The sequence below is a fragment of the Nocardia sp. NPDC057440 genome (genome assembly GCF_042802915.1).
Classification (GTDB): Bacteria; Actinomycetota; Actinomycetes; order Mycobacteriales; family Mycobacteriaceae; genus Nocardia.
Genome location: NZ_JBHVDF010000002.1, coordinates 109,363 through 164,683, shown reverse-complemented (window position 1 = coordinate 164,683; position 55,321 = coordinate 109,363). Strand labels below are relative to the sequence as shown.

Here is a 55,321-nt window from a genome sequence, read left to right as displayed (position 1 = left end):
TTCACCCGGAGGTTCATCATCCCATGGCTCCAGTCGTCAGGAAGTATGGTGCAGCGGGCTGGACCGAACGTTTCGGACGTCGAATATATCGAGTTCCCTTAGCTGGCCCCATACGTAGGGGGACCCGTCGGCTGCCGAGCGGTGTAGCCGGTCTCGGCCTGAGCAAGCCGGACCGGCCCTGCCACTACGCCTCGGCTGCCCGCGGGCCGCGGATGAGCTCGTAGGTGGACACCGCCTTGCCCGCTTGCTCGCTGGCGGCAAGGGCCTTGCGCCAGTAGGCCTGTGCGGTATGCGAGAACGTCGCGTCGACGCCGACTTCCTCGCTGGCATCGATGATGTGCTGCGCACCGGCATCCATCATCTTCAGGCTCGCCAGGTCGGCCCAGCCGCCCGCCTTGTTGGCTACGGAGAATTCGGTCATGAAGTAGGGGAACGCCTCGCTGGACCGGATGGCGAACGGTACGAACTGGTCGATGTCGTGACCGGAGCGCTCGATCACGGCTGTTGCCTGGTCGAAGGCGAGCAGCCATGGATGGAAGATGGTCAGCAGCGCCTGGTAGAAGACCTGGGCCAGGCCGTCGTCTTCGCCCAGGTACTCCTGCGGGCTCAGCGGACGCAAGAGTTCGGCGTGCGCCTCGAAAACATCCCGCGGACCGCTGTAGAAGATGTAGGAGGCGGGGTGCACGATGTTGTCACCCGCCGACATCACACCACCCGAAATGAACTGTGCCCCATGCGAACGCACCCAGATCGCGCCCGCCCTCGCCTTCTCCGGCGAGTCCGACGACAGATTGGCGATGACCTTGCCCGCCAGCTGGCCGGTGGCCGGACCGAGCACGTCGTACATGGCGGCGTAGTGGGTGAGGCTGAGCACAGTCACCTCGTTGGCCTCCAGCGCCTCGGCAACGGTGGCGGCGCGCTCGGCGCCGAGTTCGACCATCGCGTCGACCTTGGCGGTGCTCCGATTCCACACCGTCACCTCGATGCCTGCCGCCAGGAAGGCCCGCACCATCGCCTGCCCCATCGGCCCGAGGCCGACGACGGACACGGAGCGAATGCTTTTCTGCTCGGACATTATGTGCCTCTTCTGTTCTCGATCGGTTGCTGTCGGCGCCGTGATCAATAGTCGTTGCCGCAGGTAGAGTCGGGAAGACCGAACGTTCAGGTGGGGTTGCTTACCTAAAGGTTCGAAATAGGGTCAGAAGGAGCACGGTGGACATGAGCAGTGATACGGATCACGAAGATGTGTGTGGCATGTCCCTCGCGATCGACGTGGTCGGCGGCAAGTGGAAACTGCATCTGATGTGGGTCCTCGGCGCGGGTCCACAGCGTTTCGGCCAGATCCGCCGCCTGCTGGAAGGCGTCAGCGAAAAGGTCCTCGCGGAGAACCTCCGGCAACTCGAGTCCAGCGGCATCGTCCACCGCGAGGTCTTTCCCGAAATCCCACCACGCGTGGAGTACTCCCTCACTCCGCTCGGTGAGGAACTCGCCGTCGCGCTGCGCCCGCTGGAGGCGTGGGGCGACAAGAACCGCCACGAGCTGAGCGAAAACCTCTTGGCTTCCGTCGGCTGACAGCGAATTCGCCTGCCGCCACGCCAACCGGCGTCGATCATTTCCGCAGGTTGTCCACAGCGATCTGTGCACCGATTCGCTCGAGCAGCGGTGCCGCCTCGGCCATCGACCGCACGCTGTCCGGTTCTAGCTCGGCAAGGCAATAGCAGGCCGTGAAGCCGCCCGCGCGGATCTCGGTCGGGGTGAGCAGCGTGCGACCCACCGCGGCGACCGTCGGGATACCGGCTTTACGCGCCGCCTCGCAGACGCCGATCGGGGCCTTGCCATGCAGGCTCTGGGCATCGAGGGAGCCTTCACCGGTGATGACGAGGGTCGCGCCGTCGAGGCGGGTCGGGAAATCGAGCAGCTCGAGGATGACCTCGATGCCGCTGCGGACCTGAGCGCCGAGCACGGCGAGTGCGCCGAATCCGGTTCCGCCCGCAGCGCCCGCGCCGGGGTGGTCGGCGAAATTCGTGCCGACGATGTTCGCCCAATTGGCCAGCGCCGCTTCGAGAATCGGAAGGTCGTCGGCGGTTGCGCCCTTTTGCGGCGCATACACCGCGGCCGCGCCGGTCGGGCCGAGTAGCGGATTGTCGACATCGCAGGCCACGGTGAATTCGGTGGCGGCGATGCGGGGATGCAATCCGGATCGGTCCAGCCGTGCCGCGTGAGCCAAAGCGGCTCCGCCGGTGGGTAATTCGTGGTCGTCATGGTCGAGCACCCTGGCTCCGAGCGCTCGCAGCATGCCCGCTCCGCCGTCGGTCGACGCGCTGCCGCCGAGACCGAGCACGATATTCGTGACACCCCGGTCCAGCGCGTGCGCGATGACGATGCCGAGCCCTTCGGTGCTCGCGCCGAGTGGATCGAGCCGTCCGCCAGGAAGTTTCACCAATCCGACCGCGGCGGCGAGTTCGATGACCGCGGTCGCGCCGCGCACCGCGTAGGGCGCGGTCGACGGTTCACCGGTCGGGCCCGGTGCGGCCACCTCGACGCGTTCCCAGCCCGCGGCGACGAAGGCGTCGACGGTGCCGTCGCCGCCGTCGGCGACCGGGACCTGTTGGATCTCCGCCTCCGGCGCGGCACGGGTGATGCCCGCGGCCAACGCCGCCGCCACCTCGGGTGCGGTCAACGATCCCTTGAACTTGTCCGGGGCGATCAGCACTCGGGGCGCGGGGGTCATCTCCACATTGTCGCCGCGCGCGCCGGGCCCTCGCACGTCAGTTGGTCGGCAGCGGGGCCTGATCGGCGATGCTGATGGTGACCTGGCCGGTGCGCAGGTAGGTCATGACGGCCTCGTCGAGAACAGAGTTGCCACGCCCGAAGGTGCCGTGATCGCCGCCTTCGACGGTGATCAACGATCCGTTGAGCGCGCGAGCCATCGCCGGTCCGCCCTCGTATTTCGTCAATGCGTCGTGCCTGCTCTGCAGCAGCAGCGGCGGGGTGCGCAGGTCCCGGCCCGCGATCGGCACCGGCTTGGCCACCGGACGCCAGGACCCGCAGGTCATTCCGGAACGGACCATATCGGCGCGGGCGTCCATGGCATTGCCGCCGGAGGCGATGGTGCCGACCGCGGCGCCGAGCAGCTCGGGCCTGCCGGGCACGGCGTTCTCGTTGCAGGTGATGGCGGCGAAGACAAAGCGGCCGGTGGGATCGGTGCTGGTCGCGCCCTCGATCGCGCGCAACTGCGCCACGTTGGCCGGATCGGCGTTCGCGTCGGCCATCGCCTTGGCGAAGACCGGCCAGAAGGTGCGGGTGTAGGTGGCGACCGCGGTCGCGCCGACCAGCGGCACCTGCGCGGAAGCGCCGCCGGAAATCAAGGTGCGCAATAGATTCTGCACCTTGCCCGCCTGCTCCATGCTGCCGTTGAAGCCATCGCGGGCGATCTCGGCGATCGGCTCCGGCAGCCTGCCCGGCAGATCGGAGACGCTCGCGGGCGGCGGGGTCAGGTTGGCGTACCAGCCGCCGCCCTGGTCGGCGACCAGTCGCACCCAGTTCTGATAGACCTGGAATGCGGTGTCGCCGAGGCGGTACTTGCCGTCGTGCTCGGCGATCCAGGTGAACAGGTCGTCGAGGCGCTGCTTGCCGGCCACCTGTTGCTGGGCGAATTCCTCGGTCCACACCCAGTCGGGATTGACGTTGGAGTCCAACACCATCCGATCGACGTGCGCGGGAAACAGCGAGGCGTAGACCGCGCCGAGGTAGGTGCCGTAGGAGATGCCGAGGTAGCTGATTCGCTCCACTCCGAGCGCCGCGCGCACCTCGTCCAGGTCGCGGGCCGTGCTCTCGGTGGTGATGGTGTCCAGGTAGCCGGGCAGCGCGGCGTCGCAGGCTTTCTTGATGGCATCGCGACTGCCGCCACCGAGCGAAACCTGCTCGCCCTCAGCGGCATTCGCGTCGGCGGGGCAGCGAAGCGGGGTGGCCCAGCGCAGGCCGCGCGGCTGCACGGCGACGCGGTCGTAGTGGGCGTTGAGCTCGGTGGGCAGCGTATCGAGACGCCGCGCCCAATAGTCGAGTGTGTCCGCGCCGGGCCCGCCGGGGTTGGCCATGATGACGCCGTGGCGCTCCTGCGTCGCCGCGATCCGGCTGACGGTCAGTTCGATCCGCGGCCCGTTCGGGTCCGCGTAATTCATCGGCACCGAGACGACGGCACATTGCACACCGCGCTCCGGCATGACCGCCCCATCCGGGCAGGCCCCGAAGGCTGCGACGGGCGCGGCGTCGGCCAGTCCCGTCGCGATCGATCCGCCGAGCAAGCTCGCCGCGACCAGTGCGGCCGCCACCCGCGAAATACGCAGTGTCCTCATCATCTTTCGTACCTCCGCCGGGCCGCCGCTCCTGGCGGAGCGTCCGACGCGACCAAGAGCATTCTGCCAGTCCGGGCCCGGCAGACAAGTCGAGGGCGAGATTTCACCAGGCGCGTGGTGCGAAGCATGGTGATTCGGGGACATCAGAGTAGCGTCGAGCCATGTCGACTGAGGTCCGTAACAACACGGCACTGGAACGCTACGAGATTTATGTCGACGGCGCCATCGCCGGTTTCGCCGAATATCAGGACACCGCTTCCGAACGTGCGTTCGTGCACACCGAGATCTATCCGCGGCACGAGGGCCAGGGCTACGGTCGCGTACTGGTCGAGGCCGCGCTGCGCAACACCCATGAAGAGGGTTTCGGCGCCTTGCCGATGTGCCCGATGGTGCATCACTTCATCGAAACCCGGCCCGGGTTTCTGGTGATGGTGCCGCACTGGGCGCGTGAGCGACTCGGATTGCCTCAGTAGGCGGCAACGGCGCCGTCTAGCGCCCGCTGCAGATCCGTGTGCACCAGCCGGGCGATCTCCGCGGGACGGGCGGGCAGCTCGGTGATCGGCATCCCGAGGTAGACGCTGGCCGACTTGGCCTCCTCCTTGGTGACCGCAACGGCGGGATCCGGTCGCGTTCCGTAGCTCAGACCCATGCTGACCAGCGCCGGCGCGGCCCCGAGCTTCATCGCGCGGAATGCGATGTGCCCGATCCCGCTGCCGACGGCCTGCACCCGGGTCTGGTCGACGTCGTTGCAGGTGCCTTCGGGAAAGACAGCGATGCCGTCACCGGCCGCCATCCGCTCGGCACAGATATCGATCATGCGCTGACCGGCCGCGTTCACCGCCCGCAGGCCGTGGTCCTTGCCGCGGAACACCGGGATCCCGCCCATCATGTCGACCTTGCGGCGCTGGTCGGGATCGAGGAAAAGCTCGTCCTTGGCCAACACCCGGATCCGGCCGATCACCCGGCGTATTTCGCTGTGCCATGCCGCGGCGGCGACGGTATACGGATCGGATTCCGAGAGATGGTTGATCGCGACGAGTAACGGCCGCCCCTGGGCGATCAGGTCGTGCAGCAGCTCACGCGCACCATCGGCGTAGACGACCCGGGGATGATATCGACGCCCGAGCAGTGCGTAGGCGCCCCATGCCTTGAGGCGATTCTGCCGGTGATCGCGATAGAAGTCGTACACAGCATCCGCATTGTCGAGGAGAACCTCGGGCCGTTCCATGTCGCCGACTCTAATGCCACTGCCAGGCGGAGCGCGTCGCCAGTCGCGCCGGACCGAACGAAGGCATGGCAGCCGCCCAGCGACGCCACCAGACCGAGTCCATCGACAATCGCGCCGGACCGAACGAAGGCATGGCAGCCGCCCAGCGACACCGCCGGACCGAGTCCATCGACAATCGCGCCGGACCGAACGAAGGCGAACCAGCCGCCTAACCCGCTGCTCGTCGCACGGCCCGTTCGCTTCTCCCCGCGGGCGCTGTCCCGGCCGCTGTGCCGCGCTCGCCGGTGTTCCCCGAATCGGGCACCCCGCTTGACCGACGAATGATCCGCGCCAGTGCGATGATGGCGGGGTGGCACGCGCAGATGACCCGGATGAGAGGCAAACTCACGGCGGGCACGGCGACCGAAAGCGGCGCGATGCCCGGCACGGCGAGCAGGTCGTTCGGGCGGGCACTCTGCTGGTCTCGGCAACCGAACTCGTCGAACCGACCTTCCGGCGCACTGTCGTCTACATCATCGAACACAACGAGGCGGGCAGCTTGGGCGTCGTGCTCAACCGCCCGAGCGACACCGCGGTGCACGACGTGCTCCCCAAATGGACCGACGCCGCGGCGGCGCCACGCACCCTGTTCATCGGCGGCCCGGTCAAGCGGGACGCGGCGCTGTGCCTCGGCACGGTCCGAGTCGGCGCCTCGATCGCCGGGGTGCGTGGGCTGCGCCGGATCGATGGCCGGGTGGTGCTCGTCGATCTCGACGCGGACCCCGAGCAGATCGGCCCGCTGATCGAGGGCCTGCGAATTTTCGCGGGCTACGCGGGCTGGACCTTCGGGCAGCTGGAGGGTGAACTGCAGAATGACGACTGGATCGTGCTTTCGGCGCTGCCCTCGGACCCGATCAGCACCGGCCGCCCCGATCTATGGGCCCACGTGCTGCGCCGCCAGCCACTGCCCCTTTCGCTACTGGCCACGCACCCGATCGAACTAGAGCGCAATTGACATGCGCCCGCGCGTTGAACCAAGAACCCGGGCTGTGTCGTGGGTTGAGCGGGAGGTGACAAATGCCCGACGACCAGGCCGAACTACTGCGAGTGCTTTATCAGGAGCACGCGTCAGCGCTATGGAGGTACACACTCGGTCTGGTTCGAGACCCAGGCCGGGCCGAGGACATCGTGCAGGAAACGTTGTTGCGGGCATGGCAACGACCGAACGTGCTGGATCAGTCGACCATGTCGGCGCGCGCGTGGTTGTTCACCGTCGCCAGGAATCTCGCCGTGGATGAACACCGCAGCGCTCGCAATCGCCGCGAGCTCCGCACCGACAGCCCGCCGGAGCAGGCCGCGCCGGACCAGGCCGATCGGGCCTTGGACGGGTGGCTGGTCGCGGACGCGTTGGCCAGGCTCAGCGTCGATCATCGCGAGGTGATCGTGCGCGCCTACTATCGAGGGCTTTCCACCCACCAGATCGCGGCGGAACTCGACATTCCCGCTGGAACGGTGAAGTCACGGATGCACTACGGCATGCGGGCCCTACGGCTGGCACTACAGGAGATGGGGGTGACGAACCAATGACGGATACCGCACATGACTACACCACGTGGGATGCGCCTTATGTGCTCGGCTCCCTGACCAGGACCGAGCGCAGGGAATACGAGGAGCATCTCACCCGCTGTCCGGCCTGCCAAGCCGCCGTAGCCGACCTTGCCGGTGTACCGGGAATGCTCGCCCTCGTCGACACCGAGACCGCGCTCGCGATGATCGCCGCACCGGAGGACGCTGCGCCGGAGCCGAATCCGCCGGTGCCCGAGTTGCTGCCCAGGCTCGTGGACGCGGAGCAACGGCGTCGCAGGCGCAGCAGATGGGTCTCCATCGGCGCCGCGGTGGCCGCCGCCGCCGCGGCAGTGGCCATCGCGGTTCCGGTGGTCTACACGGTCGTCTCCTCGGACACCCCGTCGACCGCCGACCAGGTCGTCGCGGAGCGCAGCATGCAACCGTTGCAGCCGACGCCGATCTCGGCCAGCTTCAAACTCGTTGCCGCCGAAGGCAGGACCCGCATCATCATGACGTGCAGCTACGGCGCCAGCGACCAGAGGTACACCTGGAAGTACGCCTTGTTCGTCTTCGGCAGCGACGGCAAGCAGACCGAGCTCGATCAGTGGCCCGCCGGGCCCGGCACCGAACTGACCATCGACCGCACCCTCGACGCCGCCCCGGACCAGATCCGCAGTGTCGAGATCAGGTCCGTGGCCACCGGCGAGCGGCTGCTCGTCGGCACGGTCTGACAACGCGCCGATCCCCCACCGGCAGCGGCGGGGGATCGGTAGTGGCCGAGTCGAATTCAGCGGGGAAACTCAGCGGGTCTGCTTGCGGAAGACCGAGGTCGACCAGAGGTAGCCGACCAGCGCGAGACCGATGCACCAGGCGACCGAGATGATGCCGTTGTCGCCGATCTCGGAGCCCATGAGCAGGCCGCGCACAGTCTCGGTGATCGGCGTGAACGGCTGATACTCGGCGAACTGGCGCATGACGACCGGCATGGTGTCGGTGGCGACCAGTCCGCTGCCGAGGAACGGCAGCATGATCAGCGGAAAGGGCATATTGCTCGCGCTCTCCGGACTCGACGCGACCAGGCCCATCCCCACCGCGAGCCAGATGAGCGCGAAGGTCAACATGGCGAGCAGCCCGAACGCGGCGATCCATTCGACGGCATTCGCCGACGGCCGGAAGCCGATGAGCACTGCGAACCCGACCATGGCAACGACACCGAGCATGGCCTGGATCAGCGCGCCGATCACATTCCCGGTGAGGAACGAAGACGGTGCGATCGCCATGACGCGGAACCTGTTGACGATGCCCTTGGTTTTGTCGGTGGCGATGGACACCGCCACCGCTGCCGTGATGTACGCCGGAATCATCAGCAGCATGCCCGGGGTCAGGTAGTCGATGTACTTACCGCCCGAGGACTTCTCCAGCGCGCCACCGAACACGAAAGTGAAGACCGACAACAGGACGATCGGCATGATGATGACGCTGAAGGTCAGGCTGGGGTAGCGCTTGGCATGAAGCATGTTGCGCCGCAACATCGTTGCCGAGTCCGTCAGCGCAAGGGACATGTTGGTCATCGCGCAGGCTCCTTTTCCGCGGTGGGCTGGCCGGTGAGGGTGAGGAAAACGTCGTCGAGGTTCGGGGTGTGCACCGAAAGCCCCTCGACGTCGACCCGTTCGAGGTCGAGCCGGTCGAGCACGGCGCGCAGCGACTTGACGCCGCCGTCGCTCGGCACCAACAACGCGAGGTCGTCGTCCCCCGCATCCTCGACAACACGCGCGGTGGGACCGAGTACGCGAGCGGCGGTGTCGAGTCCGGACCGGTCGGCGAACTCCAGTCGGATGTGACCGCCGGGGACCAGTCGCTTCAGTTCCGCCGCAGTGCCTTCGGCAACGATTTTGCCGTGGTCGAGGACCGCGATCCGGTCGGCGAGCTGATCGGCCTCCTCCAAGTACTGGGTGGTGAGGAAGACGGTGACATTGAAGTCGTTGACCAGGCTGCGAATGATGTCCCACATCCCCCGCCTGCTGCGCGGGTCGAGGCCGGTGGTCGGCTCGTCGAGGAAGATGATGCGCGGATCGCCCACCAGCGTCATCGCCAGGTCCAGCCGCCTGGTCATGCCGCCGGAGTAGGTGGCCGCGGTCTTGTCCGCCGCTTCGACCAGGTCGAAGCGTTCGAGCAGATCCGTGGCCAGGCGCTTGGTCTCTCGCCGGGGCAGATGGTGCAGATCGCCCATCAGGATCAGATTCTCGCGACCGGTCAGCAGCTCGTCGACCGCGGAGAACTGCCCGGTCACACCGATCCCGGCGCGCACCTTGTCGACTTCGGTCGTCAGGTCGTAACCGTCGACCCGGATCTCACCGGCGTCGGCGCGGATGAGTGTGGTCAGGATCTGCACCGTGGTGGTCTTGCCCGCCCCGTTGGGACCGAGCATCGAGTAGACCGTCCCCTGCGGGACCGTGATGTCGATGTCGTCGAGCACCACGTGCTCGCCGAACGATTTACGCAGACCCAGCGCCGAAATGGCGAGGGCGCGGTGACCATTCGTCATGGCCTTCCTTTCGAATCATTCATGAATCAATGCGAATGTGAGCATGTTTTACCGCCACCGCCCCAGGGGATCCGGTGCGGCGAAACGCCTGTCGAGTGAGTTGTGGTTTGTTGTTCTTGCGGGAGATTCGGCTAGATATCGAGCTCCTCGACCGGTGGACGGTCCGCGATGCCCGCCACCCGCTCATACAGCTTGTCCGGGATCTTCCCCTTCAGCTCGCCGAGGGTGTCGACGATCTCCAGGATGAAATCGCCCCAATCCTGATCGCCGACGCCGAGCATGCGACGCCAGTTCGTCAGATCCTTGAGCCAGTTTTTGCTGGACTCCGGATACTCGTCCCAGTGCGAATACTGGGCATGCATGACGAACTTGCCCTTTCTGCTGCGATAGACCTGGACGTGCTCGATGCGCTGCTCGTTGACATCGCGCCATTCGCCCAACAGCGCGCCGGAGAATCGGACCTGGCGTACGCCGTTGTGGCCGACCCGGAGCACTACCTCGTCGTAGCCCTCCAGCCTGCCCTCTTCCAGCTCGATGAACCGGCGCAGCGCCGTGGTTACCGCCCCTGAAAGATTGCCGCCGACCAGCTCCTGCGCTCGCTGGAAGAGCGCAAGATCGTCATCGGCAACATAGATCGTCTTGTTGGGCATGACCCAACTATACGTAGATGTATACGTACACGCAAGGCCTGCGTGTCCGCCTGGCGATTCCCCCGCGCGACCGCGGTGATCTACATCTTGCGCGATGTATTGAACCGGCGGCCGGGCCCACCCGTATCTCAGGTATACGCGATGCGTGATCGCTCGTGTGTGCTGCACATTTCCGGTCGCCGCGAGAAGGAGAGTCGAATGCCCGGCAGGGTCGTGGATTATCTGGTGCAAGCGGTTTCGACTCTAGGAGTACGACACATCTTCGGAGTCGACGGCGCGAACATCGAAGACCTGTACGACGCCATTTTCGATGCGCCGTACGACGTCACCGGCGTGGTCGCGAAGCACGAATTCTCCGCGGCGACAATGGCCGACGGCTATGCCCGTTCGACCAGCGGGCTCGGCGTCGTCTGCGCGACGTCCGGCGGTGGCGCGATGAATCTCGTTGCGGGGCTCGCAGAATCGTTCGCCTCGCGAGTTCCGGTCCTGGCGCTGGTCGGTCAGCCGCCGACCGGACTGGAAGGGCACGGCGCCTTCCAGGACACCAGCGGACACGCGGGCACCATCGACGCGGTCCGGATGTTCAGCGAGATCAGCCAGTACTGCGCACGCGTGCAGACCAGCGCCGACCTTCCAGAGCAGCTCGCGAGGGCGGTCGGCGCCGCCCGGCGCGGCGGGCCCGCCGTCCTCCTGCTGCCCAAAGACGTGCAGCAGTCGAGCATGGACGGCATCCCGCCGTTCCGGTGGGAACCACAAGGACTACGCGGCAACGAGCACGGCATCGCCGGCGTGCGCACCGCGCTCACCACGGCGCGGCGAACCGGGAAGATCGTGATCATCGCGGGCGATCAGGTGGCGCGCGACGATGCCCGCGGCGAACTGGCCTGGCTGGCAACCACATTGGACGCGGTCGTCGGCGTCGCGCCGGATGCCAAGGATGTCTACGACAACACCGATGCCGGATTCTGTGGTGTCGCGGGAAGCATGGGACATCCGGAACTCGCGGCGGCGATCCGCTCGGCGGCGCTGTGCCTGCTCGTCGGCACTGCGATGCCGATCACCGCGCGCACCGGATTGGACGAGCTGCTCCAAGGCTGCCCCGTGGCGAGCATCGGTGTCAGCGCGCCACACCTGCCCGCGATCCATGCCACCAGCACCAACCTGGCCATCACGCTGGCGGAACTCGCGGACGAGTTCGCCGCCGTCGCCGCGACCGCCGACGGGGCCCGCATCGCCGCGAATCCGCCGACACCACTGCAGGTTCCCGAGGCGAGCGGACCAGGCCTGCGCTACCGCGAGCTCGTCGAGACGATCGAGACGGCACTGCCGGAAGGCACCGATGTCTTCGCCGACGCAGGCAACACCGGCGCCGCGGTGGTGCACCACTTGCGGGTGCCGCGCGGCGGCCGGTTCGTCGTCGCCCTCGGCATGGGCGGTATGGGCTATGCCTTCGGCGCGGGCATCGGCTCGGCCTTCGCCCGCCATCGCGGGCCGGACGGACCGAGGCGAACGGTCGTCATCGCAGGCGACGGCGCGTTCTTCATGCACGGCATGGAACTGCACACCGCGGTAGAGCACGCACTGCCGGTCACCTTCATCGTCCTCAACAACAACGCGCACGCCATGTGCGTCACCCGCGAGCAGCTCTACTACCGGGATCGCTACAGCTTCAACCGATTCCAGCCGACTCATATCGGAGCAGGCATCGCCGCCATGTTCCCCGACCTGCCCGCCTACTCGGTGCGGACACCGCAAGAACTGGCCGCCGCACTGGGGCCGTGCACCGAAACCGAAGGGCCGTCGTTCATTTCGATCGACTGTGACCCCGACGAAGTTCCGCCCTTTATTCCGTTCCTGTCCACATTGGAAGCCTCTAGGAGCACACCGTGACCATCAGCGCCGCCCTGCCCGCACTCAGCGATATCCCGGAGGAGGTCCTCCCCGGCGTGCTGCGAATCGAGAACTCCGACAAGGACACGACCACGCCGATCATCATGGACATGCTGCGGTCGGTTTATCCGCACGATCAGATCTTCGGTGAATACTGCCCGGTGCAGGCATATATCGCGGCACCGCCGCAAGAGGTATTCGAGTACCTCGCCGACACCAGGTCACTGGAAGAGTGGACCTATAGCCTGCGCGGGTTCGTCGAGACCGAGGAACCCGGCCTGTGGCTGGCCTACGACCGCCTCGGCGACGCCACCAAGATCTTCACCCGCACCGTCGCGCATCAGGACGGCATGACCGTCGACTACCACTGTGCCTGGGACCAGGGCCAGCACCTGTGGATGGTCTATCTGCTTCGGGTGATCGACGCGCAGGTGGTGTTCAACAAGCCGGGTTCGGTTGTCCTGTGGGTCAACTGCAAGCACCCCTTCTACGACGAGAATCCCTATCCCGAAACCGCGCCTGCCAAGCGCCCGGTGTGGGTCGGCGATTTCTGGGAGATGTTCTCCGCCGGTCATCAGCTGGAAATGGACAACCTCAAGGCAATCTGCGAGTACCGCGCGGCCAACGGCATGCCCATCAAGCCCGACTGGATGAAGTGAGACATTCGATGGCAATGACGAGCACCAACGAACTCGACCCCGACGCCCCCCGACTGCCGACGGTCAGTCTGGTGGATGTGGCCAGCTATCTGCCCGGCGATCCGGTCGGCACCGAATACTTCACGCAGTTCAGCCGCTCGGACCGGATGGCGAAGAATGTCATGTTCCGTTCGCCCAAGGCTCGCCATCATGTGGACCGGGACAAGACGGCGGTGGATATGGTCGAGCGCGCCGTCGCACCGCTGATCGAACGGCACGGCGCACAACTGCTTTCGAACATCGACGTGCTGATCACGCACACTCAGCTGCCGGACAACCCGGTGATGGGGTGTGGGCCGGAAGTGGCGCGCAGGCTCGGCGCCCGCCCCGGATTCGTCTACGACGTGCACAACGGCGGCTGCGCGGCCTTTGTGCACATGATGGCGATGGCGCGAATGATCCTGCAAACCACCAATGCTCGCACCGCCCTCATCGCGGCAACGGCGAACTGCGCGGGCCCAGTGTTCACCCAGCCCGATATCCGCAAGCTCGCGGCGGCTCCGGTGCCCGGCGACGGATGCGGCGTCGGACTGCTGGTCAAGGACGACAGCGCACCGATCCTCGATATCGAATGCCGCACCTATCCCGAGTTCGCCGGGGATATGTCGTTCTCCACCAATGGCGAGCGCAAGTACTGGGAGCCGGGCGAAGGCCAGGGCTGCGTCAGCTTCACCGAATCGAAGATCACCAAGGTGTTCGCGCGCGGCAACCGCCTGGTGCCCGAGGTGGCGCTCGCGGTGTGCGATCGGATCGGTGTGAAGGGGCGCGATATCGACACCTTCGTCACCAATCAACCGAACCGGCTGTTCCTGCGCAACTGGCACGACGCGCTCGAACTGCCCGACGAACGCCACCCCGACACCTTCGATCAGTGCGGAAACCTGTTCGCCGCGGGCATTCCGGTCACCCTCGATGCGGAGAACCGGGCGGGCAGGCTGCGCAACGGATCGGTGGTACTGATGTCGGCGTTCGCGCATGCCGGCGATTTCGCGGGCGCGGCAGCGGTGCGCTGGGGCGCGGCGCGATGACCGTGGAACTGGCCGACGGCACGCTGCCGTCGCGACAACACCACCAAGAGCGGGCGCAGCCTCGATTCGATCTGAGCTTGAGCGAGAATCCTTTCCCGCCACTGCCTTCGGTGTTGTCGGCGGTGAATGGCGTACTCGCGCACGCCAATCGGTATCCGGAGTTCTTGCCGCTGCGGTTGCCGAAGCTGATCGCCGACCGCGTCGGCGTGCACTCCGATCAAGTCGTCGTCGGTTCCGGTGCGACGGGGGTGGCCATGCAGATCATCCAGGCGCTCACCACGCCGGGCGCCGGGATCGTCTACGGATCGCCGACCTTCGACGGTTATCCGATCATGGCCGAGATGGCCGGGCTCGACGTCGTCCCGGTGCCGCTGGACGCGGGTGGCAACCAGGATCTGCCCGCCATCGCACGGGCCGTCGACAAACGCACCGGGCTGGTGGTGGTGTGCCGGCCGCACAATCCGACGGGCACAGTGATTTCGAGCAGACTGTTGCAGACCTTCCTGCGCGCTGTGCCGCGGCGGGTGCCGGTGATCCTCGACGAGGCGTATGCCGAATTCTTGGGCCGCGCCGATCAGATCGACACCGTCGCGCTGCTGCGCAGGCACCCGAATCTGCTGGTGCTTCGCACCTTCTCGAAGGCGTACGGGCTGGCGGGGCTGCGCATCGGATACGTCTTCGGAAGCCGGGAGCTGATCAGCCGAGTGCGCAGGCTGCAGCTGCCTTTCGGGGTGAGTTCGGCGGCGGTGGCCGCGGTAGCCGCGTCCTACGCTGCCGGACCTGAACTCGCCGCGCGCATCGTGCGCATCACGGCCGAGCGGGAGACGCTGCGGAACGCGTTATGCCTGCGCGGTGTCACGGTGCTACGCAGCCACGCCAATTTTCTGTATCTACCCGGTCCCGGTGTCGCGACGGCGTTGCGCCGGGCAGGCATCGCCGCGAAGTCCTATACCGATGGGAGCGCCCGCATCGCGGTGGGGGATCCCGAGGCAGCCGACGCCGTCTTGCACGCTCTCCACCCACACCGTGCATTCGATCCGATACCGGAGGCTTCGTAGTAGCGACCAGCCGACGCGGGCCGCCCGTGCGCAGCGCCGCGCAAGGGTGACCGTTGCGCTGGTACCCGGCGCGCACCGCTCGAACAGCCGTGGATGGTTCCATGGAGCGGTGATGATCCGGTGTGATCGCGGCCTGCGCCCGAATGCGGCGCCTGCCCACCGCACGGCCAGCCGGGTGCTGGCCCGTTTCACCATCGGCCGACGCGAGTTCATCGCACGTCAGACGGTCATCGAGCCAGGTGGCACCAGCGGCTGGCACTATCACGACGGCACCCTGGTCGTCTTCGTCGCACGTGGCACCCTCGACCATCCCTACGCGGATTGCACGCCGGTCACCTATCGGCGCGGCCGTCTGTTCAGAGAACCCAGCGGCCCGGACCATCCCCATGTCGCCCGCAATCGCGGGACCACTCCGGTCACCCTGTTCGTGCTCTATCTCAATCCCGCGGGGAGTCCGCTCTCACACAGCGTGCCCCCGCCGGCCTGCGCCGACTGAGCAGGCCGCGGCGCGCCACAAGACTCGGTGCGACGTCAGAAGGCTCGGGGCAACGCCGGAACAGGACAGTGCCGGAAAGTGTGATCAGCGCAGGCTCGACCGGATTCGCCCGGCGATCAGCTCGCGGGTAAGCAGGCGTCGCGCAGCGAGCACGCACCGCAGGACTGGCCACAACCGCCGGCTTCCTCGGCGGGAACCAGGTCGGCGACCGCCTGCGCGGCGGCATTGGCACCCGCACCGAGGGTGAAGAGCGCGACGACGGCAGTGCCCGCGGCCACGATCAAGCCGGGGACCGCGCCCGCGGCCATTGCGACGAGACCACCGGCGAAGAGCAGGGCCCCTGCCGCCACCGAGGTGGGCGCGGCGACACGGTTCGCGATACGGAAAGTCTCTTCGTCGTGGAGAGCGGCTTCGGTGTGCACCCCGACGACGCGATTGCGCGGGAGCTTGCCGGTCAGTCCGAGCACGCCGGTCGCGATAGCCACGAGGGCCAGCACGAACAGGACAAGAGCGACGACGAACACCCGAGAAGGCTATCGCACTGTCATCGAGCAGCGAAGGGCCGCTCCCCCGCAACCGTCCAGCACCCGCCGCCGCAGCACCCCGGACAGGCGCATTCCACATTGCCGGCCCGCCACCGGTGAGCACAGCAACCACCCGAGATCGCCGGGTGCCCGAGATTTGTTCCGACCGGTGGGAATGTCCGGAACCCGCTGCGGCACAAGAGCACCAACGCGTTCGGCCGAGCGCCGCGAGGCACACCGGATACCGCGGCGGGTGCGCTGCGGGAATCCCGGTCCGGCCCGATTTTCGGTACTGCTACCCGGACGTTCTACCCTGATAGGCGTAGTTATGACGGGGATCGGCGAATAAGAAGGCAGGACTGTGCAGGACACTCGTGCAACCGAAAGCGCTGTACCGGAGCACAGGTATAACGCTGGCCTCGCCGTCCGCATCGAGGATCGGTGGCAGCGGATCTGGGAGGAGCGCGGAACCTTCCACGCACCGAACCCGGTCGGTCCGCTCGCGGGTGCGACCCCGGCGGACAAACTCTTCGTCCAGGACATGTTCCCGTACCCCTCTGGCGCGGGCCTGCACGTCGGGCATCCACTCGGCTACATCGCCACCGACGTCTTCGCGCGCTACCACCGGATGCACGGGCGCAACGTGCTGCACGCGCTCGGCTACGACGCCTTCGGCCTGCCTGCCGAGCAGTACGCGGTGCAGACCGGCGCCCATCCGCGGGTGACGACCGAGTCCAACATCGCCACCATGCAGCGGCAGCTGGACCGGCTCGGGCTCGGGCACGACCGGCGGCGCACGTTCGCGACCACCGATCCCGAGTACTACCGCTGGACCCAGTGGATCTTCCTGCGCATTTACAACGCCTGGTACGACCTGGAAATGGACAGGGCCCGCCCGATCGCCGAACTCGAGGGCCAGTTCGCCTCCGGTGCGCGGCCGACACCGGACGGCCGCGCATGGGACGCGCTCAGCGGCGGCGAGCGCACGGCGCTGCTGGACTCCTATCGTCTGGTGTACCAGACCGATTCGATGGTGAACTGGTGCCCCGGACTCGGCACCGTGCTGTCCAACGAAGAGGTCACCGCCGAGGGCCGCAGCGAGCGCGGCAACTTCCCGGTGTTCCGTAAGCGCCTGTGGCAGTGGATGATGCGCATCACCTCCTACGCCGACCGGCTGGTCGACGATCTCGATCGGCTGGACTGGCCGGAGAACGTGAAGTCCATGCAGCGCAACTGGATCGGACGATCCCGTGGCGCACAGGTGAAGTTCGACGCGGCGGGCGAACAGATCGAGGTCTTCACCACCAGGCCCGACACCCTGTTCGGCGCAACATATGTGGTGCTGGCCCCCGAGCACGAGCTGGTCGACAAGCTGACCGCGGCCGCATGGCCCGGCGGCACCGATGCGCGCTGGTCCAACGAGAGCGCGACACCCGCGGAAGCCGTTGCCGCCTACCGCAAGTCGATCACCGCCAAGTCGGATCTGGAACGCCAGGAGAACAAGGAGAAGACCGGCGTCTTCCTCGGCACCTACGCCACCAACCCGGCCAACGGCGCGCAAGTGCCCGTCTTCATCGCCGACTACGTGCTCAGCGGCTATGGCACCGGCGCGATCATGGCGGTGCCCGGCCACGACCAGCGGGACTGGGATTTCGCGACGGCGCTCGGGCTGCCGATCGTCGAGGTCATCGCGGGCGGCGACATCACCGTCGCGGCGGTGACCGGCGACGGCGCACTGGTGAACTCCGGCTTCCTCGACGGCCTGTCGGTCGAGGAAGCCAAGGCCACCATCATCGCCAAGCTGGAGACCGAAGGCCACGGCAAGGGCACCATCCAATACAAGCTGCGCGACTGGCTGTTCGCTCGGCAGCGGTACTGGGGCGAGCCGTTCCCGATCGTCTACGACGCGGACGGCGCACCGCACGCGCTGCCGGAATCCATGCTGCCCGTGCAGCTTCCCGAGCTCGACGACTTCGCGCCGGTCACCTTCGATCCCGACGACGCGAACTCCGAGCCGTCCCCGCCGCTGGCCAAGGCCGCCGACTGGGTCAATGTCGAACTGGATCTGGGCGACGGCCCCAAGATGTACCGGCGCGACACCAATGTCATGCCGAACTGGGCGGGCAGCTCGTGGTACCAGCTGCGCTACGCCGACCCGACCAACAGCGAAGCGTTCTGCGCCAAGGAGAACGAGCAGTACTGGCTCGGTCCGCGCGCCGGCGAGCACGGTGTGGACGATCCGGGCGGTGTCGACCTGTATGTCGGTGGCGTCGAACACGCGGTGCTGCACCTGCTGTACGCGCGGTTCTGGCAGAAGGTGCTCTTCGACCTCGGCGATGTGACCGGTTTCGAGCCGTACCGCAGGCTGTTCAACCAGGGCTACATCCAGGCCCACGCCTACACCGACGAGCGCGGCGCTTACGTGCCCGCCGCCGAGATCGTGGAACGCGACGGCAAGTTCTTCTGGATCGACCAGACCGGCACCGAGATCGAGGCGTTCCAGGAGTACGGCAAGATCGGAAAGTCGCTGAAGAACGCCATCTCTCCCGATGAGATGTGCGATCTGTACGGCGCCGACACCTTCCGCTTCTACGAGATGTCGATGGGGCCGCTCGACACTTCCCGGCCGTGGGCGACCAAGGATGTCGTCGGCGCGCACCGCTTCCTGCAGCGTGTCTGGCGACTGGTGGTCGACGAGGAGACCGGCGGGCTGCGGGTCACCGACACCGCGCCCGCCGATGAGACGTTGCGCCTTGTGCACAAGACGATCGCAGGCGTGGACGAGGATCTGGCGGCGCTGCGCGACAACACGGCGGGGGCCAAGCTCATCGAGCTGACCAACCATCTCACCAAGACCTACCCCGATGGCGCGCCGCGGTCGGCGGTGGAGCCGGTAGTGCTGATGCTGGCGCCGATGGCCCCGCACATCGCGGAGGAGCTGTGGGAACGCCTCGGCCACACCCGGTCGCTTGCCCATGGCCCCTTCCCGGTCGCCGATCCGGCGCTGCTGGTCGACGCGTCGGTCGAGTACCCGATCCAGGTGAACGGCAAGGTGCGCAGCCGGATTCAGGTGTCGGCCGATGCCGACAACGCGGCCATCGAGGCGGCCGCGCTCGCCGACGAGAAGATCGCCGCACTGCTGGGCGGCAATGCGCCGCGCAAGCTGATCGTGGTGCCAGGGCGTCTGGTGAACATCGTCGCTTGACCTCCGGCTCCCGCGCCGGGCCGGAATTCGTTTCCGGTGCGGCGCTGGGAAGGCCGGGCGCGCAGTCGGTGTCGACTGTGGTGCTCGGACCAATCGAAGTGCGACAGTCGAATACGTTCGCCTCAGCGCGGCGGGAGCAGGACGTCGTTCAGCGTGACCAGCGCGAGGTTGCGCTCCTTGACAATGTCGACCAGTTGCCCGTAGCAATGCGTGACCGCAGGCGCGTTCGCGTGCCCGATAACGATGGTCTGCGGGTTGAAATACCTACGGGCGCACTCGATCAGGTAGTCCTCGGTGATCACACCGGAGTCCGACAGCGAGCCGTACCACATGGTCGGCACGGTGTATCCGAGGTCCGCGGCCACCCGGTCCACCGTGCCGTTGTGCCTGCCGAACGGCGGCCGGAAGTACGGAGTTCCGTCCACGCCGAAGTTGTCGAGCAGGTAGCGCTTTGCCCGATCGAGCTGGGCAGCGACGGCCGAGCCGGACAGTTTGGTCAGATCCGGATGGTCCCAGGTGTGGTTGGCCAACTGGATCTGTCCCGACTCCACCAAGGGCCGCAACGCATTCCGATGAATGCTCCATGAGTCGTAGTAGGCGGTCACGAAGAAGGTGAACCGGGCGCCAGTCTCTCGTGCGAATGTGATGTAGGCGGCGACCACCTCGGGGCTGGCGCCGTCGTCGACGGTCAACGCCATGCTGTTGCCCGGTCCGGGCAGCGCGGTGATGGTCGACGCCGGAATCGGCGTCTTCGGTCCGCCGGGCGGCGGTGGCAAGCGCGGCGCGGGCGGCAGAATCGGGCTACCGCCGCCCGCAGACCCGGTACCGATCGGTTCGCCCACCGCCACCACACGGCCGGCCGATGCGACCGCTGTCCCCGCGGCGAGTACCGACAACAACCGACGTCTATCCATGTCGCAACCCTTCAGCTCTGTTCGAATGCGGCGTCACGCACTCTCATTGCGGGACGAACATGCGAACAGTGGGCACTGTACCGATCGGACCTGTCCGAGAGCTGAATTCCAGGAATACGTATCAAACCCGACATGATCGGCCGCAAACCCGACATAATGCCATTTCCGGGAGGCTTTCGGACGGGGACGTCGCTATCGTGGTCGTCGTGTACAGACCGGTGAAATCGAAACTATGAGCGGAATGTTGAATTCTGCTGCTCGCAAGCTCACCGAAGCCATGGAGCGTCTCATTGACGGAACCGGGAAAATTACGTTGTCCGCCGGCCAGTACTATCGGGGCACCCATCGATCTCTGACGGATGGCAACCAAACCATTTCGCATAAAAACGAGGAAATTGCATCTCGGATCACTGCGCCAACCACGTCGCGCACGCGGCCGACAGACCCCTTTCTCGCAGCGTTCCACCGAGACGTCGACGTCACCACCCACGGCTTCGGCCAACCTGCGCTGTGGCGAACTGATAACAACCTGCTGTACCGCGCCGACAACCGTCCACCGGAAGTAATATTTCAGGAGGGGTTCCAAACGCGTGGCACAGCATCTTCCTTGTTGAACCACGAGTCAGGGGACCCCAACTCAGGATTTTTGGCCACGACGCGTCGTGAGGCTTTACTCAGCCAGAGCGGATTCCGGAGAACATACACTTACACGATCGATGCACCGGGCGGAGTGGACCTCGGCGCGATGGCATCTGAGCGAGTTTACCAGCATATTCATACTACGCAGCAAGAGGAAATAGCTTTTCCTGGTGGGATTCGCCCCGAATTCATCGTCGGGGCACGCTTGCAACGCCCACAGGAATGGGAATCAGATGATTTCATCCCGAACCCCAACTACCGGCCAAGAGAATTATGACCGATGAATGAAGAAATCTATTATCCCATTGCTACCAATGGGCAGTGACCCACCCGGCGTCTACCCGTGCGGCCGCAACACTATTTCAGTCGGATGCCCGTCGCGCGGGGTGTCGATGGCATTGCGCACCGTCGCGGCGACGGTCTCCGGGGTGAGGAATTCCTCGGGCCGGTACTCGCGACCCTCACCGGCGATGATCTCGCGCTGCATGTCGGTATCGATCCGGCCGGGGTGGATCGAGGTCACGCGCAGTGCGGGTTCCTCGAGTCGCAATGCGTCACCGAAGGCGCGCAGCGCGAACTTGCTCGCGGCGTAGGAGGCCCAACCCGGATTCGCGCGCAGCCCCGCCCCCGAATTGATCAGCACCACATGACCATTGGCCGTGCGCAATGCGGGAAGCAGTAGCCTGGTGAGCTCGGCGACCGCAATCACGTTGGCCTCCAAAGTATGTCGCCACTGCCGCACCGAGGATTCGGCGATGGTGCCCAGATCCGCCACACCGGCGTTGTGCACCAGCACATCCAGCCGTTGTATAGGCGCGACCGCCGCGGCCACCGCGGCGTAGTCGGTCAATTCGACGGGCCACGGTGTGGCGCTGGGAAGTTCGCGCTGGATGTCGCGCAGCGCCTCGGCGGAGCGGGCGCCGAGCAGCAGATCATGCGTGGGTGCGAGCTCACGCGCGATGGCGGCGCCGAGCCCGCGGCTGGCGCCGGTGATCAGCGCGGTCGGCTTCGGAGTGCTGGTCACGACGGAAGTCATGAGCCCCACCGTAGTAGTTTCGCAAAACTCGCCGGGAAACCCGTAGCACCGTCCGCATGCGCGGCGATGCATGGATACGTCGGTATAACAATCTCCACGGACGGGGCACGGGTGAGTTCCACCGAATACGAGTCGGCCACCAGCACGACCGGTGCTATTTCGAGCGACCTGCCAGCGGTCGCCACCGGAAGCGCTGTTCCGAGCGACCTGCATGGTGCTGTGTCGAACGCAACGCCAGACACCACCGAGCGGGCATACCTTCCGGTGTCATCGCAGAATAGGGGCATGGCACACCCGGGTTTCACCCCGACACAGCTCGCGGCCCGCGCCGCCTATCTGCTGCGGGGCAATGATCTGGGCACTATGACGAGCGCGGCGCCCCGGCTGTATCCGCATATGTGGAGCTGGGATGCCGCGTTCGTCGCGGTCGGCCTCGCCCCGTTGAGCGTCGAGCGGGCGGTCATCGAGCTGGACACGCTGCTCTCGGCGCAGTGGAAGAACGGGATGATCCCGCACATCGTCTTCGCCAACGGCGTCGACGGATACTTCCCTGGCCCGGCCCGGTGGGAATGCCGGAAGCTGGCCGCCAACGCGCCCGACGGCCCGGACACCTCGGGCATCACCCAGCCACCGGTGCACGCCATCGCGGTGCAGCGCATCCTCGATCATTCGCGCAGGCACGGGCGCAGCACCAGGGCGGTGGCCGAGGAATTCCTCAACCGCCGCTGGCCGGATCTGGTGCGCTGGCATCGCTGGATGGCACACGCCCGCGACCCCAAGGAAAGCGGCCGGATCACGCTGTACCACGGCTGGGAATCGGGCATGGACAACTCGCCGCGCTGGGATCGGGCCTATCAGAACGTGGTCGTCGGCGACCTGCCGCCGTATCGACGCAAAGACGTGCTGGTGGTCGCCGACCGGTCGCAGCGACCGAGCGACCGCGAATACGACCGCTACCTATGGCTGGTCGAGCAGATGCGCCGCGCCGGATACGACGACTACCAGCTGTCCTCGACGATGAGCTTCGCGGTGGAGGACGTGTTCGTCACGGCGATCTTCGCGCTGGCCTGCGAGGTGCTCGCCAATATCGGCGAGGAGTACAAGCAGCCGCACGCGGATGTGCGTGACCTCTACACCTGGGCCGAGCGGTTCCGCGCAGGCGTTGTCGCGACCACCGACGCGCGCACCGGCGCGGCGCGGGACTTCGACGTCCGGCTGCAGCGGTGGATCGGCACCGAGACACTGTCGATGTTCGCACCGCTGCTGTGCGGCGGTCTGCCCCGCGACACCGAACGCAGCCTGCTACGCCTATTCGAGGGCCCGCGCTTCTGCGGCCATCCCGACCTGCGCTACGCGCTACCGCCGTCGACCTCGCCCGTCTCGAAGGACTTCCGTTCCCGCGAGTATTGGCGCGGCCCGGTCTGGCCGGTGATGAGCTGGCTGTTCTCCTGGGTCTTCGCCCGCCGCGGCTGGGCGGAACGCTCGTTCATGCTCCGCGCCGAAGGGCTGCGCCAAGCCAGCGACGGCAGCTTCGCCGAGTACTACGAGCCGTTCACCGGCGAACCGCTGGGCAGCATGCAGCAGTCCTGGACAGCAGCGTCGGTTCTCGATTGGCTCGGCTGACCCGATCTGACACCACTAACCACACTGTGGCGAATATTGCGCAAATGAATCATGCACAACACTGGCCACAGCAAGAGCTTGTCGCTATCGTCGAACAGCATGCATAGCACTCGTTGGAGATCGACCCACGCTCTTGCGTTGTCCGCGATCGCGGTCAGCGGCATCCTCACCGCAACCATACCGGGCACTGCGGCGGCCACACCGGTCGGACCGGATGTCTCGTCATGGCAGCATGTCGACGGCCGGTTCATCGACTGGTTCGCGGTCCGGCGCTCCGGCCACGACTTCGCGATGGTGAAGGCCACCGAGGGCCTGAACTACGTCAACCCGTACTTCGTTCAGGACAGCTTGCTCATGCGCGCGGCGGGCGTGGCCCGCGGGACCTACCACTATGCCCAGCCGGGCCTGCCGCCGGAACCGCAGGCCGCGCTGTATGCGGCGACGGTGCTCGGACAGAACGGGCCGCTGGATCTGCCGCCGGTGCTCGACCTGGAAATCACCGGCGGCCTCGACCCGGCGAGACTGATCAACTGGACCCACCGCTACCTGGACACCGTCCAGGCGCTGACCGGCCGGACACCGATCGTCTACACCTATCCGAACTTCTGGAAGAGCGCAATGGCGAACACGAACGAGTTCGTCCACTACCCGCTCTGGATCGCCGACTACCGCGGCAACGACCAACCCGACGTGCCCGGTGGCTGGCCGACCTGGACGTTCTGGCAGACCACCGACCGCGGCAATGTTCCCGGTATCGCGGGCGTCACCGATGTGAACGTCTACAGCGGCGCCCAAGGCGATTTCGCACGCTACGCGAATATCAGCAGCCCGCTCGGCAGCAGCTGAACGGCCACGGCGGAAAAAGACGAAACCGCTACTCCCTGCAGGATGAGTAGCGGCTCCGTTTCCTTCACAGCAGGTGGCCTGCCGATCGATTAAACACCGATCCGGCCGCCGCCCTTCCTCCATACCACCGCGACCGAGGGTCGCGGCTGCTTATCGCCGCCGTCGGGCCAGTGCGACAACGGGTTCTCCGGGGTCGCGTCGTCGGCCTCGCCCGGATGCTGCACGCACACCATGACGCGCGATTCGGTGACGATCGGACCACAGGTCTCGGCGCCGCGCGGCACCGTGAGGAATTGCTTGGTCTCACCACGATTCGCGCCGTCGAGCACCACGGAGAACAGACCGTCGTTCGACTTCAGCGCATTGCCGTCGGTGGAGATCCACAGGTTGCCGTAGGGGTCGAACGCGAGGTTGTCCGGGCAGGAGATCGGGCTGACCTTGGTCTTGTCGAAGCCGGCGAAGTAGGTGTCCGCTGCGGCGGGGTCACCGCAGACCAGCAACAGCGACCAGGTGAACTTGGTCCCGGTGTGGTCGTCGTCGATTTCGAGGATCTGACCGTTCTTGTTCAGGTTGCGCGGGTTGGCCTCGTCGGGACCTTGCTTGCCTTCCTTGCCGCGGTTGTCGTTATTGGTCAGCGCGACATACACCTTGCCGGTGTACGGGTTGGCCTCGAAGTCCTCCGGGCGGTCCATCTTGGTGGCGCCGACCTTGTCGGCGGCCAGCCGGGTGAACACCGCGACCTCGGCCGCGCTCATGCCCTCGACGAGCGATGTGCCCTTGCCGTCGGCGCCGGTCTCCAGCAGCGGAAGCCACTCGCCGGTGCCGGTGAAGCCCTTGTCCGAGGGCACCGTGCCGTTGCCGTCGACCTTGTCCGGGTGGCTGCCGGTCAGCTTGGCGACATACAGCGTGCCCGCGTCCAGAATGGTCAGGTTGTGGCGCATGCTCGCCTGGCCGGTCCCCGCCTGGATCTTGCGCGAGGACACGAATTTGTACATGTAGTCGAACTTTTCGTCGTCACCGGTGTAGGAGACGACGTCGCCGTTCTTCGTGACATAGATGGTGGCGCCCTCGTGCTTGAGGCGGCCCATCGCACTGTGTTTGATCGGGGTGGCGGCGGGATCCCACGGGTCGACCTCGACGACATAACCGAAACGGTTGGCCTCGTTGGGTTCCTGCGCGAGATCGAAGCGCTTGTCCGCACGCTCCCATTGGTTGGGAGTGCCGCCCTTGGTGAAGCCGTATCGCTTGACCCGCGGCTTATCCGCCGATTCCGACACCTTGTCACCGTTGGCGAAGTAGCCGTTGAAGTTCTCCTCGCCGGAAAGCACGGTGCCCCACGGGGTCACGCCGCCCGAGCAGTTGGCGAAGGTGCCGAGCACCTTGGTGCCGGTCGGGTCCGCGGTGGTCATGACGAACGCGCTGCCCGCGGCCGGACCGGTCAGCTCGAACTCGGTGGTCGCGGTGATGCGGCGGTTGTATTTGCCGAAGGCCGGGGTCAGTTTTCCGGTGCCCGCCTCGCCCTTGACCTCGACCACGGTCAAGCCGTGCGCGGCCATGGTGATCGCGATCTGCTCGTCGGTCGGCGCCTCTTTGTTGTAGCCACGGAACATGTGCGGGCCGGTGGTGTACTCGTGGTTGACCACAAGGAGATAGCTGTTGGCCTGGCCCTCGATCGGCAGCAACGCGGCGAAGTCATTGTTGTAGCCGAACTGCTTGGCCTGCGCCGCGGCGGTCTGCTTCTCGAAGTCGAAAGCGGGCGCGTCCGCGAAGAGCGGGTCGCCCCAGCGGATCACCACGGACTGCTCGTAACCCTCGGGGATCACGATCGCGTCTTCCTTGTTCGGCGCGACGGCGGTGAAGCCGGTGCCGGTGCCCACCGGGCCCGCCGGGGTATTCGTCGGGGTGACCGTGCCCGCGGAGGCGTCGTCACCACAGGCCGCGAGCACGCTGCCTGCGCCGACGGCCAGCACTGCCGCGGCGCCGCCCTTGATCAGCCCACGACGGTTCAGCGAGCTGACGATGTCACCGAAGTATTCGCCACCGGAGGTGTTGGGCACCTCGTGGAAGCACGCGTTCGCGCATTTGTATTCACAAGTCACGGAAGCGCGCGACGACTGGCCGTCATGCTTCACGAAGAGGGCGAGAGGTTTCACGGCGACTCCTGGATCGGTCCGACGCGCGCACGGTAAACGCCGCAGGCTATTCACAGGAAAAGCTCAGATGAACGAACGACCAATTAGGCGACCCTCAGTATACGGAAAACACCGATGTCGCTCTCGATCTCCGGAAGGGAGCGACAGCGACATGTGCGGTGCGACTACGCATTGACTTGCAGCGCGATCACGACCTCTTGTTCATTCTCCGGCAGATAGTGGACCTGCAGGATGCGGCCGACCTGGACTCGGGCCACGCTCGCCGGCGGCAGGAATTTCTCGACACGGGTGGCGAATGTCGTTCCGTCGGGCCGGGTCACGACGAGCCCGAGTTCGATTTTGGAGTGGCCGTCGCGGATTTCGCCCGGCACGGCGAGCGATTGCACCACCGCCTGCGTCGTGATGCCGCGGGCGGCGATATCGAGTTTGCCCTTCGTGGTGAATCCCTTTCGGATCATGGACTCGTTCATCGCCTGCTGCGCAGCCGAGGTGTCACCCGAGCGATCCACCTCGACCTTGTCGGTTCGACCGGGCAGGTAGCGCACCGGCAGCACGACTCCGGGCTGCAGCAGGGCGAGTTCGGTGAGCGGGACGATCAGCTTCGCCGCGGAATCGAAGATCTTGCCGTCGACGCCCTCGACGCTGAACTCGATGCGCACCTGCGGCTGATCGTTGACGCTCAGCCCGGTCTGCCGATACGACGTGATGGTGCCGATGCCCACCAGACCGTTCCGGAACGACGAGCTGTTGCCCCCGGTGAACGCCTCCAGGATGCCTTCGCCGGTGAACGCGAAAACGAGCGGGACAACGGTGAGCGCGATGATCGGCAGCGCCATCTGGGGACCGACCCAGGCGAGCATGCCGTCGTCGTACGCCCCGGAGGGGACATAGGTGAGGCCGTGCCAGAGATAGAAGCCGACGGAGAAGATGCCGAATGCGGCGGCGACGGCGCGGGCGATGGTTTTCATGATGTGCCTTCGGTGGTAGCGGGTGGGGGATTACCCGTCGGTCCGCGCACGCCCGGGCCGCCCCGCCACCCCTCGCAATGACGGGGCGGCGGCGGACGTGCCGGGCATGAGCGGAGTCGGCGTCTGGTCGCGGATCAGCCGCCGACGACCGTTGAGCAGGCGAAGGTGATATCGAATTTCGCCGTCGTAGGGCCCGCGAGCGGGTTGCTCATGTCGGGGCCGCTGACGCCCTCACCGGTGATCTTGTAGGTATTGCCGTCCTTGACGAGCTTGGCCGAGCCGCCCGGCATGCCGTTGCCGAAGCCCAGCGCGTAGGGCAGGCCGTTGGAACCGCCCTTGCTGCCCGCGATCGCCACCGCGTCCACGGTGTCGGTGCCGGAGATGGAGGCGCTGACGCCGAGGGTGCCGTAGGTCGCGTTGCTGGTGTCGCTGAGCGCGAGGGCCAGCGTGCCGCCCTGCTTGGCGCAGGTGGTTTCGAACTTCCCTTCGAGCGCCTTGCCGTCCACCGCGGCCACCGACTTGCCCGCTGCCGGGCCGGACGGCGCCGCGGAGGTGGCAGGCTTGGCCGAAGGAGCGGCGGGCGAGGTGCTCGCGTCGTCGCTGCACCCTGTGACGAACAGGGCGAGCGCGGCGGCGGCGGTGAGAGCGGCGGCGGAGATGCGAACCGGCTTGGTGTTCATGATGTCGTTCCTTTGCTTCGTGCGGCCCCGGTGTGGAGCCGATACGAGAAAGGTAGAAACCGGTCGCGCCCTACCGATCCCAGGTTTTCCGGTGTCTGAATTGGTCGATAGTCCGATAACCTGGTCGAATGCGACGGCCGCGCGCGATGGTGCTGGACGAGGTTTGGCGCCGCCTCGACGGCGTCGAGCCCCTCAGCGGGCCGCATGGCGGGCCACTGCGCCGCACCGTCAAGCTCATTCTCGATCCCTTGGTGATCCGCCCCGTCCAGAACCCGCTCTGCGCGGGCTCGATACTCACCGCGGACGGCGCGACCCTGCTCGCCACGCGCATGCACGCCGCCACGGACGTGCTTCGCGCGACTGCTTCCTGGTTCACGTTGCTCAAGCAGGTCCGGCGCGCCCTGCGAATCACCGAAGGCAATCCGCAGGATCTGTATTTTCAACGCTGTTTCGAGCTCGCGACGACGACGGGCGCACCGGATCCGGTGCGGGACAGAGTGATTGCCGAATCCGCTTTACGTGATATCCACGAATTCACCGCCGGGCGGACAACACAGGCGCTGAAGGAGCACCTCACCGACGGCGCACACATCGGCGCGCTCGGCGCGCTGATCGATATCGCATGGCAGCGACGGCCGCTGGGTGCGCCGACGGGTGATCACAGCCTCGTGGTGCGCTCGCTGCTGGACATATGCGCGGCCGCCCGACTCGGGCAGTCTCCGCACAATGGACACAAGGAGTTCGACCGCCTGCTCGCCACTCATGCGGGCACGCACGGAGGAATTCGGCTCTGGGACAACGTATCCACGCCGACCGCCAGCGAGCTCGGGCTCACCGCGCGCTGCGCGCCGCAGCCACCCGAGCTCGGCGCCTCGGCCTCGACGGCCAACCTCGGCCTGCCGTTCGACCGCACCATCTACGAGCGCGTCTTCACCGTGCTGCAAGCCTCCAGCGAGCGCGCCGAGTTGCCGCCGATCCCGGAGCTGGTGACGATCGAAATCGCGCGCAGCTGTGCGCCGTGGGCGCTGCTCGATGAGTCGCTGCGCGTCGCCGCGACCGCGGGAATCACACTCGCGCAGGGGTTGAGCCCCATCGCGACGCTCACGCGGCGGCCACGTCATGGCCGGGTCGTCAGTGCGTCGCATGATGCGGAGACGACGGCGCATCGCGTGATCAACAGCCGCTGGCAGCGCGAGGCGTACGTGCTGCAGGCACGGCGGCTCGCGGTGAGTTCCGACCACACCGCGAACCCTGGACCGCTGGCCGCCATCGCCGCCGAACTGCGCACGCCGTGGCGGCCCTACCTCCGGCGGCTATGGGTTCGCCTGCACGGCCGCGATGTCAGGGAGTGCGGCATCTACGAGCCCGACGAGCTGTGGGATCTGCTCGATGGTGTCGCTCGCTCCGTCATGCTCGACCACCGGATGCGGGTCAAGCAAGCGCTGAGCGCGAGTTCCCTTGCCCAGGAACTTGACTCGTCGGAATCGAGGGCGAGCTGATGACCGGGACCGTCACCATCCGCCGGGTCGAGGACGACCTGTGGATCATCGCACCCGAGGGCGCGCCGACCGTGCTGGACGATGCGGCGGATGCCGACGTCGTGGTGCTCGAAGTATTGGGCGGGCATCTCACCTGGAGTCTGGCTTCCGGGCAACCGATTCCGGCCGCGGTCATCGATGACATGACGCTCGCCCAGGAGTGGATATGGGCTGTGTACGGCGCAGCCATCGCGCTGGCGGCCGACGAATTCGATAGTGACACCACCGAACTCACGGTGCAGCCGGCGCTACCTCGGCTCGCCGCGAACGCATGGCGGCTGGGGTACGCACAATGGGCGGCGCGGTGGTGGCCCGCGTCGACCATCGACGGCATCGCACCACTCGACGAACGGCTGCTCGACCAGGAAATCGCCGCCCTGCGGGAGGAATGCGAATTGATTGTCGACGACGATGCCGAGGCCGTGTCGAGCGACGACCTGTCGACGCTCGAAATCCCTACTCGTGCTGAGGACTACGCGTTGGCGGCGGGCTCGGTCTCGGGAACGTCGGCGCATGCGCTCGTCCTCGCGCGCGGCAGCGGTGGCTGGGATTGGCACCGCTGCCCACCTGGGCTCATCGATGCCTCCGAGCATGCGGTGTCCTGGCAGGTGTCCCGATCTCCCGGAACGACGACCATCGGGGTGGAGGTGGTCGCCGCGCCCCGGTTGGCCGCCGATATTCCGGCGCACCTGCATCCGCGCGCGCTGATCGCCGCCTCCGCCGAGACGGTCGAGACCGAACTGAACCTCGTCGGCGATACCTGGACCGGGCAGGCGACCACGACCGCGGAGGCGGTGTCGTCCGTAGAGGTCTATGTTCCCGGCGTCGGCGCGCCCGGACTCGGGAACTCGGGTATCCGACAGCAGGTGCGAGACATCGCCACGACCCGGCTGCGGCGTGCGGCAGTCGACGACGACGCAGCCTTCGACGCGCCACTGCTTGCCGAAATTGCCGCCGCCGCTTCGGAATCGGACTTCTGACATGGCCGAGGACGGGGCGGACGACGACGGGAGCAAGCTGCTTGCGGAAGGTGCGGCGGCCTACAGCCGCGGCGAGGTTGCCCAAGCACTGCGCCTGTTCGAAAATATCGCGGCCACCAGCACCGAAGGTCTGCGCGTGAGCGCACTGGTCAATGCCGCGAGCATGCGCGATGAGATCGGCGATCACGCGGGTGCGGTACTCCTGTTTCGTGAGGCGCTGGAGGAGATGCCCGCGGACGCCATCGAGAAACGCCCCGCCGCACTGGTCAATCTGTCCCAAGCGCTGCAGCATGTCGGCGACCTCGACGGCGCGCAACAGGCTTTGGAACAGGCGCGGACGATGCTCACCGAGCACAACAACGAGACGCACCTGCGCGTGGCCTGCCTGCTGTCGTTGACCGCCGTCGCCTTCCATCGCCAGAACTGGGCGTACGCCATCGAGCTGGCCACCGAATCACTCGACGCGGCAGTGCGTTTCGCGCCGTATCTGGCGGGACATCCGCTGTCGACGCTCGGTGGCATCTATTTCGAAACCGGCCGCCGCGAGCTCGCACTCGATTTCGCACAGCAGGCGCTCGCCGCGTTCGACACCGCGGGCGATCACAACGCGGTCGCCGAGACCGAACAGAATCTGGCCATCATGTACGTCAGGCTGGACCGGTTCGATGAGGCGGAACAACCGCTGCGGTCCAGCCAGGAGTACTTCGAGCAGGCCGGGCTCGGGTATCGGGCCGGCGTCGGCCTCAAGACCATGGGATTTCTCGCCGAGGGCCGTGGCGACGCCGATCGGGCCTACGAGCTGTACGGCCGCAGCCTGGCCTACTTTCGTGCGTCAGAAGCGGCGCTGGACGCGGCCGATGTACAGGCGCGCCTGGCGACCGTGGACTACAAGACCGGTCGATTCGACGCGGGCGAGGCACTGCTGGCCGCGGCTTTCACCGCCTACGCCGAGCGCGGCCTCGGATTGCACTGCGCCCAACTCGACTTCTGGCACGCGGCGCTGCTGGAGATGGTGCTCGAGCAGTCCGAGACTCCCGATCCCGCGCTGCTCTCCCGGGCTGTCGATCTGTCCATTTCTTCCGCGCTCGCCATCGATGCCGTGCGCTATACGCTCCCGAACGGCAATCAGCGCGAGCAGTGGAATCGCCAGATCGCCGACCCGGCGATGCGCATGGCCTTCCGGTTCGCCTACCTGTCGGGCAACGGCCCCGTGCTGGTGGATCTCATCGAAACACAATGCGCTGGTACGGCATTGAATGCGAGTCCACCCGCGCACGGCACCGAATACGCGGCCGCGAGGCAACTCCCGCTCGAACTCCTCGATCCACCGGCAGCCGCGGACGAACCGCCTCCCGCACCGCAACCCGGCATGCCGATGCAGCTGGGCACGGGCCGACAATCCGGCGGCGCGCCGCAGCTCGGAACGGCGTTGGCCGCGGTCGCGGCGAGTGCTGGACTGCCGGTTGCGCCGCCGCCGCGCCTGGCTGTCGCCCCCGACGGGCATATCGCGCTCGACGCCTACATCACCGCCGCTGAACAGCGCTATGGCCGGCCGGTTCGGGACAGCCGGGTGCTGCCCGCATGACGAACCCACCGGAACAACCGACGGTCATCGTGCGCATGGCCGATGCCGGGGATCTCTACATGTCGTGGCGCTGGATCGGGAATGTCCACAGCCAGGGCGCGAGCATGCTGCCCGAAGCGCCGATCACCGACGCGGTGCGGCGGTTGGCCGCTGCCCTGCCGAACCCCGCCGAACCGGACGCACTCGAACGCGCCATGACGACTGGGGCTTTCGCCACGCACGACTCCGAATATCTTGTCGCGCAAGCTCTTTCACGAGCCCTGCTGCCTTACGGACTGGCCGCACAGTTGCACGACCTGCACACGCGCGGGATACGGCCGCATCTGCGGTTGCAGCCGTCGCCGCGATTGGCTCAGGTGCCCTGGGAGATCATCGCTCCTGACCCCGCGCTGCGCCTCGTCGATATCGCGGACGTCAGCCTGCTCGCCCCGGCCAGCATCGTGCACAGCCGAGGACGGACGGCCCGATCCTGGCACGACACGCGGGAACAGCCAGTGGTGGCGGTGCTCGATCCTCGCGTTCCGGGATACCGCGCCGATTCCATGCTGGGATCGGTGCTCGGCCGGATGGACGCCGACACTCCGGTCGCTCGCCGTGTCGCCGAATACCACGCGCTCGGCCGCCTCCTGCCCGCTGTCGAGGACCCGATCGAAGCATTCCGCCGCACCGATGTCGATCGCGATTGGCTCGCGAAAGCCTTGCGAGAAGGCGCGAGTCGATTGGTCTACGTGGGTCACGTCACCGCGGCCGCACCCGAATCCGGCCGAAGCGAAGACGCCGAACTGCATTTGTCCTGCACCGCCGACACCGTCGGCTTCGCCGCCCCCACCCGCGCGCACCGCCCGCTCTCGGCCAAAGACCTGCTGCTGGGCACCCACACCCTCACCCAGGATCCCATCGACGGGGCGCTGCTCTGGCCGATCCCGAGCCGAGTCGCCCTCATTGCCTGCGAAAGCGGCGGCGATATGCGTTTCAGCGAAGCACTCGGCCTCGTCGCCGCCATGATCAACGGCGGCGCCGAGCTGGTCACCGCGAGCAGATGGCCCCTCCCCACCGATCTCGCCTTCCAACGCCTGGCAGGCGCACCCCCCGAAGCCCGCCCCCTGCAGGACGCCATCTGCGCCATCGATGCCGCCCACGAACACCCCGACCCGACAACCGCTCTCGCCGACTGGCAACGAGCCCGCCTCACCCGATGGCGCACCGACCGATCCATCGAACACTCCCCCATACTCTGGGCCGCCTTCGCCACCGTCAGCACCTGAGCGCCGCGACCCGAGATCCCGACCCGGCGATCCTGGCTAGCGATAGTCGTCGGAGCGCTTGGCGACGGTGAAGGCCGTCAGGACCTGCTCCTTGTCGTCGATCTCGTACACGATGCGGTACTGCCCGATGCGGATTCGCCAGTCCTGACTCCCGACAAGCTTTTTCGAGCCGGTCGGTCGCGGGTCCTTGGTCAGCGCGATGATCGCGTGCAAAGCGACCTCGAGTACGTCACGCGGCAGCTTCTGCAGTTGTTTGAGGACGTCAGGATGGAACGCAATTCTCACGAGGCGAGCACCGATGCCGGATCCACACCCAGTGCATCGAGCATCTCCGACATCGACATGGTCTCGTATGCTTCGTCACGCATGTGGCGCAGCCGCAGCGCGTCCACGAGATCCGCATGCTCGTGCAGCCGCTCGTAGTCGGCCATCGAGATGATCACCGCGACCTGGCTGCCACTATCGGTGACGATCACTTCTTCACCGGTCGCAGCTACCCCACGGACAATGGCACCGAGTTGCATCCGCAGATCCCGCAGGCTATGCGTACTCATGTTCAACATGTTACACATTCGGCACCGATGGCGACACGGATGGCCGTGCGACCCGGCTGATCTAGGTGCGGTGGGCGAGGAGGTGTTCCATGATCAGGCGGGTGAGGGCTTCGGGGGCTTGTTCGGGGATCCAGTGTGAGACGTCTTCGAGCATTTCGAAGCGGTAGGGGCCGGTGACGTGGCGTTCGGTGGCCATGGCCGCGGTGGAGCCGATGGTGCTGTCCTCGGTGCTCCACACGTAGAGAGTCGGGACCGCCACGGCATCGGTCGGGGCCGCGAGATGCATGGCCCGGTACCAATTCAGGGCCGCGGTCAGGGCATCGGGCTGGGTGAGGCGGTGGATGTAGTCGTCTATCCGCTCTTCGGGGATCTTCCATTCGAAGATCTGGCGGAGCGCGGCCGCATCGTCGGCGAGCAGCATGCGCTCGGCGACCCGGGGGCGGCGAAGCAGCGCGAAGTAGCTGGAGCGTTGAGCCTGGTCTTCGTCCTCGGTGAGCGCGCGAAGGAAGGCGGCGGGGTGCGGTAGCGACACCGCGGTCCAGGTGCGAATTCGCTCGGGCATGGCCGCCGCGGCGGCCCAGCCCACATAAGCGCCCCAGTCGTGGCCGACCAGATCGAATCGCCGCCAGCCGAGCTCGTCGGCGATGGCGGCGACGTCGCCCACCAACTCCTCGACTCGGTAGTCGGCGACGTGCTCGGGACGCGCACCGGGCGAATAGCCGCGCTGATCAGGGGCGACGACATGGCAACCGCCGTTGCCGAGTGCGTCGAGCTGGAACTCCCACTCGATGGCGGCTTCCGGGAAACCGTGCAGGAGCATGACTTCGCGACCGCCGGGTTCCCCACAGGCCAGCGCGTCGAAGGTGCCCGCCGCGGTGGGAATCTTGATTGCCTCGATCACCTGGTCGACTCTAGAGGCCCACCCCGACAGCTCCACCGGGCCGCGCCAGGACCCCGGAGACGACGAACGCGGTATCGGCGGGTAGCCGATACCGCGTGAGTCGGTGGTGGTTGTCGTCGTGGTGGGTTCGGGTCACTTGTTGCGGCGCAGCCCGAGGTATTGCAGGGCGGCGAACCCGCCGACGGTGGCGGCTTGCATGACCGTCCAGATACCTCCGACGGTGTTGAGCTCGAGTGCTCCTTCGATCAGGGCGGCGAGGCTGATGACCGCCCAAGCGGCGTTCCCGGCGATGACGGTTCGGACCAGGCCGGAGTTGATGGTGGTGGGTGCGCTGATGAGGGCGACCGCGATGCCGTAGAGGGTCAGGAAGATCCCGATCGGGATCCCGATGCGGGTGTCCAGGCCCAGCAGGGTTTCCAGTGGTCCGGACAGGGCGAGGTAGGCCAAGCCGTTGACACCGGTGATGACGGCGTCCAGGCGCAGGGAGGTGCGCAGCAGTTTCGGTCCGGGTGCGAGCAGGGTGTCGAGGTAGGACGGTGTAGTGGCAGTGGTGGTGGTCATGATGGTGGGTTTCCCTCTGGTCTAGCAGGTTTCGGGGTGGGGTTCAGACTCCAGCGGGGACTTTGTCGAGGAAGCCCAGGACCTGGGTGATGCGGTTGTCGTCGATGACTGCGACGTCGAAGCCGACGACGACGGCGGGGCCGTCGGCGGGGCCGAGGTTCCAGGTGAAGCGGACCTGGTTGTGGTGGGCGTCGACGGGGCCCGCGAGGGTGAAGATCCAGCCGGGGAATTGGGCTTGCACGCCGGCGATGGCGGCGTCGAGTTCGTGGTGGCCGGTGACGGTGACCAGGGGGTCGGTGTAGGTGACGGTTTCGGTGAAGACGCGGGCGATCGCGGCGGTGCGGGCGGTGGGGTCGGTGGTGTTCCAGGCTTCGAGGTACTGGGTGACGATGGTGTTCATGATGGCCTCCGAAAGGGCTTGTGGTCTGCGGTTTCTCGCTGTCCGTGTTGGACGAGAACTACGTTATGACCTAGCCGTGGGGTGGCGAATCAGTCGTCTATAAGTACTTTCGGCACCGGGGTACCTACATCGGGTCACAGCCTGCGCACCATCTCGAATTCCAGGCGCGGATCGCCTTCCGCGATCGGACCGTGCACGCCGGTTCGGACGATCCCCCCTCGAGTGGCACCAGGTCACGGCATCCGCCGAGCGCCCCATTGCTAACACTCGAAAAGTAACCCATCGCCGCGCCCGAAGGCACGGCGATTCAACAGGTTTCAGTGTTCGTCGTAATGACCGTCGTGGACGGCGTGACGGTGACCGTCGTGCAGGTAGTCGACATGGTCGCCGTGCTGGACCGCATCGTGGCCGCAGCCTTCGCCGTGCACGTGATCGTGGGCGGCGCACTCCGTGTGGCCGGTGGGCTCGCATTCATCCCAGTGGCCCTGGTGCTCGCGGTGCAGGTGGCCGTCGTGGGCGTATTCCACGTGGTCGCCATGGGTGATCTCGGCGTGGCCACAGCCCGGGCCGTGGACGTGCTCATGTTCGGTGTGCTGCCGGTGTGCGGTGGTCATCAGACTTCCTTCCCGATAGCCGGTACAGGTGGAGCCGATAGTGCCGAACATATTAGCAGGTGCGCATCTATGCAGTTTGCTCGGGGTGTGCCACAGGTCACACCTGCCGGGTCACAGCACCTGGGAGAGGAACCGTTGCAGGCGTGGGGTCTGGGGGTCGTCGAACAGGGACTGCGGGGTGCCGATCTCGACGACCTGACCGGCGTCCATGAACACGACGCTGTCGGAAACGCTGCGGGCGAACCCCATTTCGTGGGTCACCACGATCATCGACATACCGCCGGAGGCCAGGTCGGCCATGACCGCGAGGATGCCCTTGACCAGCTCGGGGTCCAGCGCCGAGGTCGCCTCGTCGAAGAACATGATCTCCGGCTTCATGGCGAGCGCACGCGCGATCGCCACCCGCTGCTGCTGGCCACCGGAGAGGTTCGACGGACGCGAATCGGCCTTTTCGGCCAGCCCGACAACCTGCAGCTGTTCGATAGCCAGCGTCCGCGCCTCGTCCTTGGACAACCCCCGTAGCTTGCGCGGGCCGAGGGCGATATTGTCGGCGACCGTCTTGTGCGGGAACAGGTTGAAGTGCTGGAACACCATGCCGATGCGCTGGCGCAGCCGGTCGGGATCCTCGGTCAGCACCGACTTCCCGTCCAGCAGCACATCGCCCTGATCCGGCTCGTGCAGCCGGTTGAGCACCCGCAACAGGGTCGACTTGCCGGAGCCGGACGGACCGATGACGGTGGTGGTCTTGCCCGCGTCGACGTGGACGTTGATACCGCGCAGCACATGGTTGCGCCCCAGCGTCAGATGCAGACCGGTACCGGTGAGGGAGGCGCTCGTGCCTCCACCGCGCTGACGCTCGGTTCCAGCAGGACTGCCTTCGGGCGCTGTGTTCTCGGTTCGCTCGCTCATGGTTTATCCGCGCCCTTCCGTGATGGTGGCCGCCTCGACCTGGTCGATGGGTTGGTCGGGCCTGCCGGTGCGCATGCGGCGGTCGATGTAGTTGACCAGGTGGGTGAGCGGGATGGTCAGCAGCAGATAGACCAGGCCCGCCGCGACCAACGGCGAGAGGTTCCCGGTCTGCGCGTTGAGGTCGCGGCCGACGGCGAACAGTTCGCGCTGGGTGGCGAGCAGACCGAGGAAGTAGATCAGCGAGGAATCCTTGATGAGCGCGATGAACTGGTTCATCAGCGCGGGCAGCACGCGCCGGACACCCTGCGGGATCACCACCAGGGTCATCGCCTGGCGGTAGCCGAAGCCGATGGCGCGGGCCGCCTCCAGCTGACCGGGCTCCACAGACTGGATGCCGGAGCGAAAGATCTCACCGATATAGGCCGAGGCCAGCAAGGCCAGCGCGATCGCGCCCAGCCAGTAGGGATTGTTGCCGGTGACACCGCGCACCACCGGGCCGATGCCGAGACCGATGATCAGGATGATCACCACGGCGGGCAGACCGCGGAAGATATCGGTGTAGACGCGGGCCGGCCAGCGCAGCCATCGGGTCCTGGAGATCCCGGCGACCGCGAGCAGCATGCCGAGCACGGTGCCGAGGACACCGGAAACCAACGCGAGGATCAGCGTGTTCGGCAGACCGGTCTTGAACAGGTCGGGAAATGCCTTGCGATACAACGACCAGTCGAAGAACGTGTCCTTCAACTGCTGCATCGTCGACTTCGGCGCGCTCTGCGCGGTATCGGTCGGCGGCTTCTGCGCCGCGATGGCGGCGAAGTCCGGAAGCTGCGGCACGGGTGCGGCTTTCGAGCCCGGCTTCCAGCCCGGCGGCAGCTGCCTGGGCACCCAATCGGTGTAGAGCGCGGCGTAGGTGCCGTCGGCGATCACCGCGTCGAGACCGCTGTTGAGCGCGTCGATGAGCGGCTGGTTGTCCTTGGCGACCGCGTAGCCGACGAAATTGTCCAGGCTGAAGGTGTTCTGGATGATCGATGTTCCGTCACCCGACTGCACCTGCCCCTCGGCTTGCGCCGACGGCGCCACCCAGGCATCGACCTGGCCGGACTTCAAGTTCGCGTACGCGGTGGCGTAGTCGGGAAACTTCACCGGATCCAGGTGCAGCTGGTTGACCACGTAGTCGTCCTGCACGGTGCCCTGGACGACGGCGATCCTGGTGCCGCGCCCCAGGTCCGAGAAGCCCTTGATGGCGCTGCCGTTGGCGACGACGAGGGAGAAGTAGCCGAAGTCGTAGCCGTTGGTGAAGCCGACGCGTTCGCGGCGCTCCGCGGTGGTGGTGATGTTCGACGAACCGACATCGAAGCGTCCGCCGGAGACCTGCGACAGCAGCGGTGCGAACTCGGTGCCCGAGAACTCGACCTGCAGACCGAGTTTCGCACCGATCGCGCGCAGCAGCTCATTGTCGAAGCCGGTGAAAGTGCCCGTCGAGTTCAGGCAGATGCTCGGCGGCGCGTCCGACAGCGTGCCGACGCTGAGCTTGCCCGGTGTGATCAGCCGCAGCTTGCTGGCGTCGATGGAGCCGACCGGCGTGGTGGTCGCCGTGGTGTACCGATCTACACCGGCGGACGCCGCCGACCCGAGGTTCGTCGGCGCCGCGGACGCGGCACTGATCCCGGGTGGCGAGCATTGATCGCGGTTGGACGACGAATCGTCGCCGGAGCCGCACGCCGTGGCCGCGAGGCCAACGGCGAGCAGCATCACAGCGATCAATGCACGAGACCGCACAGCGGGCAGACCAGCCATGATCCAGAACCCTAGACCGGAACCACCGCAATCCCACAGTTACACCGGCGGCTCCGCGACGTCCGCATCCGGCAGTTTCGGCGGTGTGTCCAGCGCCGCCGAGTTCGGATCACCGTGATCCGAACTCGGCGTAGCGGTGGAGCCGCATGCCCGGCAATCGGTCAGGCGAGGCCGCTGACCGGCTCCGGATTGATCTCGTCGCGCCAGCGGATCGCCCGCTCGACCTCGCTCAGGTCGTAGCTCGGGCCGCTGACACCGATGGTGAACAACGTCACGCCCGCGGCGAGGAACGCGGGGGCGTGCTCCGCGCCCGGCCAGTGCACCGAACGCTCGATGTGTCCTTCGTCGGTGCCGACCGTCGCGCAATGCTCGGCGAGCACCTTGTTCTTGTGCGCGAGAACCTCGAGGTCGGCGAAGCTGTGCCAGATGTCGGCGTACTGGGCAACCAGCCGCAGCGTCTTCTTCTCGCCACCACCGCCGATGAGGATCGGAATGTCTCGGGTCGGCTGTGGATTCAGCTTCCGCAAACGGGCATCGATGCGGGCCATGTTCTCCTTCAGGAGATCGAGCCGGGTTCCCGCGGTGCCGAATTCGTAGCCGTACTCGTCGTAGTCCTTCTGGAACCAGCCCGCGCCGATCCCCAGGATCAGTCGGCCGTCGCTGATGTGGTCCACCGTGCGCGCCATGTCGGCGAGCAGGTCGGGGTTGCGGTAGCCGCCGCCGGTGACCAGCGCACCGAGCTCGACGCGCTCGGTCTGCTCGGCGACCGCGCCGAGCATCGTCCAACACTCGAAGTGCGCGCCGTTCGGGTCACCGGTCAGCGGGTAGAAGTGATCCCAGTTGAACACGATGTCGACACCCGCGTCTTCCGACCGCAGGACAGCGTCGCGGATGAGTCCGTAATTCGGTGCGTGCTGTGGTTGTAGCTGAACTCCGATACGAACCGGTCGGGTCATTTCCATGCTCCTCGTCGTTCGGTCTGACTCCCCGATCGAGGCTACCGGCGACGGCCCGATCCGGTCGGCTTCCTTTCCCATGAGCGAACTCGAGCATCGGGAGCGGGCCCACCCAGTTTGATCACCGTTCGATCACCTTCTAGAGCTCGTAATCGGTATCGAACGGCCATCCGCAGTACTGGTGGACTCACGCCAACGCGTTGTACGCCGCAGTACCCGCCAGTGTTGTCAGGTTCGCGAGCTGCTCTCGTGTCACGAACCGCTCAGTACCGAGGTGCCCGGTGTGCGGGACAAAGCGCCGCCGCTCGACAGCACGGCGCTCAGCTCGGGCATCCGAGTTTCCATCGCCGTGTCCAGCTTCACGCTGTATCGCACGAGTAAACGGCTGCCAGCTAAAGATCGAGATCCCAACGGTTTTCGAGTGGCGCCGATCCCTCGGCACGGCCGTCACGCACGCACCGCCCAGAGCCATGGCCCCGCGGCTGAAGACATGACCGCCGACACAGTCCGCGTAGTACCGTTCCGAATATGGTTCGAGTAGCAGCCGTGCAGCTGGTGCCGGTCCTGGCCGATATCGATGCCAATCTCGCCGCCTGTGATCGACTGGCGACCGCAGCTGTGCGCGACGGTGCCGAGATCGTCGCGCTGCCAGAGTTCTTCACCACGGGGATCGGATTCGACGACCGGCTGCTCGGTGCGGCGCTGCCGCCCGATGGTGTCGCCGCTGACCTGCTGATCGGGCTCGCCGCCCAGCACGGCGTCCTGATCGGCGGATCGTTCTTGTGCCGAGACGGCGACGGTCACATCCGCAACGCTTACCTCCTCGCCGGACCGGATGGCATCCTCGGCCGTCACGACAAGGACCTGCCGACGATGTGGGAGAACAGCTTCTATGTCGGCGGCACCGATGACGGCGTACTCGGTGTTCCCGGATACCGCGTCGGGGTCGCGCTCTGCTGGGAGCTGATGCGCACCAAGACCTTGCACAGGCTCGCCGGTCAGGTGGATCTGGTACTGGCCGGGTCGGGGTGGTGGTCGGTCCCCGAGTGGCGGCCACGGGCGGTGTTTCGACGGATGGAAACCCGGAACGAGGCGACCGCGCAGAAGGCCGCCACAGGGTTTGCGCCGTACGTCGGCGCCCCCGTTGTGCACGCCGCGCACGCGGGCCCGCTGGTCTGTAAGACTCCGTGGCTCCCGTTTCGCTACCGCGGTCATTTCGAGGGCAGCGCCGCCATCACCGCCGCCGACGGCTCCGTCATCGCGCGACGGCACCACAGCGAGGGAGCGGGGTTCGTCGTCGGGGACATCGTCCCCGACGCGCAACCGCGGCGACAGCCGATGCCGAACCGATACTGGCTCCATCGTCGGGGAATGCTGGCCGCGCTGGTGTGGTCCTACCAGCGCAAACATGGTCAGCGCTGGTACGCGCGTCATGGCGTCGCACAATGAGCACAGGGACCCATGTGCGGCGGCCCTTCGACCTTCCGCGCGGAGAACGGCTGTCGAACCGGCTGGCCAAGGCCGCGATGAGCGAGGCGTTGGCCGATGCCGAGGGCAACGTCACCGAGGAATTGCTGCTGCTGTACCGCACCTGGTCGCAGACCAGCGGGTGCGCGCTACTGATCACCGGCAATGTGACAGTCGACAAACGCTACGTCGCCGAACCCGGGAATGTGATGCTCTCACCGGAGAGTGACCTCGACGGACTGCGGGCGTGGGCGGCCGCCGGACGATCGGGTGGCAATCAGCTGTGGATGCAGCTCAATCATCCTGGCCGTCAGGCCAATGCGCTGGCCAGTCGGCTGCGTCCGGTCGCACCGAGCGCGATCGCCGCGAACTTTCCCGGCGCCGTCCGCCCCAGAGCGCTCGAACCGGACCAGATCCACACGATCGTCGCGGGTTTCGCGGCGGCCGCGGCGGCCGCGCGTGCGGTGGGATTCGACGGAGTGCAGATCCACGCGGCGCACGGCTACCTGATATCGCAGTTTCTGTCGCCGCTGTCGAATCAGCGTGCCGACGAATGGGGCGGTGCCCTGGACAACCGAATGCGGTTCGCCCTGGCGGTTGTTCGGGCGGTGCGCGATGCGGTGGGCGCGGACTATCCAGTCGGAATCAAGCTCAACTCCGCCGACTTTCAACGCGGCGGATTCACCGAAACCGAATCAATGCTTGTCGCGGAGGTGCTGGCGGCCGAAGGCGTGGATCTGATCGAGATCAGTGGCGGCAGCTTCAGCAGCCCCGTGATGACGGGCGTCAATCTCGCCCCTTCGACGTCCGCGCGGGAGGCCTACTTCCAGACCTACGCGGAACAGCTCCGGGTGCGGACCAACCAGATTCCGCTCATGTTGACCGGCGGCTTCCGAACCGTCGAGGCGATGGAATCGGCGTTATCCGCGGGAGCATGCGACATTGTCGGCCTCGCGCGGATGCTGTGCGTGACCCCGTCCGCGGGCACCACTGTGCTCGCCGGTCGCTCACCGACCGCACCAACTGGTTCGCATCGCATCGGAATGCGTTGGCTGTTCCAACGTCTCACCGATATCCATCGACTCGACGGCATCCTCGACGTGCAGTGGCATACCGATCAGATCCACCGCATCGCCGCGGGCCTCGACCCCGAACCCGACCGCCACTGGTCTCGCGCGCTCGTCGCCGCAGTGCGACGCAATGGCTTCGGAGCACTGAGAAAACGCAGGTCGTGAATGGTCAGCACGACAAGCGCGAGATAACGCGACGTGGCCGACCGGCTAGATCACGAGGCAAGAACTTCCCGCGTTGATCCCGGTACCGACCGTGAGGACGACAGTTTTGGCGTCCCCGTTCTGATCGACCAGGATGGTGTGCGTCCCAGCCGTCGCCGGAGCCCATCTGGCCACGTGCGTCTTCGGGGTCGGACTTCCCTCCGTCGCGGCGAACAAGACACCATTGTCATAGAAATTCATGCCCACACCGGTGGCGCCGTTCGCCACCACGTCGTAGCTACAGCCCGTCCCGAACCCATTGCTGAGCCCACCCCCCGCGATCATGACCTGAACCCCGATCTCGGCCGATGCCTGCGGCGCGTTCAAAGCCACACCGGCGGCGGCCAGCGCGATAACGACCGAAACAGAGTTCCGAAGACTTCTCATCGAGTACCGACTCCTCACATTGAACGAAGTGAACTCAGCCATGTTGCCAGACAACAACTCCCGACCGTATCGGGCCGATGCCCTACAGCTCGGCACCCCGCCCTGCGGCCGAACATCCGGTAGTGCCGCGTTCGGCACTGTTCGAACGGGTGACGGCACCGGGGACCGCGGGCGAGCCTCGACTGGGTTTCCGCATGACCGAGGCGTTGTGGTTCGGCGCGGCGCGGCCGGCGGTCGGCGCACTGTCGAGAACACACACCGACACGTCCGGTCAGCAGTCGCACCACCCAGTCGTCGCCGACTGCGCAGGTTCAGCACACAGCCCGGAGCGCGCGAACTCGAGCATTTCGAGCACGAACCGAGCAGATCCAGTAGTATCGCCGCTCAACCCCTTACTCGGATCGTCCGGCACGTTCCTGCCGGTGAGAGGAAGTGATCTGCCGTGGCCACGGTGACCTTCGAAAGCGCTACCCGGCTCTACCCGGGCAGCAATAAACCTGCCGTCGACGCACTGAATCTGGAGATCGCGGACGGCGAATTCCTTGTTCTGGTCGGTCCGTCCGGATGCGGCAAGTCGACCTCGCTGCGCATGCTCGCCGGCCTCGAAGAGGTCGACGGCGGGCGAATCCTGATCGGCGAGAACGACGTCACGCACGCGGAGCCCAAGGAACGCGATATCGCGATGGTGTTCCAGAACTACGCGCTCTACCCGCACATGACCGTCGCCGAGAACATGGGCTTCGCGTTGAAGCTGGCCAAGGTCGCCAAGGCGGAGAAGGAAAAGCGGGTGCTGGAGGCGGCCAAATTGCTCGACCTCGAGCCGTATCTGGATCGCAAGCCGAAGGCGCTCTCCGGTGGCCAGCGCCAGCGCGTCGCGATGGGCCGGGCGATCGTGCGCCAGCCGCAGGTGTTCCTGATGGACGAGCCGCTGTCGAACCTGGACGCCAAGCTGCGGGTGCAGACCCGCACCCAGATCGCCCAGCTGCAGCGTCGCCTCGGCACCACCACCGTGTACGTCACCCACGACCAGGTCGAGGCCATGACCATGGGCGATCGGGTCGCGGTGCTCAAGGACGGGCTGCTGCAGCAGTGCGCGACGCCGCGCGACCTGTACCGGGAGCCGGCGAACATGTTCGTCGCCGGGTTCATGGGCTCGCCCGCCATGAATCTGTTCACGCTGCCGGTCGCCGACGGCGCGGTGTCCCTCGGCGGGCACCCGCTGCAGGTCCCGCGCTCGGTCGCCGACGCGGCCGAGGGCTCGGTGGTCGTCGGCATCCGGCCGGAGCATCTCGAGCTCGGCGGCGACACCGGGATCGAGTTGGAGGTCGACGTGGTGGAGGAGCTCGGCTCCGACGCCTACATCTACGGCCGCGCCGTGGACGGGGACACCGGGGAAACCATTGTGGCGCGGGCAGATTGGCGCAGCCCGCCGGCGAAGGGCGACCGGGTGCGGTTGTCCACTTCCGCCGAGCACACCTACTTCTTCTCGGCCGCGGACGGACGCCGCCTGTCCTGAGCCCGCGAAAGCCCCGTTCGCCCAACGCGGAACAGCTGGTGAACGGGGCGCGGCGTTCCTACACTCGGGTCCGCGGATATAGACCCAACGGTAGGAGCAGGCGATGAGGGTAGCGGTCCTCGGCACCGGAGAGGTCGGCAGGAGGCTCGCGAGCAAGCTGGTCGAGCTCGGTCACGCGGTGACGCTCGGCTCGCGTACCGCCGACAATGCCGCCGCCGCCACGTGGGCAGGTGAAACCGGCGGCGCGCACGGCACCTTCGCCCAGGCGGCGGCGGCCGCCGAGCTGGTGATCAATGCGACGTCGGGCACGGTGTCGCTGGCCGCGCTCACCGCCGCGGGTGCGGCGAATCTGAGCGGCAAGGTCATCGTGGATGTCTCGAACGCGCTGGACTTCTCCGGCGGGTTTCCGCCCAAGCTGGCCATCCCCGAGGCCGGCAGCGTGGCGGAGCAGCTGCAACAGGCCTTCCCGGCGGCGCGGGTCGTGAAGACCCTCAACACGATGAACAACCAGCTGATGGTCGACCCGTCCCGAATTTCGGGTCGGCACAATGTATTTCTCAGTGGCGATGACGAGTCCGCCAAGTCCGAAGTGGCCGCTCTGCTCAATTCCTTCGGCTGGACCAGCGAGCAGATCATCGACCTCGGCGCCCTCGAAACCGCCCGCAGCACCGAGCCACTCGTGCTGTTGTGGGTGTCGCTGCACAGCAAGCTGGGTACCGAGGACATCAACTACGCGGTCGTCACCGGCTGACGACAGCGCGGAGCTACTCGGCTCGGCCGGCCCGGCCCGCGCGCCCATAATCCGGATTGAGCCGAATGCCGAGTTCCTCCAGCGCGATCTCATTGCCCGACTCGCTGCGAACCTGAACCCGGACCGGCGCGCCGCTGGACTCCTCTACCAGCAGCAACGGCGCCGGTCCCGGCTGCAGGTAGGTGTCGCCCCACTGCATCAGTGCGAGCACCGCGGGTAGCAGATCGCGGCCCATGTCGGTCAGTACATACTCGTGGCGCGTACGACGGCCCGCTTCCTGGTACGGCCGCTTGGCCAGCAGACCCGCCTCCGTGAGCTTCCGGAGCTGGCCCGACGCGGCCGCATCGGTGATCCCGACCCGTGCGGCGAAACCGTCGAAGCGGCGGGTGCCGTAGTAGGCCTCGCGCAGAATCAGGACCGCCGAGCGGGTGCCGACGAGATCCATCGCCTTCGCGATGGAGCATCCTTCGGGTTTCCACGAGCTCAGATCGGCCAACGGTCCTTCCATCACGGCTGCCATGACGAACATCATAGCGATAGCTGGCTTGAGTCGACCATATCCAGGCGTTAACCTGACTATAAGCCAATAGAGCCAGACGAAGGGGTTGGCTCACGGTCTGGAAGGAACCACCATGAGAGACGCAGTGATCGTCGAGGCGGTACGCACACCGATCGGCAAGGGCAAGCCGAACGGGGCGCTGCACAACGTGAACGCAGTGGATCTGCTGGCGCACAGCCTGCGCGAGGTGGTGGACCGCAGCGGCATCGATCCGGTGCTCATCGACGACGTGATCGGCGGCATCGTCACTCAGGTCGGCGAGCAGGGCGCCAATATGACCCGGCGCGCCGCGCTGGCCGCGGGCTATCCGGAATCGGTGCCCGCGACCACCGTCGACCGGCAATGCGGCAGCAGCCAGCAGGCCATCCATTTCGCCGCCCAGGGTGTCATCGCCGGCGCCTACGACATCGTCGTCGCGGCGGGTGTCGAGTCGATGGGCCGAATTCCCATGGGCGCCAATCTGGTCGGATCCGAGGATCTGTCCGGTGTCGGTTTCGCGCAGCGCTATCCCGATGGCCTCGTCCCGCAGGGCATCAGCGCCGAGCTGATCGCGGCCAGATGGGGACTGACTCGTACGCAGCTGGACGAATTCGCGCTGGCCAGCCACGAGAAAGCCGCGCTGGCAACGAAGAACGGCCTGTTCACCAAGGAACTCGCGCCGATCAACGGCCTGCGCACCGACGAAGGCATCCGCGTCGGCAGCACCCTGGAAACCCTCGGCAAGCTGCGTCCCGCCTACTACGACGAGGCCATGGCCGCTCGCTTCCCGCAGATCGGATGGGAGATCACCGCCGCGACGGCGAGCCAGGTCAGCGACGGCAGCGCGGCAGTGTTGATCATGACCGGCGAACGCGCCCGCGAGCTCGGCCTGACCCCGCTGGCCAGGCTGCACAGCTTCGCGGTCGCGGGCGACGATCCGCTGCTCATGCTCACCGCGGTTATCCCGGCCACCCGAAAGGTCTTGCAACGCGCCGGTCTCCAGCTCTCGGACATGGACCTCATCGAAATCAACGAGGCGTTCTCCCCCGTCGTTCTCGCCTGGGCGCACGACACCGGCGCCGACCTGAGCAAGGTGAACGTCAACGGCGGCGCCATCGCCATCGGCCACCCGCTCGGCGCTTCCGGCGCACGCCTGATGACCACCCTGGTCCACGCCATGCAGGACCGCGGCGCGCGCTACGGCCTGCAAACCATGTGCGAGGCAGGCGGATTGGCCAACGCCACCATCCTCGAACGCCTCTGATACCCAAAGGATCCGGATCCCGAAGACAACCGTCCGGGACCGACAATGCCCGTCGCATCGCTCGGTGCGACGGGCATGTCGTTCACCCGGAGACGACGATCGCGACCAGGAAACCGGCGACCCAGGCTCCGACCAGCAGCGGCAGCGCAATGAGCGGCGTCCAGCCGATGGGCCTGCGCGCCCGCAGTGCCGCCAGTAAGAGCATCGCCGTGTATGCCAACGACATTGCGATGCCGGCCCAAGCGACGCCATAGGCCACCGACAGCCGTCGCATTTCACCCGCATCCGCCGCGAGTTCGTACAGCGGCACGAAAGCGGCGGTCGTCCATGCGAATCCGATGCCGATCAGCGAGCCGATGACAGCGCGCACAGGATCCAGCAACCGGTGCCGTCGATTCCACGCCATACCCCAAGCATGACGCGCCGAAGCCGGTTATCGAATCATCCATGCGTCTAAATTAGTTAGCCATTTGTAAAATTATCGGATAGCTTGGTCAGGTGCCCACACACCGCACCCCTGAGCCCGGCTCCCGGGTACGTGATGCCGAGCGAACCAAGCGCTGCCTGCTCAATGCCGCGTTCGACGAGTTCTCGGCGCGCGGGTACGCAGGGGCGCGAGTCAGCGACATCGCCCACCGCGCCGGGGTCAACAAGCAGCTGATCACCTACTACTTCGGCGGCAAAGAAGGGCTCTATCAGGCGTTGCAGCGGCAATGGCTGGAACAGGAAGCCGATTTCGCCGATCCGTCGCTGCCGCTCGGCGAAGTCATGACCCGATATCTGCGGCACGCCCTCGCCGACCCGCGTGGCATCCGGCTGCTGATGTGGCGGGGCTTGGCCGACGACGCGCCGGAGACCACACCCAAGCCGATCCACGAGGCGGACCTGGAGAGCACCCGGCGGCGGCAGGAATGCGGGGAGATCGCTGCCGATCTCGATCCCGCGTCGTTCCAGCTCGCGGCGATGGGCATGGTGATCGCGCCGCTGCTGCTGCCTGCGCAGGTCCGCGAACTGTTCGGGATCGATCCACAGACACCGGAATTCGAAGAACGGTACGGCGAGCAATTGCGCCGGATCCTCGCTCATCTCACCGCACCACATTTCGAAGGAGAGACCCCGTGACCTACCTCGTCACCGGCGCCCGCGGCATTGTCGGCCGCGCCGTCATCGACCAGTTGCTCGCCGCAGGAAAGCCGGTGCGAGCGGCCAGTTCCGATCCGACCGCGACCACCGTGCCCGACGGGGTCGAGTTGGTCGGCCTCGACATGACCGACCCCGCGTCGGTGGCCGCCGCGCTCGACGGTGTGGACCGGGCCTTCGTGTACGCCGCACCCGATGGCATCGAGAACTTCATCGGCACCGCGAAAGCCGGCGAGGTCGCACACGTAGCGCTGCTGTCATCGATCGCGGCGGAAAGCGAAGACAATACGATCGGCGCACGCCATCTCGCCGTCGAGCGGCCGCTACAGGAATCCGGCCTGCCGCTGACCGTGCTGCGGCCGGGCGCGTTCGCGGCCAACTCCCGCTGGTGGGCGGCCGCTATCAAGTCGGAACGAGTTGCGCGGCTGCCCTTTCCGGATTTGCAGCTGAACCCCATCCACGAAGCCGACATCGCGGCCGCGGCGGTCGCCGCGCTCACCGAGCCCGGACATGCGGGCAAGATCTATCCACTGACCGGGCCCGAATCGCTGTCGCAGCGGAGCATGGTCGAGCTCATCGCGACGGCGATCGGTGAACCGGTGGAGTTTGTCGAGCTGACCTATGAGCAAGCAGCGGAGTTCCTGTACAAACCGGTGCTCGACATGTGGGCCAAAGCCGGGACCGAGCCCATGCCGGTCGGGCCGACCTCCGAGTCGGTGACCGGTGTACCCGCACGGACGTACGCGCAGTGGGCCGCCGACCACATCGCCGACTTTCGCTGACCGCGCGCTCGATCGACGCGGCCGAACCGGGTAGCCGACCGCGGTCGTAGGGTGGCGATGGTGATCACCGCCGACAACGACGCCGTCACCGAGACCATCGTGTACGCCATTCCGCTGCGGACTCGTTTCCGCGGCATCACAGTGCGCGAGGGGATGCTGCTGCGTGGGCCACTCGGGTGGGGCGAATTCTGCCCGTTCCCCGAGTACGACGATCGGGAAGCGGCCGGTTGGCTGGCCACCGCCATAGAACAGGTCACGGTGGGCTGGCCGGAACCGGTGCGTGAGCTGATCCCGATCAATTGCACCGTGCCCGCCGTCGACCCCGAGCGCGCGTACGACATCGTGGAAAAGTCCGGATGCCGCACCGCCAAGGTGAAGGTCGCCGACCATCCCGAATCGCTGGCCGAAGACCTCGCCCGCGTTGCGGCCGTACGCGAGGCACTCGGACCGGACGGTGCGATCCGGGTGGATGCCAACGCGGTGTGGGATGTGGAAACCGCGATTGCCCACATCGCCCGGATCGACAGGGCGGCAAGCGGTTTGGAGTATGTCGAACAGCCGTGCCGGACGATCGAGGAACTGGCCGCGGTGCGCAGCGTGGTGGGTGTGCGCATCGCCGCCGACGAATCCATTCGCCGGGCGGAGGATCCGCTGCGGGTCGCCGTCGCAGGCGCGGCCGATATCGCGGTCCTCAAGTGCACGCCGCTGGGTGGCGTGCGGCGCGCGCTACAGGTCGCCTCGGCCGCGGGCCTGCCATGTGTCGTGTCCTCCGCCCTGGAAACCAGCATCGGCCTCGCCGCCCAACTCGCCCTGGCCGGGGCACTGCCCGAACTCGACTTCGCCTGCGGGCTCGGCACGACCTCCCTGTTCGAGGGCGACGTGGTCGCCGAATCGCTGCGCCCGGTCGACGGATTCCTGCACGTGCCACGGACACCGCCGCAACCGGACCCGGTCTTACTAGAGCGGTATCGACATCCAGATCCGGACCGGATCACGTGGTGGCACAACCGCTTCGACAGAGTGCTCGAGCTGCTGCCCTGAGCCCGCGGCCGGAAGCGGGACCAGCCAGAGGCGGGACCGGCCAGAAGCAGCACCCAGCCGCATGTCGCGGATTTGCCGCACCGGAGGGACAGCAGGGTGCGGGTGGACGGTGGTGCGCCGCCGATTCAACCCGATCCCAACCGCACACCGCAGCCCAGCATCGTCGCCCGCAGCACCAACGCCGCTTCCGGTCCGATGACGCCGTCGACCAGATCCAGATAGCGACCGCAGAATTCCGGACCGTGTGGCGCCACCGAAGCGGGCGCGGGCTCCAGGTGGTGGCCGAGTTCATGCAGCACAACGAGTTCGCGCAGCGCCCACGCGGTGCCTCCGGTGTGCAGCGGCACCGCCAGAACAGCGTCTTCGACCTCGTAATGCGCGGCCGTCGTACCGGCCCTCGACCGGACGCGTACGGCCACCTCGGCTCGACGCCACTGCGCACGAACCCAATTGAGCCCGAGCACCTTGTCCGCGTAGGCCTGCACCGAATCGACAGTGGCGAAGCGGCGCTCGATCGGCAGCGTCAGGTGCGATCCGTAGAGCTCGACCGTGCGATTGCCGTGCTCGTCGGCCCGGTCGAACACCCCGCGCACCAGCTGCTCGGCGTCATATACCTTGGCGCGCTGGCTGTCTCGCGGGCTCATGAGGATGTGCCGTCGCCCGGTGCCAGTCGACCGCGCGCAGCGCCGAGTTCGGGCGAGGTGCCGAGCCGGGCCGCCCGCCCCGCCGCGTCGCCCGCACGGCGCGCCGCCGCCGAATGACCGGCCGAGCCCTGTGGGCCACGCCAGGTGCCGCGCGCCTCGGAGGTTTGCGAGTAGAAGTCGGTGAGCTCGATTTCCTTGTTGCGCAGGGCCAATGCGGTGCCCGCCGCCGAGGTCTCCGGCACGATCTCCGCCTCGACCTCGGCCTTCACCGCCGCCAGTCGGCGCCCGATCCGCGCGGCGAAGGCCATCTGAAAGTTCAGCCTGGCCGTCACCGCCGCGACCGGAGCTTGCACGCGGCGTTGCACCCTTCGTCCCCACCGCTTTTCGGTGACAACTTTCTCAACGGTCGCGGTTCGATACTGTCCCGATTTGATGTACTGATCCGACGCCCGCACCATCTGCACGAGCAGGCTGGCATACAGGGCCTCACAGGTATCGATGTCGGAATCGAAGCCGTAGGCGTACACCTGGGTGGAGGTCCGCGCAACATCACAGCGCACGTCGTTGGCGGCCGCGATCGCGACGAACAGTTGCACGTAGGTGCGCAACCCCTTCTTACCCGGCTGGCCGATCGGGATGATCCGCTGCACCGGTGCAGGCCTGCGTTCGCGCCCCGCGACGTGCGAGCGAGCCACCGTCAGGTCGATCGAGGATTTGGTCGCCAGCCGTTGCGCGGCCGCGAGGAACGCCTCGGCCTCATGTTCGTTATCGGTGGATTCGGCCTTGCGCAGCAGCCCGCCGATCCGGGTGAGCATCCGGTCGGGAACCGCATTCGGCGAAGTCATCGGGCACAAGCCTAATAGGCTGTCCCGGACCGAGTACGACCGCAGACCTGCGCTTGGACGCGTGACCATACAACCGCACAAACGGTAGGCGTAATCCACCGTGGCACATGAACACCATGTATCTTGCGTTGTGCACCTCTGGTGTGCTGGTGCTCACGTCTCGACCCTTGGAGTATTCGCGATGGCTTTGAAGAAGGTGTCGTCCCTGCGTTCGTCGCTCATGCCTCGAGCGGTGCTGGCTGCTGCCTCAGTGGCGCTGCTGGCGGCGACGTTCACGGCCTCGTGCTCCAGCGACAGCGGGGGCAATCCGACCGGTCAGAACCTCACCGGCCGCGGCCCGATCACCTATGTCGAGGGCAAGGACACCACCGAGACGGGTGCGGTCAAGCAGTTGATCGAGCGCTGGAACGCGTCGCATCCCGACGAGCAGGTGACGTTCAAGGAGCAGTCGAACGACGCCTCGCAGCAGTACGACGACCTCGTCGAGCACATGCGCTCCAAGCAGTCCAGCTACGACGTGTTCGCCATGGACGTGCCGTGGACCGCCGAGTTCGCGGCGAAGGGCTGGATCCAGCCACTGCGGGATACCTTCTCCATCGACACCTCCGCGCTGCTCTCGCCGCCGGTGGCCAGCGCCACCTACAACAACGTCCTGTACGCGGCGCCCCGAAACACCAACGGCGGCCTGCTGTTCTACCGCAAGGACCTGGTGCCCAACCCGCCGAAGACCTGGACCGAAATGCTGGCGCAGTGTCCGGTCGCCAAGCAGAACAACATCGGTTGCTACGCAGGCCAACTCGCGCCCTACGAAGGCCTGACCGTGAACACCGCCGAGGTGATCAACGCCTTCGGCGGCACCTTCGTCGGCGCCGACGGCAAGACCCCGACGGTGAACAGCCCGCAGTCCCGCGCGGGACTGAAGCAGCTGGTCGACGCCTACAAGAGCGGCGATATCCCCAAGGAAGCCATCACCTTCAAGGAGCCGGAGAGCGGCGCCGCCTTCACCCAGGGCAAGCTGATGTTCCTGCGCAGCTGGCCGTCCACCTTCGGTGACGCCGGCTCGGAATCCTCGGCCGTGAAGGACAAGTTCGGGGTCGCGCCGCTGCCCGGCGAGAACGGCGTCGGCGCCTCGACCCTCGGCGGCTACAACGCCGCCATCAGCGCGTTCTCCAAGAACAAGGCCACCGCGCTCGACTTCCTTCGCTTCCTCATCAGCGAGGACGCGCAGCACATCGTCGCCGCGGGCGCGCTGCCCTCGGTGCGCGCATCGATGTACGACGATCCCGCACTCATCGCGAAGATGCCGTACCTGCCCGCACTCAAGGAATCAATCGCCAGCGCAGTGCCGCGCCCGGTGACTCCGTTCTATCCAGCGGTGTCCAAGGCCATCCAGGACAACGCCTACGCCGCCTTGAACGGAACCAAATCGGTCGACGACGCGATCACCGGTATGCAAAAGGGCATCGAGACAGCCGGCTCATAGCGAACCGGACCAGCCCAGCCCTGTAGGAGAGAGATACGGTGTCGGATCCTTCGGGAACGACCACCCGCGTGTCGAGCGACGGCCAGCTGCCGCCGAAGCGCGGGTTCGGTGGAACATTGGCATTGCAGCTTCGGAGTTCCGGTAAGGCGTGGCTATTCGTCACGCCGGTGTTGATAACGCTGGCGGTCGTCGTCGGCTACCCGGTATTCCGGGCGATCTACATGTCGTTCCAGAAGGATGCCGGGCTGGATCCGGCGACCGGGATGTTCGTCGAGGGCGGTAGCGCCGGATTCTCGAACTACACCCATTGGCTGTTCCAACAGTGTCAGGCCGGCGGCGAGACGGTGTCCTGCCCCACCGGCAACCTCGGCTCGCAGTTCTGGCTCGCCATCGGCGTGACGCTGTTCTTCACGGTGATCACCGTGACCCTCGAGGCGACACTCGGCCTCGGCATGGCGATGGTGATGGGAAAGACCTTCCGTGGCCGGGCCCTGCTGCGGGCGGCGGTGCTCATTCCGTGGGCGATCCCGACCGCGGTCACCGCGCGACTGTGGGAGTTCATGTTCCAGTACGACGGGGTGGTGAACCGGCTGCTCGGCACGCACATCCTGTGGACCTCCGAGGCGTGGCCCGCGCGGTTCGCGGTGATCGCCGCCGACGTGTGGAAGACCACGCCGTTCATGGCCTTGCTGCTGCTCGCAGGCCTGCAGGTGATCCCGGCCGACGTCTACGAGGCCGCCAAGGTCGACGGCGCGACGGCCTGGCAGCGCTTCACCCAGATCACCCTGCCGCTGCTCAAGCCCGCGTTGCTGGTGGCGGTGCTGTTCCGGACGATGGACGGACTGCGCCTCTACGACCTGCCCGCGATCATGACGCTCGGCAACCCGGCGACCCGCCCGATCTCCGCGCTGGTGGTCGAGCAGGTCCGTCAAGGCCCGAATAGTGCGGCCGCATTGTCGACGATCACCTTCCTGCTCATCTTCGCGGTGGCGTTCCTGTTGGTGAAGGTCTTGGGCGCGAATGCCGTTCGGACCCAGGAAGAACAGCGGGAGGCGCACTGATGGCCACCACGACCACCACGACCCCATGGACCAAGCGGCTCGGTTCCGTGCGGCTGTACCTCGGTGCGCTGATCGTGCTGGTGTGGGGCCTCGGACCGTTCTACTGGATGGCCGTCACGGCATTCCGCGATCCGGACTTCACCTTCGACAACACCCCGTGGCCGACCCATGTCACGTTCGAGAACTTCCGCAACGCCTTCGACACCAGCCGCGGCAACGATTTCGGCAAGGCCCTGCTCAACAGCGTGGTCATCGGCGCGGCCACCACGGTGTTCGCCCTGGTGCTCGGCGTGCTGGCCGCCTACGCGCTGGCCAGGCTCACCTTCAAGGGCAAGTACCTGGTGTCGGGGCTGATCCTGAGCGCCTCGATGTTCCCGGTGGTCGTGCTGGTCACGCCGCTGTTCCAGCTGTTCACCAACCTGGGCTGGATCGGCGAGTACCAGGCGATGATCATCCCGAACATCTCGTTCGTGCTGCCGATGACCGTCTACATCCTGGCCTCGTTCTTCGCGGAGCTGCCGTGGGAGCTCGAGGAGGCCGCGCGCATCGATGGCGCGACCAAGTTGCAGGCCTTCCGGCTGGTGATGCTGCCGCTGGCGGCGCCTGCGGTGTTCACCACCGCGATCCTCGCGTTCATCGCCGCGGTGAACGAATACCTTTTGGCGCGACTGCTTTCCAGCGACAAGACCGAACCGGTGACCGTCGCGATCGCGCGCTTCTCCGGCAACAACCCCCTGGTGCAGCCCTACGCCGCCATCATGGCCGCGGGCACGATGGTCACCATTCCGCTGGTGATCATGGTGCTGCTGTTCCAGCGCCGCATCATCTCCGGTCTCACCGCGGGCGGCGTCAAGAGCTGAGCTGTATCTGATGTGCAGCGCCTGCGGCGCTGCGTGTTGGCGGGCCCCCCGGGGGGGGGGGGGGGGGGGGGCGCGCGGGGGGGCCGGCTGCCGCGGGGGAGCTGGGCGCCGGGTCAGCGGCGGGGCG

General features: G+C 66.7%; 56 protein-coding genes. 29 read left to right on the top strand and 27 right to left on the bottom strand.

What is annotated here, in order from left to right; genetic code table 11:
* Positions 1-184: 184 nt before the first annotated feature.
* Positions 185-1,078: an NAD(P)-dependent oxidoreductase gene (locus ACFU4Z_RS03825; RefSeq protein WP_379060316.1), complete on the bottom strand. Its 894-nt coding sequence runs from the start codon at positions 1,076-1,078 to the stop codon at positions 185-187.
* A gap of 140 nt (positions 1,079-1,218) precedes the next feature.
* Here ACFU4Z_RS03825 and ACFU4Z_RS03820 point away from each other — a divergent pair, with 140 nt between their 5' ends.
* The gene (locus ACFU4Z_RS03820) at positions 1,219-1,572 is read left to right on the top strand and encodes a winged helix-turn-helix transcriptional regulator (protein WP_379059513.1); all 354 of its coding nucleotides are present in this window, start codon (positions 1,219-1,221) and stop codon (positions 1,570-1,572) included.
* Between the two features lie 37 nt (positions 1,573-1,609).
* Here the strand turns inward: ACFU4Z_RS03820 and ACFU4Z_RS03815 are convergent, their stop codons facing one another.
* On the bottom strand, positions 1,610-2,731 hold the full coding sequence (locus tag ACFU4Z_RS03815) for a glycerate kinase (RefSeq protein ID WP_379059512.1): 1,122 nt from the start codon (positions 2,729-2,731) through the stop codon (positions 1,610-1,612).
* Between the two features lie 37 nt (positions 2,732-2,768).
* The gene (locus tag ACFU4Z_RS03810; RefSeq protein ID WP_379059511.1) at positions 2,769-4,358 is read right to left on the bottom strand and encodes an alpha/beta hydrolase; all 1,590 of its coding nucleotides are present in this window, start codon (positions 4,356-4,358) and stop codon (positions 2,769-2,771) included.
* 158 nt (positions 4,359-4,516) lie between these two features.
* Here ACFU4Z_RS03810 and ACFU4Z_RS03805 point away from each other — a divergent pair, with 158 nt between their 5' ends.
* Entirely contained in the window at positions 4,517-4,828 is a 312-nt protein-coding gene (locus tag ACFU4Z_RS03805) for a GNAT family N-acetyltransferase (RefSeq protein ID WP_379059509.1), read from the top strand.
* Here the strand turns inward: ACFU4Z_RS03805 and ACFU4Z_RS03800 are convergent.
* Complete coding sequence (locus tag ACFU4Z_RS03800; RefSeq protein WP_379059508.1) at positions 4,822-5,583, bottom strand: lysophospholipid acyltransferase family protein; 762 nt, start codon at positions 5,581-5,583, stop codon at positions 4,822-4,824. The two genes, ACFU4Z_RS03805 and ACFU4Z_RS03800, sit on opposite strands and share 7 nt — an antisense overlap.
* A gap of 349 nt (positions 5,584-5,932) precedes the next feature.
* On the opposite strand from ACFU4Z_RS03800, the gene ACFU4Z_RS03795 reads away from it, so the two are divergent.
* From ACFU4Z_RS03795 to ACFU4Z_RS03785, 3 genes are all read left to right on the top strand, one after another.
* A complete protein-coding gene (locus ACFU4Z_RS03795) occupies positions 5,933-6,577 on the top strand; it encodes a YqgE/AlgH family protein (RefSeq protein ID WP_379059507.1) in 645 nt (214 codons plus the stop codon).
* Between the two features lie 62 nt (positions 6,578-6,639).
* Positions 6,640-7,149, top strand: coding sequence for a sigma-70 family RNA polymerase sigma factor (locus ACFU4Z_RS03790; protein ID WP_379059506.1), 510 nt, complete (start codon positions 6,640-6,642; stop codon positions 7,147-7,149).
* Entirely contained in the window at positions 7,146-7,859 is a 714-nt protein-coding gene (locus ACFU4Z_RS03785; protein WP_379059504.1) for an anti-sigma factor family protein, read from the top strand. Before ACFU4Z_RS03790 ends, ACFU4Z_RS03785 begins: the two co-directional genes overlap by 4 nt.
* 69 nt (positions 7,860-7,928) lie before the next feature.
* Here ACFU4Z_RS03785 and ACFU4Z_RS03780 read toward each other — a convergent pair whose 3' ends face one another.
* The 3 genes from ACFU4Z_RS03780 to ACFU4Z_RS03770 all read right to left on the bottom strand — a co-directional run bounded on the left by ACFU4Z_RS03780 (position 7,929) and on the right by ACFU4Z_RS03770 (position 10,323).
* Positions 7,929-8,699: an ABC transporter permease gene (locus ACFU4Z_RS03780; protein ID WP_379059503.1), complete on the bottom strand. Its 771-nt coding sequence runs from the start codon at positions 8,697-8,699 to the stop codon at positions 7,929-7,931.
* Positions 8,696-9,673 carry an ATP-binding cassette domain-containing protein gene (locus ACFU4Z_RS03775; protein WP_379059502.1) on the bottom strand — a complete coding sequence of 326 codons (978 nt, stop codon included), beginning with the start codon at positions 9,671-9,673 and terminating at the stop codon, positions 8,696-8,698. The genes ACFU4Z_RS03780 and ACFU4Z_RS03775 overlap by 4 nt, the downstream gene beginning before the upstream one ends.
* A 131-nt stretch (positions 9,674-9,804) precedes the next feature.
* Positions 9,805-10,323: an EXLDI protein gene (locus ACFU4Z_RS03770; RefSeq protein WP_379059501.1), complete on the bottom strand. Its 519-nt coding sequence runs from the start codon at positions 10,321-10,323 to the stop codon at positions 9,805-9,807.
* Between the two features lie 198 nt (positions 10,324-10,521).
* Between ACFU4Z_RS03770 and ACFU4Z_RS03765 the strand changes: the two genes are divergently transcribed.
* The 5 genes from ACFU4Z_RS03765 to ACFU4Z_RS03745 all read left to right on the top strand — a co-directional run bounded on the left by ACFU4Z_RS03765 (position 10,522) and on the right by ACFU4Z_RS03745 (position 15,493).
* A complete protein-coding gene (locus tag ACFU4Z_RS03765; RefSeq protein ID WP_379059499.1) occupies positions 10,522-12,213 on the top strand; it encodes a thiamine pyrophosphate-binding protein in 1,692 nt (563 codons plus the stop codon).
* Positions 12,214-12,215: 2 nt separating this feature from the next.
* The gene (locus ACFU4Z_RS03760) at positions 12,216-12,872 is read left to right on the top strand and encodes an SRPBCC family protein (protein ID WP_379060314.1); all 657 of its coding nucleotides are present in this window, start codon (positions 12,216-12,218) and stop codon (positions 12,870-12,872) included.
* 14 nt (positions 12,873-12,886) lie between these two features.
* Positions 12,887-13,939 (top strand): 3-oxoacyl-ACP synthase III family protein, encoded by a 1,053-nt coding sequence (locus ACFU4Z_RS03755; protein ID WP_379059498.1) that lies wholly within the window; start codon positions 12,887-12,889, stop codon positions 13,937-13,939.
* Positions 13,936-14,997 carry an aminotransferase class I/II-fold pyridoxal phosphate-dependent enzyme gene (locus ACFU4Z_RS03750; protein ID WP_379059497.1) on the top strand — a complete coding sequence of 354 codons (1,062 nt, stop codon included), beginning with the start codon at positions 13,936-13,938 and terminating at the stop codon, positions 14,995-14,997. Before ACFU4Z_RS03755 ends, ACFU4Z_RS03750 begins: the two co-directional genes overlap by 4 nt.
* Before the next feature lie 112 nt (positions 14,998-15,109).
* Entirely contained in the window at positions 15,110-15,493 is a 384-nt protein-coding gene (locus tag ACFU4Z_RS03745; protein WP_379059496.1) for a cupin domain-containing protein, read from the top strand.
* Positions 15,494-15,609: 116 nt separating this feature from the next.
* On the opposite strand, the gene ACFU4Z_RS03740 is transcribed toward ACFU4Z_RS03745, so the two are convergent.
* Positions 15,610-16,017, bottom strand: a complete 408-nt coding sequence (locus tag ACFU4Z_RS03740) for an SdpI family protein (RefSeq protein WP_379059494.1) — start codon at positions 16,015-16,017, stop codon at positions 15,610-15,612.
* 361 nt (positions 16,018-16,378) lie between these two features.
* Here ACFU4Z_RS03740 and leuS point away from each other — a divergent pair, with 361 nt between their 5' ends.
* Complete coding sequence (gene leuS, locus ACFU4Z_RS03735) at positions 16,379-19,222, top strand: leucine--tRNA ligase (protein WP_379059492.1); 2,844 nt, start codon at positions 16,379-16,381, stop codon at positions 19,220-19,222.
* Between the two features lie 122 nt (positions 19,223-19,344).
* On the opposite strand, the gene ACFU4Z_RS03730 is transcribed toward leuS, so the two are convergent.
* Positions 19,345-20,136 (bottom strand): polysaccharide deacetylase family protein, encoded by a 792-nt coding sequence (locus ACFU4Z_RS03730; RefSeq protein ID WP_379059491.1) that lies wholly within the window; start codon positions 20,134-20,136, stop codon positions 19,345-19,347.
* Between the two features lie 232 nt (positions 20,137-20,368).
* On the opposite strand from ACFU4Z_RS03730, the gene ACFU4Z_RS03725 reads away from it, so the two are divergent.
* Positions 20,369-21,052: a hypothetical protein gene (locus tag ACFU4Z_RS03725; protein WP_379059489.1), complete on the top strand. Its 684-nt coding sequence runs from the start codon at positions 20,369-20,371 to the stop codon at positions 21,050-21,052.
* Positions 21,053-21,112: 60 nt separating this feature from the next.
* On the opposite strand, the gene ACFU4Z_RS03720 is transcribed toward ACFU4Z_RS03725, so the two are convergent.
* Complete coding sequence (locus ACFU4Z_RS03720; RefSeq protein ID WP_379059487.1) at positions 21,113-21,811, bottom strand: SDR family oxidoreductase; 699 nt, start codon at positions 21,809-21,811, stop codon at positions 21,113-21,115.
* A 285-nt stretch (positions 21,812-22,096) separates the two neighbouring features.
* Between ACFU4Z_RS03720 and ACFU4Z_RS03715 the strand changes: the two genes are divergently transcribed.
* Together ACFU4Z_RS03715 and ACFU4Z_RS03710 are read left to right on the top strand one after the other, a co-directional pair.
* Positions 22,097-23,434 (top strand): glycogen debranching protein, encoded by a 1,338-nt coding sequence (locus ACFU4Z_RS03715; RefSeq protein ID WP_379059486.1) that lies wholly within the window; start codon positions 22,097-22,099, stop codon positions 23,432-23,434.
* A 99-nt stretch (positions 23,435-23,533) separates the two neighbouring features.
* On the top strand, positions 23,534-24,280 hold the full coding sequence (locus tag ACFU4Z_RS03710; RefSeq protein ID WP_379059485.1) for a glycoside hydrolase family 25 protein: 747 nt from the start codon (positions 23,534-23,536) through the stop codon (positions 24,278-24,280).
* A gap of 89 nt (positions 24,281-24,369) precedes the next feature.
* On the opposite strand, the gene ACFU4Z_RS03705 is transcribed toward ACFU4Z_RS03710, so the two are convergent.
* The 3 genes from ACFU4Z_RS03705 to ACFU4Z_RS03695 form a co-directional block, all read right to left on the bottom strand.
* On the bottom strand, positions 24,370-26,433 hold the full coding sequence (locus ACFU4Z_RS03705) for a PhoX family protein (protein ID WP_379059483.1): 2,064 nt from the start codon (positions 26,431-26,433) through the stop codon (positions 24,370-24,372).
* A gap of 164 nt (positions 26,434-26,597) precedes the next feature.
* Positions 26,598-27,401 carry a hypothetical protein gene (locus ACFU4Z_RS03700; protein ID WP_379059482.1) on the bottom strand — a complete coding sequence of 268 codons (804 nt, stop codon included), beginning with the start codon at positions 27,399-27,401 and terminating at the stop codon, positions 26,598-26,600.
* 134 nt (positions 27,402-27,535) lie between these two features.
* Positions 27,536-28,081: a lipoprotein LpqH gene (locus ACFU4Z_RS03695; RefSeq protein WP_379059481.1), complete on the bottom strand. Its 546-nt coding sequence runs from the start codon at positions 28,079-28,081 to the stop codon at positions 27,536-27,538.
* 146 nt (positions 28,082-28,227) lie between these two features.
* Here ACFU4Z_RS03695 and ACFU4Z_RS03690 point away from each other — a divergent pair, with 146 nt between their 5' ends.
* From ACFU4Z_RS03690 to ACFU4Z_RS03675, 4 genes are read left to right on the top strand one after another with little or no spacing between them, the layout of a single operon-like run.
* Entirely contained in the window at positions 28,228-29,580 is a 1,353-nt protein-coding gene (locus ACFU4Z_RS03690) for a hypothetical protein (RefSeq protein WP_379060313.1), read from the top strand.
* Positions 29,580-30,599 (top strand): hypothetical protein, encoded by a 1,020-nt coding sequence (locus tag ACFU4Z_RS03685; RefSeq protein ID WP_379059480.1) that lies wholly within the window; start codon positions 29,580-29,582, stop codon positions 30,597-30,599. The genes ACFU4Z_RS03690 and ACFU4Z_RS03685 overlap by 1 nt, the downstream gene beginning before the upstream one ends.
* Before the next feature lies 1 nt (position 30,600).
* The gene (locus ACFU4Z_RS03680) at positions 30,601-32,184 is read left to right on the top strand and encodes a tetratricopeptide repeat protein (protein WP_379059478.1); all 1,584 of its coding nucleotides are present in this window, start codon (positions 30,601-30,603) and stop codon (positions 32,182-32,184) included.
* Positions 32,181-33,449, top strand: coding sequence for a CHAT domain-containing protein (locus tag ACFU4Z_RS03675; RefSeq protein WP_379059477.1), 1,269 nt, complete (start codon positions 32,181-32,183; stop codon positions 33,447-33,449). The genes ACFU4Z_RS03680 and ACFU4Z_RS03675 overlap by 4 nt, the downstream gene beginning before the upstream one ends.
* A gap of 36 nt (positions 33,450-33,485) precedes the next feature.
* Here the strand turns inward: ACFU4Z_RS03675 and ACFU4Z_RS03670 are convergent, their stop codons facing one another.
* The 9 genes from ACFU4Z_RS03670 to ACFU4Z_RS03630 all read right to left on the bottom strand — a co-directional run bounded on the left by ACFU4Z_RS03670 (position 33,486) and on the right by ACFU4Z_RS03630 (position 40,141).
* A complete protein-coding gene (locus tag ACFU4Z_RS03670; RefSeq protein ID WP_379059475.1) occupies positions 33,486-33,734 on the bottom strand; it encodes a type II toxin-antitoxin system RelE/ParE family toxin in 249 nt (82 codons plus the stop codon).
* Positions 33,731-34,003: a type II toxin-antitoxin system Phd/YefM family antitoxin gene (locus tag ACFU4Z_RS03665; protein ID WP_379059474.1), complete on the bottom strand. Its 273-nt coding sequence runs from the start codon at positions 34,001-34,003 to the stop codon at positions 33,731-33,733. The genes ACFU4Z_RS03670 and ACFU4Z_RS03665 overlap by 4 nt, the downstream gene beginning before the upstream one ends.
* A gap of 61 nt (positions 34,004-34,064) precedes the next feature.
* Positions 34,065-34,904: an alpha/beta fold hydrolase gene (locus tag ACFU4Z_RS03660; protein ID WP_379059473.1), complete on the bottom strand. Its 840-nt coding sequence runs from the start codon at positions 34,902-34,904 to the stop codon at positions 34,065-34,067.
* A gap of 132 nt (positions 34,905-35,036) precedes the next feature.
* Complete coding sequence (locus tag ACFU4Z_RS03655) at positions 35,037-35,465, bottom strand: hypothetical protein (protein WP_379059472.1); 429 nt, start codon at positions 35,463-35,465, stop codon at positions 35,037-35,039.
* Between the two features lie 43 nt (positions 35,466-35,508).
* A complete protein-coding gene (locus tag ACFU4Z_RS03650; protein WP_379059471.1) occupies positions 35,509-35,865 on the bottom strand; it encodes a nuclear transport factor 2 family protein in 357 nt (118 codons plus the stop codon).
* Between the two features lie 317 nt (positions 35,866-36,182).
* Complete coding sequence (locus tag ACFU4Z_RS03645; RefSeq protein ID WP_379059470.1) at positions 36,183-36,479, bottom strand: hypothetical protein; 297 nt, start codon at positions 36,477-36,479, stop codon at positions 36,183-36,185.
* 111 nt (positions 36,480-36,590) lie between these two features.
* Entirely contained in the window at positions 36,591-37,388 is a 798-nt protein-coding gene (locus ACFU4Z_RS03640) for an amino acid ABC transporter ATP-binding protein (protein WP_379059468.1), read from the bottom strand.
* Positions 37,389-37,391: 3 nt separating this feature from the next.
* On the bottom strand, positions 37,392-39,185 hold the full coding sequence (locus ACFU4Z_RS03635; RefSeq protein ID WP_379059466.1) for an ABC transporter substrate-binding protein/permease: 1,794 nt from the start codon (positions 39,183-39,185) through the stop codon (positions 37,392-37,394).
* A 161-nt stretch (positions 39,186-39,346) separates the two neighbouring features.
* Positions 39,347-40,141, bottom strand: a complete 795-nt coding sequence (locus ACFU4Z_RS03630) for an LLM class F420-dependent oxidoreductase (RefSeq protein WP_379059464.1) — start codon at positions 40,139-40,141, stop codon at positions 39,347-39,349.
* Between the two features lie 528 nt (positions 40,142-40,669).
* Here ACFU4Z_RS03630 and ACFU4Z_RS03625 point away from each other — a divergent pair.
* Both ACFU4Z_RS03625 and ACFU4Z_RS03620 read left to right on the top strand, forming a co-directional pair.
* Positions 40,670-41,590, top strand: coding sequence for a carbon-nitrogen hydrolase family protein (locus ACFU4Z_RS03625; protein ID WP_379059462.1), 921 nt, complete (start codon positions 40,670-40,672; stop codon positions 41,588-41,590).
* The gene (locus tag ACFU4Z_RS03620) at positions 41,587-42,843 is read left to right on the top strand and encodes an NADH:flavin oxidoreductase (RefSeq protein WP_379059460.1); all 1,257 of its coding nucleotides are present in this window, start codon (positions 41,587-41,589) and stop codon (positions 42,841-42,843) included. The genes ACFU4Z_RS03625 and ACFU4Z_RS03620 overlap by 4 nt, the downstream gene beginning before the upstream one ends.
* A gap of 45 nt (positions 42,844-42,888) precedes the next feature.
* On the opposite strand, the gene ACFU4Z_RS03615 is transcribed toward ACFU4Z_RS03620, so the two are convergent.
* Complete coding sequence (locus tag ACFU4Z_RS03615) at positions 42,889-43,269, bottom strand: hypothetical protein (protein ID WP_379059458.1); 381 nt, start codon at positions 43,267-43,269, stop codon at positions 42,889-42,891.
* Positions 43,270-43,711: 442 nt separating this feature from the next.
* Between ACFU4Z_RS03615 and ACFU4Z_RS03610 the strand changes: the two genes are divergently transcribed.
* Positions 43,712-44,785, top strand: coding sequence for an ABC transporter ATP-binding protein (locus ACFU4Z_RS03610; RefSeq protein WP_379059456.1), 1,074 nt, complete (start codon positions 43,712-43,714; stop codon positions 44,783-44,785).
* A gap of 103 nt (positions 44,786-44,888) precedes the next feature.
* Positions 44,889-45,536, top strand: coding sequence for an NADPH-dependent F420 reductase (locus ACFU4Z_RS03605; RefSeq protein WP_379059454.1), 648 nt, complete (start codon positions 44,889-44,891; stop codon positions 45,534-45,536).
* A 13-nt stretch (positions 45,537-45,549) separates the two neighbouring features.
* Here the strand turns inward: ACFU4Z_RS03605 and ACFU4Z_RS03600 are convergent, their stop codons facing one another.
* Positions 45,550-46,068 (bottom strand): winged helix-turn-helix transcriptional regulator, encoded by a 519-nt coding sequence (locus ACFU4Z_RS03600; protein WP_379059453.1) that lies wholly within the window; start codon positions 46,066-46,068, stop codon positions 45,550-45,552.
* A 100-nt stretch (positions 46,069-46,168) separates the two neighbouring features.
* Here ACFU4Z_RS03600 and ACFU4Z_RS03595 point away from each other — a divergent pair, with 100 nt between their 5' ends.
* Complete coding sequence (locus ACFU4Z_RS03595; RefSeq protein ID WP_379059452.1) at positions 46,169-47,338, top strand: thiolase family protein; 1,170 nt, start codon at positions 46,169-46,171, stop codon at positions 47,336-47,338.
* Positions 47,339-47,420: 82 nt separating this feature from the next.
* Here the strand turns inward: ACFU4Z_RS03595 and ACFU4Z_RS03590 are convergent, their stop codons facing one another.
* Positions 47,421-47,744, bottom strand: a complete 324-nt coding sequence (locus ACFU4Z_RS03590; protein WP_379059450.1) for a hypothetical protein — start codon at positions 47,742-47,744, stop codon at positions 47,421-47,423.
* A 92-nt stretch (positions 47,745-47,836) separates the two neighbouring features.
* Between ACFU4Z_RS03590 and ACFU4Z_RS03585 the strand changes: the two genes are divergently transcribed.
* Genes ACFU4Z_RS03585 through ACFU4Z_RS03575 form a run of 3 tightly spaced genes read left to right on the top strand, consistent with a single transcriptional unit; the run spans position 47,837 to position 50,301 of the window.
* Positions 47,837-48,460, top strand: coding sequence for a TetR/AcrR family transcriptional regulator (locus tag ACFU4Z_RS03585; RefSeq protein WP_379059448.1), 624 nt, complete (start codon positions 47,837-47,839; stop codon positions 48,458-48,460).
* Positions 48,457-49,260 (top strand): SDR family oxidoreductase, encoded by an 804-nt coding sequence (locus tag ACFU4Z_RS03580; RefSeq protein WP_379059446.1) that lies wholly within the window; start codon positions 48,457-48,459, stop codon positions 49,258-49,260. The genes ACFU4Z_RS03585 and ACFU4Z_RS03580 overlap by 4 nt, the downstream gene beginning before the upstream one ends.
* A gap of 57 nt (positions 49,261-49,317) precedes the next feature.
* A complete protein-coding gene (locus tag ACFU4Z_RS03575) occupies positions 49,318-50,301 on the top strand; it encodes an o-succinylbenzoate synthase (RefSeq protein ID WP_379059444.1) in 984 nt (327 codons plus the stop codon).
* Positions 50,302-50,426: 125 nt separating this feature from the next.
* On the opposite strand, the gene ACFU4Z_RS03570 is transcribed toward ACFU4Z_RS03575, so the two are convergent.
* Both ACFU4Z_RS03570 and ACFU4Z_RS03565 read right to left on the bottom strand, forming a co-directional pair.
* Positions 50,427-50,945, bottom strand: a complete 519-nt coding sequence (locus ACFU4Z_RS03570) for a TIGR04338 family metallohydrolase (RefSeq protein ID WP_379059443.1) — start codon at positions 50,943-50,945, stop codon at positions 50,427-50,429.
* Complete coding sequence (locus ACFU4Z_RS03565; RefSeq protein ID WP_379059441.1) at positions 50,942-51,790, bottom strand: DUF2786 domain-containing protein; 849 nt, start codon at positions 51,788-51,790, stop codon at positions 50,942-50,944. Before ACFU4Z_RS03565 ends, ACFU4Z_RS03570 begins: the two co-directional genes overlap by 4 nt.
* Positions 51,791-51,971: 181 nt before the next feature.
* Between ACFU4Z_RS03565 and ACFU4Z_RS03560 the strand changes: the two genes are divergently transcribed.
* From ACFU4Z_RS03560 to ACFU4Z_RS03550, 3 genes are read left to right on the top strand one after another with little or no spacing between them, the layout of a single operon-like run.
* Entirely contained in the window at positions 51,972-53,273 is a 1,302-nt protein-coding gene (locus tag ACFU4Z_RS03560; protein ID WP_379059440.1) for an ABC transporter substrate-binding protein, read from the top strand.
* Between the two features lie 38 nt (positions 53,274-53,311).
* Complete coding sequence (locus tag ACFU4Z_RS03555; RefSeq protein ID WP_379059438.1) at positions 53,312-54,334, top strand: carbohydrate ABC transporter permease; 1,023 nt, start codon at positions 53,312-53,314, stop codon at positions 54,332-54,334.
* Positions 54,334-55,194, top strand: a complete 861-nt coding sequence (locus ACFU4Z_RS03550) for a carbohydrate ABC transporter permease (RefSeq protein WP_379059436.1) — start codon at positions 54,334-54,336, stop codon at positions 55,192-55,194. Before ACFU4Z_RS03555 ends, ACFU4Z_RS03550 begins: the two co-directional genes overlap by 1 nt.
* The last annotated feature ends 127 nt before the right edge of the window (positions 55,195-55,321 follow it).

Coding starts and splice junctions, on each gene's coding strand:
- ACFU4Z_RS03615 (WP_379059458.1), bottom strand. CDS start 43,269: ATGAGAAGTCTTCGGAACTCTGTTTCGGTCGTTATCGCGCTGGCCGCC.
- ACFU4Z_RS03800 (WP_379059508.1), bottom strand. CDS start 5,583: ATGGAACGGCCCGAGGTTCTCCTCGACAATGCGGATGCTGTGTACGAC.
- ACFU4Z_RS03690 (WP_379060313.1), top strand. CDS start 28,228: ATGGTGCTGGACGAGGTTTGGCGCCGCCTCGACGGCGTCGAGCCCCTC.
- ACFU4Z_RS03695 (WP_379059481.1), bottom strand. CDS start 28,081: ATGAACACCAAGCCGGTTCGCATCTCCGCCGCCGCTCTCACCGCCGCC.
- ACFU4Z_RS03645 (WP_379059470.1), bottom strand. CDS start 36,479: ATGACCACCGCACACCGGCAGCACACCGAACATGAGCACGTCCACGGC.
- ACFU4Z_RS03595 (WP_379059452.1), top strand. CDS start 46,169: ATGAGAGACGCAGTGATCGTCGAGGCGGTACGCACACCGATCGGCAAG.
- ACFU4Z_RS03625 (WP_379059462.1), top strand. CDS start 40,670: ATGGTTCGAGTAGCAGCCGTGCAGCTGGTGCCGGTCCTGGCCGATATC.
- ACFU4Z_RS03750 (WP_379059497.1), top strand. CDS start 13,936: ATGACCGTGGAACTGGCCGACGGCACGCTGCCGTCGCGACAACACCAC.
- ACFU4Z_RS03820 (WP_379059513.1), top strand. CDS start 1,219: ATGAGCAGTGATACGGATCACGAAGATGTGTGTGGCATGTCCCTCGCG.
- ACFU4Z_RS03745 (WP_379059496.1), top strand. CDS start 15,110: ATGATCCGGTGTGATCGCGGCCTGCGCCCGAATGCGGCGCCTGCCCAC.
- ACFU4Z_RS03685 (WP_379059480.1), top strand. CDS start 29,580: ATGACCGGGACCGTCACCATCCGCCGGGTCGAGGACGACCTGTGGATC.
- ACFU4Z_RS03600 (WP_379059453.1), bottom strand. CDS start 46,068: ATGATGTTCGTCATGGCAGCCGTGATGGAAGGACCGTTGGCCGATCTG.
- ACFU4Z_RS03765 (WP_379059499.1), top strand. CDS start 10,522: ATGCCCGGCAGGGTCGTGGATTATCTGGTGCAAGCGGTTTCGACTCTA.
- ACFU4Z_RS03640 (WP_379059468.1), bottom strand. CDS start 37,388: ATGAGCGAGCGAACCGAGAACACAGCGCCCGAAGGCAGTCCTGCTGGA.
- ACFU4Z_RS03700 (WP_379059482.1), bottom strand. CDS start 27,401: ATGAAAACCATCGCCCGCGCCGTCGCCGCCGCATTCGGCATCTTCTCC.
- ACFU4Z_RS03785 (WP_379059504.1), top strand. CDS start 7,146: ATGACGGATACCGCACATGACTACACCACGTGGGATGCGCCTTATGTG.
- ACFU4Z_RS03710 (WP_379059485.1), top strand. CDS start 23,534: ATGCATAGCACTCGTTGGAGATCGACCCACGCTCTTGCGTTGTCCGCG.
- ACFU4Z_RS03620 (WP_379059460.1), top strand. CDS start 41,587: ATGAGCACAGGGACCCATGTGCGGCGGCCCTTCGACCTTCCGCGCGGA.
- ACFU4Z_RS03725 (WP_379059489.1), top strand. CDS start 20,369: ATGAGCGGAATGTTGAATTCTGCTGCTCGCAAGCTCACCGAAGCCATG.
- ACFU4Z_RS03665 (WP_379059474.1), bottom strand. CDS start 34,003: ATGAGTACGCATAGCCTGCGGGATCTGCGGATGCAACTCGGTGCCATT.
- ACFU4Z_RS03605 (WP_379059454.1), top strand. CDS start 44,889: ATGAGGGTAGCGGTCCTCGGCACCGGAGAGGTCGGCAGGAGGCTCGCG.
- ACFU4Z_RS03635 (WP_379059466.1), bottom strand. CDS start 39,185: ATGGCTGGTCTGCCCGCTGTGCGGTCTCGTGCATTGATCGCTGTGATG.
- ACFU4Z_RS03590 (WP_379059450.1), bottom strand. CDS start 47,744: ATGGCGTGGAATCGACGGCACCGGTTGCTGGATCCTGTGCGCGCTGTC.
- ACFU4Z_RS03815 (WP_379059512.1), bottom strand. CDS start 2,731: ATGACCCCCGCGCCCCGAGTGCTGATCGCCCCGGACAAGTTCAAGGGA.
- ACFU4Z_RS03675 (WP_379059477.1), top strand. CDS start 32,181: ATGACGAACCCACCGGAACAACCGACGGTCATCGTGCGCATGGCCGAT.
- ACFU4Z_RS03655 (WP_379059472.1), bottom strand. CDS start 35,465: ATGACCACCACCACTGCCACTACACCGTCCTACCTCGACACCCTGCTC.
- ACFU4Z_RS03790 (WP_379059506.1), top strand. CDS start 6,640: ATGCCCGACGACCAGGCCGAACTACTGCGAGTGCTTTATCAGGAGCAC.
- ACFU4Z_RS03810 (WP_379059511.1), bottom strand. CDS start 4,358: ATGATGAGGACACTGCGTATTTCGCGGGTGGCGGCCGCACTGGTCGCG.
- ACFU4Z_RS03570 (WP_379059443.1), bottom strand. CDS start 50,945: ATGAGCCCGCGAGACAGCCAGCGCGCCAAGGTATATGACGCCGAGCAG.
- ACFU4Z_RS03720 (WP_379059487.1), bottom strand. CDS start 21,811: ATGACTTCCGTCGTGACCAGCACTCCGAAGCCGACCGCGCTGATCACC.
- ACFU4Z_RS03565 (WP_379059441.1), bottom strand. CDS start 51,790: ATGACTTCGCCGAATGCGGTTCCCGACCGGATGCTCACCCGGATCGGC.
- ACFU4Z_RS03775 (WP_379059502.1), bottom strand. CDS start 9,673: ATGACGAATGGTCACCGCGCCCTCGCCATTTCGGCGCTGGGTCTGCGT.
- ACFU4Z_RS03730 (WP_379059491.1), bottom strand. CDS start 20,136: ATGGATAGACGTCGGTTGTTGTCGGTACTCGCCGCGGGGACAGCGGTC.
- ACFU4Z_RS03630 (WP_379059464.1), bottom strand. CDS start 40,141: ATGACCCGACCGGTTCGTATCGGAGTTCAGCTACAACCACAGCACGCA.
- ACFU4Z_RS03755 (WP_379059498.1), top strand. CDS start 12,887: ATGACGAGCACCAACGAACTCGACCCCGACGCCCCCCGACTGCCGACG.
- ACFU4Z_RS03560 (WP_379059440.1), top strand. CDS start 51,972: ATGGCTTTGAAGAAGGTGTCGTCCCTGCGTTCGTCGCTCATGCCTCGA.
- ACFU4Z_RS03715 (WP_379059486.1), top strand. CDS start 22,097: ATGGCACACCCGGGTTTCACCCCGACACAGCTCGCGGCCCGCGCCGCC.
- ACFU4Z_RS03780 (WP_379059503.1), bottom strand. CDS start 8,699: ATGACCAACATGTCCCTTGCGCTGACGGACTCGGCAACGATGTTGCGG.
- ACFU4Z_RS03650 (WP_379059471.1), bottom strand. CDS start 35,865: ATGAACACCATCGTCACCCAGTACCTCGAAGCCTGGAACACCACCGAC.
- ACFU4Z_RS03770 (WP_379059501.1), bottom strand. CDS start 10,323: ATGCCCAACAAGACGATCTATGTTGCCGATGACGATCTTGCGCTCTTC.
- ACFU4Z_RS03575 (WP_379059444.1), top strand. CDS start 49,318: ATGGTGATCACCGCCGACAACGACGCCGTCACCGAGACCATCGTGTAC.
- ACFU4Z_RS03805 (WP_379059509.1), top strand. CDS start 4,517: ATGTCGACTGAGGTCCGTAACAACACGGCACTGGAACGCTACGAGATT.
- ACFU4Z_RS03680 (WP_379059478.1), top strand. CDS start 30,601: ATGGCCGAGGACGGGGCGGACGACGACGGGAGCAAGCTGCTTGCGGAA.
- ACFU4Z_RS03550 (WP_379059436.1), top strand. CDS start 54,334: ATGGCCACCACGACCACCACGACCCCATGGACCAAGCGGCTCGGTTCC.